The 56,595-nt window shown below is 64.4% G+C and carries 57 protein-coding genes (2 of these 57 running past the window's edge); 13 read left to right on the forward strand and 44 right to left on the reverse strand.

Translation table 11 applies throughout. The annotated features are described in order from the left end of the window. Positions 1-849 carry the 5' portion of a helix-turn-helix domain-containing protein gene (locus JN302_RS14375; protein WP_202333335.1) on the reverse strand. Its footprint begins 84 nt before the window's first position, so the window shows 849 of its 933 coding nt (coding positions 1-849); the start codon lies at positions 847-849; its stop codon lies off the left edge, out of view. A 230-nt stretch (positions 850-1,079) separates the two neighbouring features. Between JN302_RS14375 and JN302_RS14380 the strand changes: the two genes are divergently transcribed. After that, on the forward strand, positions 1,080-3,182 hold the full coding sequence (locus JN302_RS14380; RefSeq protein WP_202333336.1) for a PQQ-dependent dehydrogenase, methanol/ethanol family: 2,103 nt from the start codon (positions 1,080-1,082) through the stop codon (positions 3,180-3,182). Between the two features lie 505 nt (positions 3,183-3,687). Here JN302_RS14380 and JN302_RS14385 read toward each other — a convergent pair. The 22 genes from JN302_RS14385 to JN302_RS14490 form a co-directional block, all read right to left on the reverse strand. Then, positions 3,688-4,074 carry a type II toxin-antitoxin system VapC family toxin gene (locus JN302_RS14385; RefSeq protein ID WP_202313019.1) on the reverse strand — a complete coding sequence of 129 codons (387 nt, stop codon included), beginning with the start codon at positions 4,072-4,074 and terminating at the stop codon, positions 3,688-3,690. Next, a complete protein-coding gene (locus JN302_RS14390) occupies positions 4,074-4,328 on the reverse strand; it encodes a type II toxin-antitoxin system VapB family antitoxin (RefSeq protein WP_202313020.1) in 255 nt (84 codons plus the stop codon). The genes JN302_RS14385 and JN302_RS14390 overlap by 1 nt, the downstream gene beginning before the upstream one ends. A 333-nt stretch (positions 4,329-4,661) precedes the next feature. Then, positions 4,662-6,224, reverse strand: coding sequence for a sulfatase family protein (locus tag JN302_RS14395; protein WP_202313021.1), 1,563 nt, complete (start codon positions 6,222-6,224; stop codon positions 4,662-4,664). A gap of 59 nt (positions 6,225-6,283) precedes the next feature. After that, positions 6,284-7,270, reverse strand: a complete 987-nt coding sequence (locus JN302_RS14400) for an aliphatic sulfonate ABC transporter substrate-binding protein (RefSeq protein ID WP_202333337.1) — start codon at positions 7,268-7,270, stop codon at positions 6,284-6,286. A 19-nt stretch (positions 7,271-7,289) separates the two neighbouring features. After that, positions 7,290-8,072, reverse strand: a complete 783-nt coding sequence (locus JN302_RS14405) for an ABC transporter ATP-binding protein (protein WP_202314764.1) — start codon at positions 8,070-8,072, stop codon at positions 7,290-7,292. 17 nt (positions 8,073-8,089) lie between these two features. Then, positions 8,090-8,842, reverse strand: a complete 753-nt coding sequence (locus JN302_RS14410; RefSeq protein ID WP_202314765.1) for an ABC transporter permease — start codon at positions 8,840-8,842, stop codon at positions 8,090-8,092. 50 nt (positions 8,843-8,892) lie between these two features. Beyond that, on the reverse strand, positions 8,893-10,017 hold the full coding sequence (locus JN302_RS14415) for an ROK family transcriptional regulator (RefSeq protein WP_202313023.1): 1,125 nt from the start codon (positions 10,015-10,017) through the stop codon (positions 8,893-8,895). 405 nt (positions 10,018-10,422) lie between these two features. Further along, on the reverse strand, positions 10,423-10,689 hold the full coding sequence (gene fliQ / locus JN302_RS14420; RefSeq protein ID WP_202313025.1) for a flagellar biosynthesis protein FliQ: 267 nt from the start codon (positions 10,687-10,689) through the stop codon (positions 10,423-10,425). Positions 10,690-10,738: 49 nt separating this feature from the next. Then, entirely contained in the window at positions 10,739-11,149 is a 411-nt protein-coding gene (gene flgD, locus JN302_RS14425) for a flagellar hook assembly protein FlgD (protein WP_202313027.1), read from the reverse strand. 3 nt (positions 11,150-11,152) lie between these two features. Further along, entirely contained in the window at positions 11,153-11,614 is a 462-nt protein-coding gene (flbT, locus tag JN302_RS14430; RefSeq protein ID WP_202313029.1) for a flagellar biosynthesis repressor FlbT, read from the reverse strand. Then, on the reverse strand, positions 11,611-11,958 hold the full coding sequence (gene flaF, locus JN302_RS14435; RefSeq protein WP_202313031.1) for a flagellar biosynthesis regulator FlaF: 348 nt from the start codon (positions 11,956-11,958) through the stop codon (positions 11,611-11,613). Before flaF ends, flbT begins: the two co-directional genes overlap by 4 nt. 22 nt (positions 11,959-11,980) lie before the next feature. After that, positions 11,981-13,024, reverse strand: coding sequence for a flagellar hook-associated family protein (locus tag JN302_RS14440; RefSeq protein ID WP_202333338.1), 1,044 nt, complete (start codon positions 13,022-13,024; stop codon positions 11,981-11,983). Positions 13,025-13,026: 2 nt separating this feature from the next. After that, positions 13,027-14,493, reverse strand: coding sequence for a flagellar hook-associated protein FlgK (gene flgK / locus JN302_RS14445; RefSeq protein ID WP_202333339.1), 1,467 nt, complete (start codon positions 14,491-14,493; stop codon positions 13,027-13,029). Positions 14,494-14,524: 31 nt separating this feature from the next. Then, complete coding sequence (locus JN302_RS14450) at positions 14,525-15,793, reverse strand: flagellar hook protein FlgE (RefSeq protein WP_202313036.1); 1,269 nt, start codon at positions 15,791-15,793, stop codon at positions 14,525-14,527. A 145-nt stretch (positions 15,794-15,938) separates the two neighbouring features. Beyond that, entirely contained in the window at positions 15,939-16,607 is a 669-nt protein-coding gene (locus tag JN302_RS14455; protein ID WP_202313037.1) for a response regulator transcription factor, read from the reverse strand. Between the two features lie 281 nt (positions 16,608-16,888). Further along, the gene (locus tag JN302_RS14460) at positions 16,889-17,485 is read right to left on the reverse strand and encodes a transglycosylase SLT domain-containing protein (protein ID WP_202333340.1); all 597 of its coding nucleotides are present in this window, start codon (positions 17,483-17,485) and stop codon (positions 16,889-16,891) included. After that, positions 17,409-18,767, reverse strand: a complete 1,359-nt coding sequence (locus tag JN302_RS14465) for a flagellar hook-length control protein FliK (RefSeq protein ID WP_202333341.1) — start codon at positions 18,765-18,767, stop codon at positions 17,409-17,411. Before JN302_RS14465 ends, JN302_RS14460 begins: the two co-directional genes overlap by 77 nt. After that, entirely contained in the window at positions 18,764-20,254 is a 1,491-nt protein-coding gene (locus tag JN302_RS14470) for a chemotaxis protein MotC (RefSeq protein ID WP_202333342.1), read from the reverse strand. Before JN302_RS14470 ends, JN302_RS14465 begins: the two co-directional genes overlap by 4 nt. Then, entirely contained in the window at positions 20,251-21,531 is a 1,281-nt protein-coding gene (locus JN302_RS14475; protein ID WP_202333343.1) for a MotB family protein, read from the reverse strand. Before JN302_RS14475 ends, JN302_RS14470 begins: the two co-directional genes overlap by 4 nt. Continuing rightward, positions 21,528-22,187, reverse strand: coding sequence for a hypothetical protein (locus JN302_RS14480; RefSeq protein ID WP_202333344.1), 660 nt, complete (start codon positions 22,185-22,187; stop codon positions 21,528-21,530). The genes JN302_RS14475 and JN302_RS14480 overlap by 4 nt, the downstream gene beginning before the upstream one ends. Beyond that, complete coding sequence (gene fliF, locus JN302_RS14485) at positions 22,184-23,827, reverse strand: flagellar basal-body MS-ring/collar protein FliF (RefSeq protein ID WP_202333345.1); 1,644 nt, start codon at positions 23,825-23,827, stop codon at positions 22,184-22,186. The genes JN302_RS14480 and fliF overlap by 4 nt, the downstream gene beginning before the upstream one ends. 138 nt (positions 23,828-23,965) lie before the next feature. Next, complete coding sequence (locus tag JN302_RS14490) at positions 23,966-24,874, reverse strand: flagellin N-terminal helical domain-containing protein (protein ID WP_202313046.1); 909 nt, start codon at positions 24,872-24,874, stop codon at positions 23,966-23,968. A gap of 360 nt (positions 24,875-25,234) precedes the next feature. Between JN302_RS14490 and JN302_RS14495 the strand changes: the two genes are divergently transcribed. Beyond that, entirely contained in the window at positions 25,235-26,443 is a 1,209-nt protein-coding gene (locus JN302_RS14495) for an ISAzo13 family transposase (protein ID WP_202329080.1), read from the forward strand. 230 nt (positions 26,444-26,673) lie between these two features. Here JN302_RS14495 and fliP read toward each other — a convergent pair whose 3' ends face one another. The 14 genes from fliP to JN302_RS14565 all read right to left on the reverse strand — a co-directional run bounded on the left by fliP (position 26,674) and on the right by JN302_RS14565 (position 36,874). Further along, positions 26,674-27,411 carry a flagellar type III secretion system pore protein FliP gene (gene fliP / locus JN302_RS14500; protein ID WP_202333346.1) on the reverse strand — a complete coding sequence of 246 codons (738 nt, stop codon included), beginning with the start codon at positions 27,409-27,411 and terminating at the stop codon, positions 26,674-26,676. Beyond that, entirely contained in the window at positions 27,408-27,890 is a 483-nt protein-coding gene (locus JN302_RS14505; protein ID WP_202333347.1) for a flagellar basal body-associated FliL family protein, read from the reverse strand. The genes fliP and JN302_RS14505 overlap by 4 nt, the downstream gene beginning before the upstream one ends. 13 nt (positions 27,891-27,903) lie before the next feature. Continuing rightward, on the reverse strand, positions 27,904-28,608 hold the full coding sequence (gene flgH, locus JN302_RS14510) for a flagellar basal body L-ring protein FlgH (RefSeq protein WP_202333348.1): 705 nt from the start codon (positions 28,606-28,608) through the stop codon (positions 27,904-27,906). Continuing rightward, positions 28,605-29,117 carry a MotE family protein gene (locus tag JN302_RS14515; RefSeq protein ID WP_202333349.1) on the reverse strand — a complete coding sequence of 171 codons (513 nt, stop codon included), beginning with the start codon at positions 29,115-29,117 and terminating at the stop codon, positions 28,605-28,607. The genes flgH and JN302_RS14515 overlap by 4 nt, the downstream gene beginning before the upstream one ends. An 8-nt stretch (positions 29,118-29,125) precedes the next feature. Beyond that, the gene (locus JN302_RS14520) at positions 29,126-30,358 is read right to left on the reverse strand and encodes a flagellar basal body P-ring protein FlgI (protein ID WP_202333350.1); all 1,233 of its coding nucleotides are present in this window, start codon (positions 30,356-30,358) and stop codon (positions 29,126-29,128) included. Next, a complete protein-coding gene (flgA, locus tag JN302_RS14525; protein ID WP_244846328.1) occupies positions 30,355-30,828 on the reverse strand; it encodes a flagellar basal body P-ring formation chaperone FlgA in 474 nt (157 codons plus the stop codon). The genes JN302_RS14520 and flgA overlap by 4 nt, the downstream gene beginning before the upstream one ends. Before the next feature lie 7 nt (positions 30,829-30,835). Next, positions 30,836-31,624 (reverse strand): flagellar basal-body rod protein FlgG, encoded by a 789-nt coding sequence (gene flgG, locus JN302_RS14530; protein WP_202333351.1) that lies wholly within the window; start codon positions 31,622-31,624, stop codon positions 30,836-30,838. An 11-nt stretch (positions 31,625-31,635) separates the two neighbouring features. Continuing rightward, on the reverse strand, positions 31,636-31,959 hold the full coding sequence (locus JN302_RS14535; RefSeq protein ID WP_202333352.1) for a flagellar hook-basal body complex protein FliE: 324 nt from the start codon (positions 31,957-31,959) through the stop codon (positions 31,636-31,638). After that, positions 31,959-32,378, reverse strand: coding sequence for a flagellar basal body rod protein FlgC (gene flgC / locus JN302_RS14540; RefSeq protein ID WP_202333353.1), 420 nt, complete (start codon positions 32,376-32,378; stop codon positions 31,959-31,961). Before flgC ends, JN302_RS14535 begins: the two co-directional genes overlap by 1 nt. A 1-nt stretch (position 32,379) precedes the next feature. Further along, the gene (flgB, locus tag JN302_RS14545) at positions 32,380-32,760 is read right to left on the reverse strand and encodes a flagellar basal body rod protein FlgB (protein ID WP_202333354.1); all 381 of its coding nucleotides are present in this window, start codon (positions 32,758-32,760) and stop codon (positions 32,380-32,382) included. Between the two features lie 275 nt (positions 32,761-33,035). Continuing rightward, positions 33,036-33,605: a hypothetical protein gene (locus JN302_RS14550; protein WP_202333355.1), complete on the reverse strand. Its 570-nt coding sequence runs from the start codon at positions 33,603-33,605 to the stop codon at positions 33,036-33,038. Next, positions 33,586-35,013 carry a flagellar protein export ATPase FliI gene (gene fliI / locus JN302_RS14555; RefSeq protein ID WP_244743320.1) on the reverse strand — a complete coding sequence of 476 codons (1,428 nt, stop codon included), beginning with the start codon at positions 35,011-35,013 and terminating at the stop codon, positions 33,586-33,588. The genes JN302_RS14550 and fliI overlap by 20 nt, the downstream gene beginning before the upstream one ends. Before the next feature lie 6 nt (positions 35,014-35,019). Then, entirely contained in the window at positions 35,020-35,742 is a 723-nt protein-coding gene (flgF, locus tag JN302_RS14560; protein WP_202313061.1) for a flagellar basal-body rod protein FlgF, read from the reverse strand. Between the two features lies 1 nt (position 35,743). Beyond that, positions 35,744-36,874, reverse strand: coding sequence for a DUF1217 domain-containing protein (locus JN302_RS14565; protein ID WP_202333356.1), 1,131 nt, complete (start codon positions 36,872-36,874; stop codon positions 35,744-35,746). A gap of 181 nt (positions 36,875-37,055) precedes the next feature. On the opposite strand from JN302_RS14565, the gene motA reads away from it, so the two are divergent. Genes motA through JN302_RS14595 form a run of 6 tightly spaced genes read left to right on the forward strand, consistent with a single transcriptional unit; the run spans position 37,056 to position 41,959 of the window. Then, a complete protein-coding gene (gene motA / locus JN302_RS14570) occupies positions 37,056-37,931 on the forward strand; it encodes a flagellar motor stator protein MotA (RefSeq protein WP_202313063.1) in 876 nt (291 codons plus the stop codon). Positions 37,932-37,934: 3 nt separating this feature from the next. Continuing rightward, positions 37,935-38,864, forward strand: coding sequence for a FliM/FliN family flagellar motor switch protein (locus JN302_RS14575; RefSeq protein WP_202333357.1), 930 nt, complete (start codon positions 37,935-37,937; stop codon positions 38,862-38,864). Positions 38,865-38,903: 39 nt separating this feature from the next. Then, complete coding sequence (gene fliN / locus JN302_RS14580; protein WP_202313065.1) at positions 38,904-39,311, forward strand: flagellar motor switch protein FliN; 408 nt, start codon at positions 38,904-38,906, stop codon at positions 39,309-39,311. Further along, complete coding sequence (locus JN302_RS14585; protein ID WP_342215958.1) at positions 39,308-40,369, forward strand: flagellar motor switch protein FliG; 1,062 nt, start codon at positions 39,308-39,310, stop codon at positions 40,367-40,369. Before fliN ends, JN302_RS14585 begins: the two co-directional genes overlap by 4 nt. A gap of 43 nt (positions 40,370-40,412) precedes the next feature. Next, positions 40,413-41,504 carry a flagellar biosynthesis protein FlhB gene (gene flhB / locus JN302_RS14590; protein WP_202333358.1) on the forward strand — a complete coding sequence of 364 codons (1,092 nt, stop codon included), beginning with the start codon at positions 40,413-40,415 and terminating at the stop codon, positions 41,502-41,504. Continuing rightward, positions 41,501-41,959: a hypothetical protein gene (locus tag JN302_RS14595; RefSeq protein ID WP_202313067.1), complete on the forward strand. Its 459-nt coding sequence runs from the start codon at positions 41,501-41,503 to the stop codon at positions 41,957-41,959. The genes flhB and JN302_RS14595 overlap by 4 nt, the downstream gene beginning before the upstream one ends. Before the next feature lie 35 nt (positions 41,960-41,994). On the opposite strand, the gene JN302_RS14600 is transcribed toward JN302_RS14595, so the two are convergent. Further along, entirely contained in the window at positions 41,995-42,714 is a 720-nt protein-coding gene (locus tag JN302_RS14600; RefSeq protein WP_202313068.1) for a helix-turn-helix transcriptional regulator, read from the reverse strand. Between the two features lie 2 nt (positions 42,715-42,716). Beyond that, positions 42,717-43,427, reverse strand: coding sequence for a helix-turn-helix transcriptional regulator (locus tag JN302_RS14605; RefSeq protein WP_202313069.1), 711 nt, complete (start codon positions 43,425-43,427; stop codon positions 42,717-42,719). A 212-nt stretch (positions 43,428-43,639) separates the two neighbouring features. Here JN302_RS14605 and JN302_RS14610 point away from each other — a divergent pair, with 212 nt between their 5' ends. Then, positions 43,640-45,115, forward strand: a complete 1,476-nt coding sequence (locus JN302_RS14610; protein ID WP_202333359.1) for a methyl-accepting chemotaxis protein — start codon at positions 43,640-43,642, stop codon at positions 45,113-45,115. 70 nt (positions 45,116-45,185) lie between these two features. Here JN302_RS14610 and JN302_RS14615 read toward each other — a convergent pair whose 3' ends face one another. Then, positions 45,186-45,521 carry a GIY-YIG nuclease family protein gene (locus tag JN302_RS14615; protein WP_202333360.1) on the reverse strand — a complete coding sequence of 112 codons (336 nt, stop codon included), beginning with the start codon at positions 45,519-45,521 and terminating at the stop codon, positions 45,186-45,188. 99 nt (positions 45,522-45,620) lie between these two features. On the opposite strand from JN302_RS14615, the gene JN302_RS14620 reads away from it, so the two are divergent. Further along, entirely contained in the window at positions 45,621-46,235 is a 615-nt protein-coding gene (locus JN302_RS14620; protein WP_202313074.1) for a DUF2239 family protein, read from the forward strand. Between the two features lie 38 nt (positions 46,236-46,273). On the opposite strand, the gene JN302_RS14625 is transcribed toward JN302_RS14620, so the two are convergent. The 4 genes from JN302_RS14625 to JN302_RS14640 all read right to left on the reverse strand — a co-directional run bounded on the left by JN302_RS14625 (position 46,274) and on the right by JN302_RS14640 (position 52,895). Further along, positions 46,274-48,811, reverse strand: coding sequence for a DNA translocase FtsK (locus JN302_RS14625; RefSeq protein WP_202333361.1), 2,538 nt, complete (start codon positions 48,809-48,811; stop codon positions 46,274-46,276). Positions 48,812-49,049: 238 nt separating this feature from the next. Then, positions 49,050-50,363 (reverse strand): HlyD family type I secretion periplasmic adaptor subunit, encoded by a 1,314-nt coding sequence (locus JN302_RS14630; protein WP_202313076.1) that lies wholly within the window; start codon positions 50,361-50,363, stop codon positions 49,050-49,052. A 5-nt stretch (positions 50,364-50,368) separates the two neighbouring features. Next, positions 50,369-52,120 (reverse strand): ATP-binding cassette domain-containing protein, encoded by a 1,752-nt coding sequence (locus JN302_RS14635; protein WP_202313077.1) that lies wholly within the window; start codon positions 52,118-52,120, stop codon positions 50,369-50,371. A gap of 124 nt (positions 52,121-52,244) precedes the next feature. After that, complete coding sequence (locus tag JN302_RS14640; protein ID WP_202313078.1) at positions 52,245-52,895, reverse strand: TIGR02466 family protein; 651 nt, start codon at positions 52,893-52,895, stop codon at positions 52,245-52,247. Positions 52,896-53,180: 285 nt separating this feature from the next. Between JN302_RS14640 and JN302_RS14645 the strand changes: the two genes are divergently transcribed. The 3 genes from JN302_RS14645 to JN302_RS14655 form a co-directional block, all read left to right on the forward strand. Next, a complete protein-coding gene (locus JN302_RS14645) occupies positions 53,181-54,023 on the forward strand; it encodes a hypothetical protein (protein WP_202333362.1) in 843 nt (280 codons plus the stop codon). An 87-nt stretch (positions 54,024-54,110) separates the two neighbouring features. Then, the gene (locus JN302_RS14650; RefSeq protein ID WP_202333363.1) at positions 54,111-54,809 is read left to right on the forward strand and encodes a hypothetical protein; all 699 of its coding nucleotides are present in this window, start codon (positions 54,111-54,113) and stop codon (positions 54,807-54,809) included. Positions 54,810-55,260: 451 nt separating this feature from the next. Beyond that, a protein-coding gene (locus JN302_RS14655) for a hypothetical protein (RefSeq protein WP_202333364.1) crosses the window boundary here: on the forward strand, positions 55,261-56,595 show its 5' portion. The gene runs 72 nt beyond the window's last position; only the first 1,335 of its 1,407 coding nucleotides appear in the window; its start codon is at positions 55,261-55,263; its stop codon lies off the right edge, out of view.

Genomic DNA, 56,595 nt, shown 5'->3' on the forward strand with positions numbered 1-56,595 from the left:
GCGAAAGGCGCGGTTGAAGTTGGAAAGATCCCTGAACCCGGCCGCCAGTGCAACCTCCGTTATGTACAGGGCCCGTCCCGCGCGGAAGGCGACGTCGATGATCTCAGCCGCAAGTCTCAACCGCCGATCGCGCAGAAGCCTTACGAAACTTGAGCCACGGGCAAGAAAATCGCGCTGAAGCTGGCGTTCGGAGATGCCGACGCGCCGTGCCAGCCACGCCAGGGAAAGCTCGGGCCGGGTGAGACTGGATTCCATTTCCCGCACCGCCAGTTCGAACCGGCTCTTGCTTGAACTCGCCATGCCGGCGTCGCAGCTTCCCGGATCTGTCGAAAAGGCAAGACGGGCAAGATCGAAGAGAAACTCGGGATCCGTGTCGGGGCGCGAGTGCCTCTCGCGAAAACACCGATGAAGCCGTCTTGCCGCCGCCGTCTTGGCGTCGAGTGCCTCGCCGATGCGGAGCCGGCCCTCCGATTCGAGCAGGATCGAGGCGCGCGGCAGGTGCAAGGACAGGATGTGGGCCGGAGTGCATTCGTAGCGCAAGGTGGCGGTTCGAGTTGAGTCCAGCAGGTAGAAGTCTCCCTGCGCGAGCGTCGCTTGTCGACCGTGCTGTTCGATGCTCGTACTGCCGGACAACTGGAGCAACAGGAACAGGTATTCCGTTTCGTCGCGGCGGATGCCGTCGTGTGTGCGGTCGATCCGGTCGATGTCGCAGGCGAGATTGGCAACGTCCAGGCCGCACATCGTAAACGCCGTGAAGTGGCCGTTTACGGTTCGCCGGCCTGGCCCGGGCACACTGTCATAGTGGCCGCAAGTCGATTTTAGATTGGCGTCCCACTCTTCGAACTGCACCTCGTCCTCCTCCCGACGTGCTGCCGTTTTCGCATATCCCCTTGCGAACACGGCATGCCGGCAGCTTACATGCCCGGCACTGCCTGAAAAGATGGACTTTCGATCATTTGGTGGCGGCCTTGGCGGAAAAATCCAAGCCAGCCGGGCCGGCTGCGCCTAGCATCCCATCCAGTGCGGTCGCAGGGAGGAACACAAGGCCGTACCCCAGCCGGTTTGCCAGGGAGGAACCCATGAGAAGACACGTCGGAGCCATGGCTGCGAGCATCGCGGCATTGTTGTCGGGATATGCGGCAGCCCAGGATCTCACAGCCGAGCAGATCAAGGCCGCGACTGCGCAGGTGAACTCGCAGACGATCATCGCCAACCGCGCAGAGACGAAGAACTGGCCGAGCTACGGCCTGGACTACCAGGAAACCCGCTACAGCAAGCTCTCGGCGATCAACGCGGACAATGTGGGGCAGCTCGGCCTCGCCTGGTCCACCAGCCTGCAATCCCGACGCGGTGTCGAAGCGACTCCGCTGGTCGTCAACGGCGTGATGTATGTTTCTTCGTCCTGGAGCGTCGTGCATGCGCTCGAGGCCCGCACGGGAAAGGAACTTTGGCGCTACGATCCCGAGGTGCCGAAGGACTATGCCTACAAAGGATGCTGCGACGTGGTCAATCGTGGGGTCGCGGTGCACGAAGGCAAGGTGTTCGTCGGCGCCTTCGACGGGTATCTGCACGCCATCGACGCAGCGACAGGACAGCGGCTGTGGAAGATCGACACGATCGAGAACCGGCAGATGTCCTACACCATCACCGGTGCGCCGCGCATCATCAAGGACATGGTGCTGATCGGCAATGCCGGCGCGGAATATGGCGTGCGCGGCTATGTCAGCGCCTTCGATGTTGCGACCGGAGAGCTGAAGTGGCGCTGGCACACGGTGCCCGGCGACCCGGCCAAGGGCTTCGAGAACGAAGCCATGGAAAAAGCGGCCAAGACCTGGGACCCCGCGGTGAAATGGTGGGAGGCCGGCGGGGGCGGCACGGTCTGGGACTCAATGGCCTACGACCCGGAACTCGACCGCCTCTACATCGGCACGGGTAACGGAAGTCCGTGGAGCCGGCTGAAGCGCAGTCCGGCCGGCGGCGACAATCTCTATCTCGCTTCGGTCGTGGCGCTGGATCCCAACAATGGCGAGTATGCCTGCCACTATCAGGAGACGCCCGGCGACAGCTGGGACTACACCTCGACCCAGCACATCATACTGGCCGACCTGACGATCGGCGGACGGGAGCGGAAGGTGTGGCTGCACGCGCCGAAAAACGGTTTCTTCTACGTGGTCGACCGCACCAATTGCGATTTCATTTCGGCCGAGAAATTCGTCGAGGTGACCTGGGCAGAGGACTATGGCGCCGACGGCCGCCCGATCGAGGCCGAGGGCGCACGCTCGCCCGACAAGCCCTGGGAGACGATCCCCAGCCCCTATGGCGCCCACAATTGGCACCCCATGTCGTTCAATCCCCAGACCGGCTTGGTCTACATCCCTGCCCAGGGCGTGCCGTTGGTGGTGCAGCCGAATCCGGACTGGAAGCTGAACACGCATGTGCCTGGCGAGGCCATGTCCAACCTCGGCTGGAACCTCGGCTACCTGTTCAACACGGCGGCGCCGAAGATGACGCCCTACGGCCACCTGCTGGCGTGGGACCCTGTCGCACAGAAGGAGGTTTGGCGAGTTCCCTACGTTTCCCCCTGGAACGGCGGCACGCTGACGACGGCGGGCAATCTCGTGTTCCAAGGCACGGCAGACGGCCGCTTCGTCGCCTACAACGCGAAGACGGGCGATATGCTGTGGCAGACGCCTGTGGGCACCGGCGTCGTTGCCGCGCCCAGCACGTGGGAATTCGACGGCGAGCAGTATGTATCGGTCGCCGTCGGCTGGGGCGGCGTCTATGGCCAGATGCAGCGCGCGACCGAGACCGCGGGCCCAGGGCGTGTCTATACATTCAAGATCGGAGGGAAAACCGAAATGCCCCCGCTCGTACAGCGCGAGCCGGCTCAACTGGTCTCCGGCGTATCCTACCATGCGGACGATGTCGGGCCCGGCGCGGCGCTCTACGTTTCGAGCTGCCTGTTCTGTCACGGTGTTCCCGGGGTCAACAACGGCGGCAACATCCCGAACCTTGGCTTCTCCTCGAAGGAAACGCTCGAGAATGCCCCCGAGATCCTGCTCTCCGGCCCGCTGGTCGAAGGTGGCATGCCGTCCTTCAAGGGCAAGTTGACCGAAGAGGAGGTCAAGAAGATCGTCGCTTTCATCCAGGGCACGGCCGACGCAGTGCGCCCGAAGCAATGATGCCAGCGGCACCAGGGTAAGCATGCATCTCCGCTTCCCAGGAGAAGCGCGGCTTGGAGGCCTCCCTCTCCGCCCTAAAGGACGGGGAGAGGCAGCGGCACTTCTTGCTGCGCCGGCGCCGCTTCTCGTCCGCCGTGTCCAGCCGATAGATGGTGACAAATTGAACCGGATAGATGGGTTACAGTTCTCCCCCGGTTGTCGTGTCCGCCGAATAACCGACTGTTCAGGGTTGCACGGCGCTTCGGCGGACCAACGTGGCGGCGCGCCCAAGCGCAAAATGCTTCCAGTCGGCCTCGTCTTGGCGGAACTCGCCGCCTCGGCATAGCTGCGAGCGCGGTTGGCGAGCTTGGGTCTATGGGCACGCAGCGGCTGGCAGGGGAGGACGGTTCTGTCGGAAGGCTACCGTTGGCGCGCCCCATAAACGATAACAATGTCGAGACATCGGGCAGGTCGGCGTCGGCTGACCGCGATACGGAACCGGAAGGCGGCGGCGTGATCCTGTGCCTCACGCCGCTTGGATATCGGTCTGCGAAAAGTCGTTGCCCTTGTAGAGTAGGGGCTCGCCGGTCAGGGCGGCCAGTGCATAGGAGAAGCAGTCGCCGTAGTTCAGCCCGGCTGGGTGGCGGCCCTTGCCGTAGCGCCTCCAGGCGCGGCGGGCCTGGTCGGCATGCTCGGCTTTGACCGCGACGATCTCGACATCGGCCTTGTGCAGCCACAGGTCGAACTCGCCGCCGCCAGGGTCGCCGAAGCGGGCCTCGATCACCATGGCCGCTTCCAGCACGGTTGCGGCAGAGATGAGGCGCACCGGGTCGTCGGCAATGCGCTGCTCGAAGGAAGGTGCTTCCGGCTCATTGAGCGCTATGGCGACGATGGCCGAGGTATCGATGACCATCAGCTCGGCAGCCCATTCTCGTCGTAGCCGACGATTTCATCGGCGCTGCGATTGTCGAGGACGGGCAGGGAACTCCAGCGCCGGCGGCTGGCGGCAAGATCCTCCAGAAGTGCGGTCTTGCGGGCGTCGGAGCTGACGCGGCGCAGCCGCTCCTCCAGCGCCCGCCGTGTGGCAATGGTGATGCTCTCGCCGGTTTTCGTGGCGAGCTTGCGGGCGAGCCGCTCGGTTTCCGGATCTTTGATGCTCAGCGCCATGGCGGGTTCCTTGGTTCCTGTTGGTCAATATTCTACCTCGAATCGAGGTCGGCGCCTAGCGTAGCGGCGGTGCATGACACGTTTTGCGGGCTTCCGATCGGCGACAGCGGCCGTCGGTCTCGTTTCCTCGTTTCATCGACGGACGGCAACTCACTGATCTGGCGCGAAACATCGCCGGAGTTCATGGGCCGGAGTTCATGGGTGGAATCTGGCAACGGCACTGGATGCCATCGCATCCAGGCGGCCGCGATGGCCGCACGGCCCATCCGGGCCGCTTGGCGTCGCGCCAGGGCATGGGCCGCGCGGTCACGCGCTCGGTCTCTTCGATGGGTGTCAGGCGACGCCGGCGAGTGGCCTCAGGCCGGCTAGGACGGCCACGCTGTCATGCTCGGGAAGGTCGCCGATCTCGGCCATCTTGCGGTCGAGCTTGCCCAGCATGTCGGCGAAGATATCCGCATAGGCCGGGTCGTCCGCGCGGTTGTGCAACTCGAACGGATCCTCCGCGCAGTCGAACAGTTCCCATTCCGGCGGTTCGCCGCCGCCATGTGCCCCTGGCTGTCCCAGCGGCTCGTTGTACCAGTAGATCAGCTTGTAACGGGCGTCGCGCACGCCGTAATGGGCAAAGGCATTGTGAAATTCGTCCTTGTGCATCCAGTAGCGGTGATAAGCGACATCCTGCCAGTCGCCGCCGGCTTGCCGCTCGAGCAGCGGGCGCATGCTGGCACCCTGCATGTAGCTCGGGATCGGCACGCCGGCATAGTCCAGGAAGGTGGGGGCGAAGTCGACATTGGTGGCGATCTTCGAGGATATGGTGCCCGCCGGAACCGCCGGGGGATAGCGGATGAGGAACGGCATCTGCAGCGATTCCTCATACATGAAGCGCTTGTCGAACCAGCCGTGCTCGCCAAGGAAAAAACCCTGGTCCGAGGTATAGATCACGATCGTGTTCTCGGTCAGCCCGGCCGCGTCCAGATAGTCCAGCAGGCGCCCGACATTCTCGTCGACCGACGCGATCGTCTGCAGGTAGCGCATCATGTAGCGCTGGTATTTGAACAGAGCGAGCTCGGCCGGGTCGGTGAAGACATGGTGCTCGCCGGTCAGGGCGTCGATGAGCCGCAGTTCCTCACCCGGGTTCACGTCAGGCACCTTGCGGTCCTTCCAGCCGGGAACCAGAAGGTCGCCGACCTCCGCCCCGCCTTCGGGTTGCACGAGACCGAGGTCCTTGTAGGTCATATCAGCACGGATGCGCATCCTGGCCGCGGCCGCCGCGGCGCCGCGATTGCTGTAGTCGTCATCGAAGGTCTCTGGCACCGGCAGCTTGCCGTCGGCGTAAAGATGCCTGTGCCTGGGATGCGGTTCGAAGCTGCGATGCGGCGCCTTGTGGTGGCACATCAGGAAGAAGGGCTTCCCGGTGTCCCGGCAAGACAGGAAGTCGAGGCATTTGTCGGTGATGATGTCGGTGGCGTAGCCCGGCTCGATCGTCTCGCCGTCGCGGTCGATCATCACCGGGTCGAAATAGTCTCCCTGGCCGGGCACGACCGCCCATTCGTCGAAACCGGTCGGCTCATGCGCCCTGCCTTCGCCGAGATGCCATTTTCCGAAGATCGCGGTCTGATAGCCGGCGGCACGCAGATGCTTGGCGACGTTGGGCAGCCTGTTGTCGATATGGGTGTCGAGTGTCGTCACCTGGTTCACATGATTGTAGGTGCCGGTCAGGATCGCCGCCCGGCTCGGTGTGCAGATCGAGTTGGTGACGTAGCAATTGTCCAGCCGCATGCCCTCATTCGCGATGCGATCGAGGTTCGGGGTGCTGTTGAGGCCGGAACCGTAGCAGGAGATCGCGCGCGCGGCGTGATCGTCCGACATTATGTACAGGATGTTGGGTCGTTTCGTCATGCGTGTCTCGGGTGCAATCAGGCGCGGCGCATGACGCCGCGCCAGGGGAGATGACGGGCTCAGCCGCCGGAATAGAGGTCGCCGAGGTAGTAGTCCTTCGGATCCAGCGGATTCTGCAGCTTGCCGAAGGAGACGAACTGATCGTTGAGGCCCTTCAGCCAGCTTGCGACCGAGCCGTCCCTGGTGGCGGCGACGAATTCGGCGCTGGTCAGGAACTTGCCGTTCTGGCTTTCCGTGATCAGCGGGTCGGCGGGCACGCCGAGGAACTTCGCAGTGATCTCGACCGACCGCGGTACGTCGGCGGCGCGGTAGTCGTTGGCTTCCTTCAGGACGGCGACATACTTCATGACCGTCTCGCGATCCTGCTCGGCAACCTCGTTGCGGGCCACAAAGGCCGACGGGAACGAGTTCGCCGGATAGAAATCGGCGCTCTTGGCCACCTCGACGAGGTCGGGCACGGTCTTCTTGATGACGCCGACCAGCGGGTACCAGATGCCCGCGCCGTCCACCTGCCTGGAGGCAAAGGCCGAGACCACGGTCGACGGGTCCATCTTGACCACTTCGACGTCGGAGAGCTGCATGCCGGCCTTCGCAAGCGCGAGCCGCAACAGCATGTCGCCCGACGTTCCTTCCGGGACGCCGATCTTCTTGCCCTTGAGATCGGCCATGGTGGCGATGCCGGCCTGCGCGATCACCCGGTCGGAGAGGCCGAGCGCGTTCATGGCGACGATCTTGGCCTTGCCGCTTGCCGGCAGCCACAACGCACCGGGACCGACATAGCCGAAGTCGAGGCTGCCGGCGCCGAGCGCCTGGACCTGGATCGGTCCGTTGGTGAACACCTTCAGCTCCGGCTCGAGCCCGTGCTTGGCCCACAGCCCCTGGTCATCAGCGATTGCCGTCAGGCTGGTGCCGAAATAGTCGGCGATATAGCCGACGCGGATGGGCTTGGACTGTGCGAGCGCGCGGCCGGATACGCTCAGCAACGCCGGCGCTGCGACGGTGCCGGCCGCCGACAACGCCAGAAAACCTCTTCTGGTGACGTTCATTTCTGCAATTCCTCCCTGTTCATTGCCTTGCATCGATCTGCGGTTTCTGATGGTAGACGGCGTGCCACACCCGATTGCGGATCTCCGCGAATTCGCGCGACAACCGCATCTCCTCGGTACGCGGGTATGGCAGTTCGACCGGGATGATCTCGTGCAGCCGGCCTGGCCGGGCAGCCATGACGATCACCCGGTTGGCGAGGTAGACCGCCTCGTCGACGTCATGCGTGATGAAGATGACCGTCCGGCGCTCGCGGCTCCACGTGTCCAGCAACTGGTCCTGCATGTGGACCCGCGTCAGCGCGTCGAGCGCGCCGAACGGCTCGTCCATCAAGAGCATGGTCGGATTGACGGCGTAGGCGCGGGCGATGGCGCAGCGCTGCTTCATGCCGCCCGACAGCGTCTTCGGCAGCGCATCGGCGAAGTCCCTCAGCCCCACGAGGTTGATGAAATGGTCGGAGATCCTGCTCCGTTCACCCGCCGTCATGCCCTTGATGCGCAGGCCGAATTCGACGTTCTGCCGGACGGTCAGCCAGGGGAACAGGGCATATTGCTGGAAGATCACGCCGCGTTCCGGCCCGGGGCCATGAACCGCTTCGCCGTCGACCAGGACCCGCCCTTGCGACACTTCGGTCAGTCCGGCGGCGATGTTCATCGCGGTCGACTTGCCGCAACCGGAGGGTCCGACCACCGTGACGAACTCGCCGTCGGCGATGTCGAGGGAAAGCCGGTCGAGGGCCAGGAAGGTTTTTTCGCCTTCACCGAAGATTCGCGTCACGTCCTGGAACGAGATCTTGGGCTGCATGGTGTCCGCCTCGGCGTTCATTGCGCGCGCTCCTGCCACCGGGTGAGGCGGCGTTCCGTCGCCTGCAGCAGGCGGTCCATGACGAGGCCGAGAATGCCGATGGTGACGAGGCTGACGAAGATCGTCGGCAGATCGTAGTAGAGCTGCGCCTGCTGCATGCGGAAGCCGAGGCCGGATTGAGCGGCGATCAACTCCGCTGCCACGACGGTTGCCCAGGCGGAGCCCAGCCCGATGCGCACGCCCACCAGAATGAAGGGAATGGAGGCCGGGATGATGACGCGCAGGAAGATCACCGCATCGCCGGCGCCGAGCACCCGCGCGGCGTTGATCAGGGTGCGGTCGACGCTAATCACGCCCTGATAGGTCGCCACCACGCAGGACAGGAACGAAGCCAGGAAGATGACGAAGATCTTCGGCGCTTCGTCGATGCCCATGGTGACGATGGCCAGCGGTATCACGGCCAGTGGCGGGATCATCCGGAAGAACTGGATGTAGGGTTCGATCAGCGCACGCGCGGTCTGGTACCAGCCCATCAGGAAGCCGACGGGTATCGCCAGCGCAACGCCGAGGAGGAACCCGAACAGCACGCGCCTGAGGCTCGACACGATATCGAGCGGCAACTGGCCGCTCCGGGTCAGCTCGACGGCACGTTGCGCCACTTCCTGCGGCCCTGGCAGCACCACCAGCTTGGCGGCGGTGATGGCCCACCAGACGGCGATGCCGATCGCGAAGGCGATGAGACTGAGAAGGAATGGCGGCAGTTGGGCAATCGACTGCCCCTGCCTTTTTCCTTCGGCGATTGCCGTGGTCGCCGCGCCGTTCAATGGAGTGCTCCCGAATAGAAGAAATGGTCGAGCGCCACCGCGGCCCCACCGATCGCGCCGGCCAGCGGGCCGAAGTCGGAGCGCTGTATCTCCAGTATGTCCCGCATATGCGGCATGACGCGTGGCGGCAGGTCGATCCGCAATCGCTCGAACAGGCTTTCCGGCGCCTCGCCGAGGTGACCGCCGAAGACGATGAGATCGGGCGTCAGAAGATTGACGGCGCTCGCAAGCGCCGTGGTGAGGTGCCGCACGACCACGTCCCAGGCCGCCGCATTCTTCTCGACATGCGCCAGCAGGTGCGCGGGGGCCGGCCCCGTCAGCCCCGCCGCCTGCATCAGGGCGTCCTCACGCAGAAACGTCTCCAGACAGCCCGTATTGCCGCAGGCGCAGACAGCGCCATTCTGCGAGATCTGGATATGGCCGAGTTCGACCGCGCCGTGGCCACCGGGGCGGAACGACAGTCCGTCGACGACGAGGCCGGCGCCGAGGCCCGTGCGGAGATAGACGTAAAGCAGCGCCGACACGTCCCTGCCGATGCCGTAGCGGCTTTCCGCCAAGGCCATTGCGGTCACATTGTGCTCGACGATGGCGGGCATGCTCAGCGACTGTTCCATCAACTCGGCGAAGGGGACGTCCCTCCAGCCGACATTGATCGAGAAGAGCGACTTGCGTCGCGCCATATCGACCGGGCCCGGCACACTGATGCCGACGCCGAGCAGCCTTCTCGTCTCGATCTGCGCTTCCTGCGCGAGTTCGGTCACCGCAGCCGAGGCGCGCTTCACGATGATTGCCGGGTCCGCTCCGCGCACGTCGAAGTCGAAGAACCTTGTGCCCTTGGACGACGCCTTGAGATCGGTGACCGTGACTTGCACCGCACCTGCGCCGATGTGCACGCCGGCGATTGCATGGGCATCCGGCACGAGACGAATGGCCTGAGCCGGGCGGCCCACCGAGCCGAGCCCGCCGGTTTCCGACTCCATGACGGAACCGTCCTTGAGGAGATGCGCGGTGACATGAGTCAAGGTCGTCGCAGACAGCTTGCTTCTACGGGCAAGCTCGGCCCGCGACTGCGGGCCTTCGTCGCGCAGGATACGCAATACGTGGCCGTGATGGATGCCCATCCGAGCCGTCCTCCCAATTAATTTCTAAACTTTAGAAAATAATTATGCCAAGGTCAAGCAGCTTGTCGTTGCGGGGCGCGATGACTGGAGCGTTATCGCGAGGCTCGCTTCGGCGAAGCAGGCACCGGGCGGATCGCCGGCACGCCGCGCGCTGACGGGTCGTTCGGCTTCTGGATCGAGCGCCAGGTTTGGTCGGGAGAGAAGTCGATGCCGGCTATCGGCGTTGGCAGGCGGTGTCGACCGGCTCGGCCGTGCCGCGCCTCTTGCCTGCCTCGCGCAGCGCGATGTGACGGAACTCGGCCAGAAGAGCGTCGGACCCGAACTGGGTACCGGCGTCGGGATGAATCCGATGCGACGACAAGCAGACAGAGCGGCAGCGCCGACCCCATCGATACATCCGCCGTTCTAGAACCCGTCCTGGATGCGCTGGAAGATGACCGTGGTGAAGGTCGATATCTGCGCGCCGATAAAAGGCGCCGACAACGCCACGACGAGCAGGATGGCGACGATCTTCGGCACGAAGGTGAGGGTGATTTCCTGGATCTGCGTCAGCGCCTGCAGGAAGGCGATGGCGATGCCGACCACCATCGCCACGATCACGGCCGGCGCCGAGGCCGTCAGCACGGTCCAGATCGCATACTGGACGATTTCGAGCGCATCGGCTTCGTTCATCGGTGTGCTCCTCCGAACGCCGGTCCTCTGTGCGAGGCCCGGATCGGGGTCACGCGGCGTCCTTGACCTTGACGCCTGGCTGGACCAGCACTTCCTTGCCGGTGTCGAGCACCGCGATGATGCCGTCGCTGTAGAGCCTGACTTCAGCGACGACGCCCTTCACCGCCCCGTCCGCCGACGTCAGGTGCTTGCCGATGACCGAACTTGCCTGCGAAAGCTGAGAAGTCGCCAGGATGTTCTCGAGCTTCGAGTTGATCTGGACGGACTGCTCGACCTGCGAGAAGGAGGCGAGTTGCGAGACATATTGCGTCGCATCCATCGGGTTGGTCGGATCCTGATGCTTCATCTCGGCGACGAGCAGCTTCAGGAAGGACTGGTAGTCGACATTCGCCTTCGCGACGTTATCGGTATTGCCGGTATTGCTGGTGTTCGAGACACCGCTCAGTCCGGGGATGGCCATCTTTTATTCTCCAGCTGCTAGCGCCAGGTCGGACGCGGAAGCCACCGCTGCCGGCATGCCGCTGTTTTCTTCGTCCGTGCCCATGATCTTCGCTTCCAGCGGGTAGAGGCCGCGAATGACCTTGAGCGCCTCGTAGACGTGGCCTTCGCTCACCAACTGGTCGACATATTTCAGGGAGGTTTTGATCTGCTCGTCGCTGTAGCTTGTCAGCAGGAGCGGCAGCGACTTGCGGAACATCGCGCGGGCTTCGCCGGCGCCGTCCGGATTCATAAGCATGACCTGGGTCATGAAATAGAGCTGGCGCAGGGGCGTGGACGCATTCTGCGGCTGCATGACGTGGCTCTCAAGCAGGAACTGCACGTCGTTGAGCAACTCGATCGAGACCTTCCGGTCGGGCCGGATCACCGCGCCGTTCAGATAGATCTTCTCTTTCGCGCGGAGCGAGATCTTGAGCGTGTTCTTCATCTGATTCCGTCGCGGATTATCTGTGAGATATCGATCAAGCCGGCGAAATTGTCGGATTCTCCGCGCCGCACCGCGTCGGCTTCGCGCAGCAGCCAGAGGCCGATCGAGATCAGATTGGCGCGCAGCTCCCGCGGGAGCTCGTTGTCGGGCCGGCCCAGATCCTCGATGAAGGCCGTCCATATCCGTGTGAGATAGTGGATCGCCTCCACAGTCTGCATGGAGCCGACGCCTTTCTCGCGTGCGGTGATCAGCAGGTCGATCGAGCGGTCGAGCAGTTGCCGCTCGCGCTCCTTGGCATCGGCGATCGAGTCGGTCTGTATCTCGGCGTAGGAGAATTGGTACATTGATCAGTTCTGATGCCGCTGATTAGAGATAGTTGAGCAGGCTGAGCTTCTGGATGCGAGCGGTCAGCGCGTATGACGTCTCGATCTGGGCAAGCAGCGTGTTGACGCGTGTCGAGGCCTCGTAGGGATCGACCCCCTGCAGGTCGTTCAGATTGATCTTGAAGATGTCGATCTGCATTTTCATGCGCTCGCTGGCGCTGTCGACACGGTTCTGGATCAGGCCGAGCTGCGCCTGCGCGTTGTTGATGTCGGATATGGCCTCGCCGACCCAGGTTCGTGCCTGGCCGACCAGCGCCTCGCGTGCATTCTCGTTGAGCGGTCCCTGGAACAGATCGGCGACGAGCGAGGAAGCCATTGCGAGCTTGCGTGCGCCGGCCGTGTTGGCGCTGACCGACGTCTGCGCCGTCTCGTTGAGCGCGATGCGGCTGGTGATCGCGTCGTCGGTCGCGTTCGACCAGTTGCTCGACCAATCCGGCCCGAAGAACATCGGCTCCACGACGTTGGTGAGGAAATCCGTCATCTGGGCGGCGGTGATGGTTTCGGCGCTCGGATTGGTCTGGTCGAAACCGAAAGTATCGAAGAATGCCTGGTCGAAGGCCGCCTTGTTTGCCGAGCCCGCCTTGTAGTCCTTGATCGGCTGGATGTCGGTATTGACGCCCGCGAATATATATTCGCCGTTCTGGCTGGTGTTCAGAACCGATGTCAGCGTTTCCAGCATGTTCTGGGCGGTCACCTGAAGCACCTGCTGCTCGGTGTCGCCGCTGCCGCCGACGGTGAGCGCCGACAGGAACGTTTCGGCTTCGCTGGTGAGGCGCGTCAGGGCCTCCTCGGTGGCGTCGAGCCGCGCCGAGACGAGCGCGTTTGAATCGACCAGCCCCTTCAGGCGGTCGGCGTCGCGGCTGAGCGCGACGGCCTGGCCGGTGCGCGCTCCGAGCGCCAGCCCGACATCGGCGTATTTGCCGGTCGAGACCTCCTGTTGCGCCTTCACCAGATCGGTCTGGAGCCGGGCCAGCTGGTAACTGAGCGCCTTGGATACGGCCTGGGTGGAGACGAACGAGATTTTCATGACTACCTGACCGCTTCGAGGAGTGTGGAGAGCATTTCGTCGACGGCCTGGATCAGCCGGGCGGATGCCTGGTAGGCGTGCTCGAGCTCCAGCAGGCGCGCCATCTCCTCGTCCATGTTGACGCCCGTTTCGTTCGACAGGGCCTGGCTGGTGCGCACCAGCAGCGAACTCTTGGACTCGGCGGCTTCGGAGGCCTGCTGGCGGGCGAGCTCCAGCCAACTGATCGAGCTTCCGGCGTAGTCGGTCACGCTCGCCTCGGTGCCGATGCCGGCGGCCGCGTCGAAGGTCATCGGCGCGTCGAGCGCTTCGCTGTATGTGTAGATCAGGTCGGCGAATGACGCGCCGCCGCTCGTGTTGTAGACATAGCCGCTGCCGTTCATGCCGCCGTCGCGCAACAGCCTGACGTCGCCTCCGGCGGTCGAATCGATCAGCGGATTTACCTGGATCGCGCCGGCGAGGCCGGGGCTGACGGTACCGTCTGCGGGCAAGGCCGGGCCGCCGGGCCAGGTGAAGAGGCCGGTCAGCGGCGGCACCGAGCCGGCGCCCGTCGGGTCGGTTTCGGCGAAGGAGGAGATCAGCCCGCGCGCGATCTCGTCGAGCTGCGCCTGCATGGAGGGCGCTACGCGGTCGCGCATCTGCAACATGGCCGCCAGGCTGCCGGCGGCATCGGTGTTCGCGCCCGAACCGGCGACCAGCGGCACTCCGTCCACATAGATCGCATTTCCCGATGTCGTGGCCGAGTAGGACGGGATCGGTTCGAAGGTCACCTTGCGAGGCACCGCCTCGAACAGGGTCACGCCGCTGGCGGTGGTCACGACCATGTCGTTGTTGCCGCGGGTGATCGTCGAGATCGGCACGATCTCCGAGATCTGCTTGAGCAGCGCGTCGCGCTGGTCGAGGGCATCCGAAGCGTCGTTGCCGGCCTGGGTGGCATGCATGACCGCCTTGTTCGCCTGCTCGAACTGCCCGAGCAGGTCGTTGAGCGAGGCAACCGACGTCTTGATGTCCTTGTCGAGCTGGGCGCGCGTCTGCTGGATCGCGGCACTGCCCTCGTTCAGCGCCTTGGCGAGCTGGCGCGCCTGTTCGACGACGTTCTCGCCGAGATTCTCGTTGGAGGGCGTCGTCCCGAAGGACTGCAGCGCTTGCTGGAGCTTGCCGATCAGGGTCGAGGCGGAGCGGCCGTTCTCGACCCCGTTGACGTGGAGCGTCAGGTTCTCGATGCCCGAGAGCAATGTCGACTGGCCGGCATGCGAGGAGAGCGCCGCGAGGTTGTTCTTGAACAGTGCGACATTGGTGGCGCGCTGTATCTCGACCGTGCGGGCGCCCGGTGCGGTGCTGACCAGAACCGCCGACCGCCTCGAATAGTCGGGGTTCTGGACATTGCTGATGTTCTGGGAAACGACGCTTGTCTGCCGCGACGTGCTCAGAATCGATCTTTGCGCAATGCCCAGGGCGGTCGTCAGCGACATTGTAGTTCCTTCAAATGCTGTGACGCACCCGTCACCGTTTCAGGTTGACGAGGACGTCGAGGAGTTCGGAGCCGGTCTGGAAGACCTTCGAGTTGGCGGTGTAGTTGCGCTGGGACTCGATCATGTCGGTCAGCTCCTGCGCGATGTCGACATTGGAGCTCTCGACCGCCTGCGAGACCATCTTGCCGAGACCGCCTTCATTCGAGAAGCCGATGCGTACGTCGCCGGAATCGTTGCTCTGCGAATAGACGTTGCCCGAAAGCACGTTCAGCCGATCCGGGCTCGCCACGGTGGCGAGCGGGATGCGATAGAGCTGCCGCACCGAACCGTTCTCGTAGATCGCCGAGAGCACGCCGTCCGTGCTGATCTCGATCCGATCGATGGCGCTCGGGCCGTTGCCGTCCACGATGGCTTCATCGACGGCATATTTCGACGAGAGCTGGGTCATGCCACCGAGGTCGAGTTCCAGCGTCGCGCCGTTCGGGATGCTCATGCTGAGCGTGCCGCCCGCGGTGAGCTTGCCGGTGGTCGGATCGAAGTCGAGCGTTCCGGTGGTCAGGGCGCCGGGCGGGTTGGCATAGGGGAAGGAGGTCGTCCCGCCGGAGGCGGCGTCGGCCTTGTTGAAGACGGTGACTTCCCATGTGTTGTCGGCCGTCTTGGTGAAATAGACGTCGAGCATCACTTCAGAGCCGAGATTGTCGTAGGCCACCAGCGACGACTTCGCGGTGTATTTCGATGTCGCGACATTGTCCGACGGCAGTTCGCCTGCGGCGACATCCTCGGCTGTGGAGGGGAGGTTGGCCGAGAATTCGCCCCGGGTGGAAGGGGTTGCGGTCATGCCGCCTTCACCGCCGATCTGGACCACTTCGAGGCCGCCGAAGCCGTTGGCGGTGGCACTGGGCGTGCCGTTGGCGAAGCTGTAGCCGGTGAGATAGAAGCCGGCGGCGTTGACGAGACGGCCCTCGCCGTCGGGCACGAAGGAACCGGACCTGGTCAGATAGTTCGTGCCGCTGCCGTTCTGGACGATGAAGAAGCCGTCGCCGTCGACGGCGAGGTCGGTCACCGAGGTGGTGTAGTTGAGAACGCCCTGGGTGGATATCTGATAGCGGATGTCGGTGGTGACGCCGCCGGAATTGTAGCTGCCGCCGCCATTGGGCACGACCAGCGTCGAGAACTCGGTCTTGGCGCGCTTGTAGCCGGCCGTGTTCGAATTGGCGATGTTGTCGGCGACCGTCGACAGGCGGTTGGACTGTCCGTTCATGCCGGACACGCCGGTCCGCATCATCCCGTAAAGGCTCATCGAGCATACCCCTCAGATCGGTGGTTTCCGGGGGCCAGGTTAGTCGCCGTGACTTGCGTGAGGCTGTCTGATGTCTGCATTCCGGTCTGTCCCGCTTGCCCGGGCGGCAAAAGGCCGCCAGGGCGGAGAGCGTCGGCTCCCGTCGTCAGACGTTCAGCCGGTAGCCGAGGAAGCGCTTGGAATCGATCGGGTCGAAGCCGAGCTTCTCACGCAGCTTCTTGCGCAGCTTGCTGATGTGGCTCTCGACGACGTTCTCCTCGACCTCTTCGTCGAAGATGCCGTAGATCGCATTGAAGACCTGCGATTTGGTCACCCTGCGGCCGTAATTCGCCGCGAGGAATTCGAGGATGCGCCGCTCGCGCCGCGGCAGGGGCAGCGGCTGGCCGTCGATTTCGGGATCGCGGCCGTCGTCGAAGATGCGCATCGGTCCGATCTGCGTGAAGCTCGGATCCTGCTGCTGGCGGCGACGGATGGCGGAGATGCGCGCCAGGATCTCCCGGATATGGACCGGCTTGCGCACGACATCGTCCACGCCGAGTTCGAAGAGGCGCAGCGTGTTCTCGAGCGAATGCTGTTCGCTGAGCGCGATCACCGGCGCGCCGGTGCGTTCGCGGATCATCCGCGGCGAGAACTGGCTGCTGTCGCATTCGCCGATAAGGAAGGCGCCGACGGCCTTGATGTCGGACTCGGCAGCGGTCGAAACCCACTCGCCGAACTCGCTGGCGCCGAAACCGGTGCTCGGCACGCCCTCGCGCCCGAAGAGCGAGGAATAACCTTCCTTCACCCGCTCGCGCTCGTCCACGATAACGATCATCGGCCCGCCTCCGAATCAGTTTCAATACCCCATGTGTCAACGGGTAGCCGCTGGCGGGATTTGTTAACAACCGTCAATTTTTGTGAGTCAGTTCTAGGGAGTCGCCGGAAGGTCCTGCGGCGTGGCAAAATACCCTATTGGGAACAATGGGTTGAATATAGTTAACAGGTGGTAAATTTGCGGCTTTTGTGTGGAGAAAACGAGGTCGGAAGCGGGCGGCGCGAGAGCGGATCCGTTATCACGCGTGAGGCGATCCGGACCGAGCGCTTTGCCCGGCCGGATCAGGGCCGGCAGAAGTCGCGGGCGTTTTGCGTCCATTTGCCGAAGCCGGTCGCCACCATGTTTGCGATGACCCGGCAGACATAGCGCTTCTGCGCAGGGTCGTTGTCGGGCCCCGCATGATAACGGGCGACCGCCATCGACCAGGAGGTGTGGCGCGCCTTCAGCCTGAGCAGGAAGCGGGCCGCATAGTCGACATTCCTGCGCGGATCGAACATCTCGTCCAGGCCCGAGAAATGTTCCGAATGATAATGATGGTTGATCTGCATGCAGCCGACGTCGATCAGCTTCGCGCCCCGAAGACGTGCCTCCCGGAACGCCGTGATCGCTTCGCGCCGGGATGACTTGAACACCGCCTTGCCCTCGACATTCAGCGCGTAAGGCTGGAGGCTCCCCTTGCGGCCGGTCTCGGTGAGACCCACGGAGTAGAGAATGCCGACCGGCACGCCGTAGCGTTCCGAGGCACGCAGGATCTCGGTCTCGCAGGCATTGGCTGCGGCCGCGACGGCCGGCGCCGGCACGCTAGATGTAAACGCCGTGAGCAGGGCCGCCGTCACCACGCGACTGAGTGGGCGAAAGCCTGTCGGCGTCGTGACCATTGTCGTATCCGGAGTTTCTGTGCCCGCTGCCGTTCGATTGCCCGAAGTCGCTGCCGCCCGAGAGATCGTGTTCGGCCCCCTGGGACGAGGTGTCCGCGAAGCTGGTGCTGTCGCGCGCCGAAGAATTGCCGTGCGCCGGCGGCGCCTGGATGACCACCTGGTCGACGCTGATACCGTGCGAGCGGAGCGCCCGGGCGATCGCTTCGTTCGCGCCGGAGAGCCTGTTATAGGCTTCCGACGTCTCGACCTCGACCTCGACCGAAAGCTGTCCATCCGATATGCGCAGCCGCGCCGTGACCATGCCGAGCTCCGCCGGATGCAGTTGGATCTTCAACGATTGCAAGGCGCCGGTCGAGGCAGGCTGCGTCGGCAAATGCGCGGCCCCGGCCGCGGCATGCGACGGCGGGTTGGCGGCGAGCGCCTCGACGATCGGCGCGCCGGCCGACACGGCCGTCGGCTGGAGGACGGGTGCTGCCGGTTTCGGATCGGCAATCGCAGTCTTTGCCTCGGCGCGCTTGTCGCCGGCCTCGCGCGGCTGCGAGGCTCGTGCCACGGCTTCGGACAGCACGGTGCCGCGCTGCCGGTTCTCGCTCCGTTCGGATACGGAGGGCTGGACATCGGATATGGCCGGTTCGCCGGTCCGCGGCACCGGGACGTCCTGGGCCGGCAGGGGGCGATCGTGGGGCTGGGTGGCCAGGGCGCCAAGATTGGCGGCGAGGGTCTTGCCGAAAGGCGCCTGAGCGGGCCGGCTGGCGGCTCCGTCGGCATTCGCCGGCTCCAGCACCGTCACGGTCCGCTCCTGCCGGCCTTCGACAGGCCTCTCGACTTCAGGCACGGACGCGCGCGACTGCGTCGCCGGTCTCTTGCCGAAGGCGTCTTGCAAGGGCTCGGCATTGCGGACCGGCGCGACATTCGCCGGCCGCTGCTCGACCATCGTCAGCAGCGGCAGCAGTCCCTCGGCATCTTCGACCGTGTCGGCGTCTGGCGCGTCGCCCGGCGGTTCGGATTCCGCGGCCTCGTCCGTTCGCGGCTGGACCAGCATTTCACCGTCGGGAGGAGGCACATCGGTCAGGGCTTCGTCGGGCGCAACCCTCAGCTTCATGGCGCTCGGGGCGCGGACGGTCTCGGAACGGTCCGCCGAGAGACCACGCCCACCCTGTCCGCCGCCCATCGATTTCAGCAGCTTGCCGAAGCCTCGCTCGCCGTTCGATACGGTTCCCCGGTCATTCCTGGCGGTGGCCTTCGGCGCGTGCTGCTCGATTGCCGGCGACGAGACGTTCATTTCCGTGTTCCTTCCAGCAGCTTGTCGATCTCCTGCAATTTCTTGCGGGCCGCCCCGACATATTCGGCTTCCGGCAAGGCGACGTCGACCGGCTCCTCGCCGGAAGCCGGTCCGGCTGTCGGCGCCGCGGCGCCCGGATCGGGCAGTTCCTCGCCCGAGGCGGCAGCACCTTGCGTGTCGTCGGCGCTGGCTGCCCGTGCGCCGGCCGCTGCCGTTTCCGGAGCAGGATCAACCTGTATCGCCGCCGCCTCCATGATCCCGTCCTGTTCCGGCGCATCGGCTGGCGTCGCCACGGGTTCATCGATCGGCAACGGCGCATTCTGAATGTCGGCCGGCTTTATCGGCGGCGAGAGCACGCCGCTCACAACCTCGGTCGCGGCGTCGAGCAGGCGTATGTCGCGCGCCGACAGCGCACTCCTGTCGATTTCGGCGAGACGCCTGGCGACGTCGTCAATGGAGGCCGAGGCGACGGAGCCGAGCGCATCATAGAGCTCGGCGCGCGGATCGGGCTTCGCCGCCGGTCCCTCGGTTCCGGCGTTGCCCGCCTTCTCGGCGGCGAAGGCGGCGAGCTGGCCGTGGCCCAGGATCGCGCTTTTCCGGGCGATCCGCAGATAGATGGCTGTCCGCTGTTCGGCGTTCATGGCCGCGATGATCGTTTCGACCGCGGCCATGTCGAGCTTGTCCTGCATCTCGACGACGCCATTGATAAAACCGTCGGCGAAATGGCTGGCATAGGGCGAGCGCAGGAAGCGCCTGATATATTGCTCGGACGCCCTGATGAAGCGGGCGGGATCGCCGGTCGCGGCGGCGAGCGCGATCGAGCGGCGCAGCGCCGCTTCCTCGACGAGGCTGCCCGGCGCGAGCAGCCGCGCCTGGTCCAGAAGCGCCAGCCCTTGCTGCGGATCGTCGACCGCCTGGATGTTGCCCTTGACCAGCGCCAGGAAGGCGCCGAGCTCGGGTCCCTCGGCCATGGGGTCGAGCGGGGCGAGGATCATCGCGGCCTTGCCGGTTTCGCTGCGGTAATATGCGATCAGACCCTCGGCGAGCACCTTGTCGCGCCCGGCGAGCTCCAGCCTGGTCGCCACGGTCTCGAGCGTGCGCGGGCTGCCGCCGCTCATGCCGTAGATCATCAACGCATCGACATTGCGGCGGTCGGCGAACTCCGCGGCCACGGCGGCGCCCAGCCTGCGGTCGATCAGCTCGATCATCTTCTTCTGCATCGGCAGGGCGGCATGGTCGCCGTCGGCAATCCGCTCCTGCAGCACCTGCAGCGAGCGCACCATCTGGTAGGGAGCCAGCACCGGCACCGCTTCGCCCGAGGCGGCAGCCCAGGTCGCGGGCAGGCACAGCGCCGCCGCGACCAGAGAGGTCTCGGAAAGGTGTCCCAGGATTTTCCGACAGAAACCCTCGGCAAGAGAAGGGCCTGGCCAGGTGAAGCGTGGGCGATGCCGCGCAAACCTGTCCAGGCGGGGGAGGTCGATCCTCAATTCCCTGTCTCCAGCAGGATTTCTATGCGGCGGTTCGCTTCCGCATTCGGATCGTCCTTCACCTTGAGCTTGCGGTCGGCATAGCCGGCGACCTCGACGATGCGGCGCTCGTCCAGCCCGGCGCGGGCCAGCATGTAGTAGGCGGAGTGAGCGCGCGCCGTCGAAAGCCGCCAGTTGTCGTAGGTCTTGCTGGCGAAGGGCCGGCTGTCGGTGTGGCCGTTGATGACGATGTTGCCCTTCTCCGCCATCAGCGCCTTGGAGATCTTCTCCATGGCCAGCACCAGTTCGCGGCGCGGAACCGCCGAGCCGATCTCGAACATCCCGACATTGAGCTGGTCGGTCACCGAGATCATGACGCCCTTGTCGGTCGGTACGACGGTAATGCCGCCATACATCTTGTCGCCGTCCTTGAAGGCTTCGTGAAGTTCCTGGCCGATGCGGGCCGCGGTCTGCTCGACGGCAGCGTCAGGGCTATCCTCGTCAGGTGACGCCTTGTCTGCCTGCCCTGCCTGATCAACCGGCTCTTCAATCTGCGCCGCTACTTCTTCGGGCTCCTCCTCCGGCGCGGTTGGGAAGGCCTGCTGCAGTTCGCTCATGCCGGTCTCGGCCGGGGTCGCCGCCGGCTGCTGTCCGGTGGAGGCCTCCGCGAGTTCGGTACTGTCGGCCTTGGTCATGGCCGTCTCGGCGGGAGGAGGCGCGGCCATTTCCTGCGACCAGAAGTCGGGCGCGAAGGGATCGCGATAGGCATCGCCGCCCGAGGCGCCAGTGGCCGGGCCAGAGTCGGCGGCTCCCCCGTCACCCCTGGCGCTGATGTTCTGCTGCGCGCCGGTATCGCTGGCGATCTCGGCGAGCACCGCATAGGGGTCGCGGAACAGGTTCTCGTCCGAGAAATTCTTGTCGTCTGCCGACAGCGCCGAATTGTCCTCCGGCGACGGACCGGCCTTTGCGGCGCCTTCCGCCGAATCCTGCTTGGCGTCGGCCTCGGCGGGCTTGCTCTTGTTCTCGCTGGCGGGCTGATCGTCGCTCAGATTGTCTAGGCCACGCGGGGAACTGCTGCGGTCCACAAGCTTGATCGGGTTGAAGTAGCTGGCGACCGCCAGCTTGGTTTCCTCGTTGGCGGCATTGATCAGCCACATGACGAGGAAGAAGCACATCATGGCGGTCATGAAGTCGGCGAAGGCGATCTTCCAGACGCCGCCATGATGGCCCTCATCGGCATCGTCGCTGCTGCGGCGAACGATGATGATCTCGCGCCGATCGTCTCCAACAGCACTCATGTGAGCGACTCTTCCATGGCTGCCGACCATTCCGACAGGCGGGTCTCGAACACCCTCTCATCGATGCGGACCGTAAGGTCCGCGGCCGGGCTTTCACTGAAATCGAAAAAATGCGCGATGTCGTCGCCGACCGCCGCGCGCAACCCTTCATAGAGGGCGGGTGAGCCGGAGACCTTCACGCGGATGCTCTCGTCGTCCTCTAGGGCAGCGCGCACCGTGGCGGCGAGCGTGTCGACCGCGCGCCGCTGCAGGTCGGCTGTCAGCACGGGGCCGAGAATGCGCGCGGTGACCGCCGTGACGAGCGCCGTCAAGGTTTCCCGCATCCTTGTCATCTCGTCGGCGACGGCCGCGCCCATCGCTTCGCCGAACTGGCGCTCGAGCGCCTCGGTCTCGGCCGCGTGGCGTTCGCGTTCGGCGGCGAGCGTCGCCTCATATTCGGCCCTCAGGCGTTCGGTGAGCTCACGCTCCACCCTTTCGGCCTCGATCCGCATCAACTCGTCGATGTCGGGTTCGCTGGCGGCCGGTTCATCAGCGATGAAGGGAGCACCTGGCAGGAGGGAAGTGTCGGCGAAGGCGAACGGAACGACATCCGGCGCCACGGGGCGCCGGTAGCCGAAATCCTCCAGAACGTCGGCGAGGGCGGGCGCCCGCATCATGCAGCCTCCGGGTTGGCCCATTTGCGCAGGATCATCGCGGTACGTTCCTCATTGAGGTCGACCATCTGGGCGAGGCGTTCCTGCGGTCCTCTGCGCATCTTCTGGCGCAGTTCCGCGATGCTGTCCTCGTCCTCCGACTGGTTGAACGCGCCGATCGTGGGCAGCGTCGGGAACTGGAAGTTCTCCGAGAAGTTCGGCAGCGCGTTCGGCGCGGGGAAGGGCAGGGCGGCTTCCTGCTCGGACGCGTCCGACTTGCCGAGGGCGGCCGTGAGCGGCCGCAGGCCGAACCAAGCGACCAGGAAGGCGACGAGGATGAAGGCGGCGGCGTTGATCACGGTGCCGGCCTGGCTGGCGATCGCGTCGAGGAAGCCCGGCTCGTGGACCGCCTCGCCGTTCAGCCCTTCCATGAATTCGACCGACGTGACGGTGATGTTGTCGCCGCGCGCCTCGCTGTAGCCGGCCGCCGTGGCCGCGACCTTCTGGATCTCGGCGACGCGCTCGGCGATTTGCTCCGGCGTCGCATCGGCGCCGAGGATGGCGAGCAGGCGCTCCTGGTTGACGACGACGGCGATGGAGAGTTTCGAAACCGTGTAACCGTTGCTGACCGTGGCGATCCGCTTGGTGTTCATTTCGTAATTGGTGGTCTCTTCCTTGCGCTCGCTCTGCTCGGAAGATTGCGGGCCGTCGGGTGTCGGCGTGTCGGCGTTGGGAAGATCCTGCTGCACGGTCGCCGGCGTGTTCTGGCTGCTGCGGTTCGCCGAATCATTGGCACGCACGACCTGCACCGAGCGCTCGACGCGGGATTCCGGATCGAAGATGGTCTCCTCGATCTGACGGCTGTCGGTGTTGACGTCGGCGCGCACCGAAGTGCGCAGGTTCTCGCTGCCGAGATAGGGCGCCAGCGCCCGGTGGATATTGTCCTCGATCTGGCTCTCGATGGTCCGTTCGACGCCGATGGTGCGGGTCAGCGTGCTGTTGGCGGGGTCGTCGCCCGCGGCCAGCAGCGAGCCGTTGGAATCGAGCACCGTCACCTTGTCGGCGGCCAGCCCGGGTACCGCGGCGGCGACCAGATGGCGGATCGACATGGCGGTCTTGGTGGCGTCGATGCCGCTGTAGCGGATCACCACCGAGGCGGAGGGCTCCTGCTCATCGCGACGGAAGTTGGCGCGCTCGGAAACCACGATATGGACGCGCGCGGCCTTGATGCCGGCGATCGACTGGATGGTGCGTGCGATTTCGCCTTCGAGAGCCCGAACCCGGGTGACCTCCTGCATGAAGGAGGTGAGGCCGAGCGACCCGACATTGTCGAACAGTTCGTAGCCGGCATTGGTGCTCGAGGGCAGGCCCTTCTCCGCCAGCAGCATGCGGGCCTGGGCGGTCATGCCGGTCGGTACCAGCACCGACGTGCCGTCCGAGCCGACGTCGAAGGAGACGCCGGACTCGCCGAGAACCATGCCGATCTGGTTCACGTCGGAGCGTTCGAGCCCGACATAGAGCGTCTCGTAGGCCGGGCGGTTGAGGTAGAAGGAACCGATGCCGAGCACGACCAGCACCAGCGCCACGACCAATCCGGCGATCGCCAGGCGCTTGGGCCCGAGTTCGCGGAGGTTAGCTACGATTTGCTTTAATTGCTCTGGCAACGGTACCGGCTCCCGGAATCTGCGGTGCCGGGAGACTAGGTGCCGAAGCTTGTGCGAAAATGAAATCGGGCCGCGGTGGAGGTCAACCGCGGCCCGATTCCGGTCAGTGTCGCCGGCCCGCCAGGGCCCGCGTCTGGCTTAGCGGAACAGCGACAGGATCTGCTGCGAGTTGCCGTTGGCGATCGACAGCGCCTGGATGCCGAGCTGCTGCTGGACCTGCAGAGCCTGGAGACGGGTCGATTCCTCGTTCATGTCGGCGTCGACGAGCGTGCCCACGCCGCGATCGATCGCGTCCATCAGGTTCGACACGAAGTCCTTCTGCAGGTCGATGCGGGTCTTGGCAGCGCCAAGATCCGAAGCCGAGGTGGTCATGGACTGCAGTGCGGCGTCGACCCCGCTGATCAGCGCGTCGAGCGTCGCGACGTCCGCAGCCGAGTCGGTGAGCGCCGAGATGTTAAGCGTCGAGACCGAGACACCCGTGGCGCCGATGACCGTGTCGAGGATGCCGTCGTCGGCTACCGTGTCAAAGAGCTTGGCGCCTGCAATGTCGATGGTCAGCGTGCCCGTGCTGACGGTGCCGGTCGAAGAGCGCGTGAAGGACGCGACGATCTGCTTCGAGGTTCCGACGGTGGCCTCATCGAACGACAGCCAGTTCTCGCCCGAGAAGGAGGCCGAGGTAGCGATGCTGTTCAGCTGCTGCTGGAGCTGCGTGATCTCCGACTGGACCTTGGACTTGTCGACGCCGGGCTCACGGGCGGCAACCAGCTTGGCCTTGATCTCGTCGACGACCTTGATGGCGGCGTTGGTCGCCGTATAGGCCGTGTCGAGCTTGGCGGCGCCGAAGCCGAGCGCGTCCTGGACGGTCGACAGCGCCTTGTTGTCGGACCGCATGGTGGTCGCGATCGACCAGTAGGCGGCGTTGTCGGAGGCCTCGGCGACGCGATAGCCGGTCGAGATGCGCGACTGGGTGGTTTCCAGGGATTTGTTGGTCTGCTGCAGGCTCTTCAGCGCCGTCATTGCAGACACGTTCGTCATGATACTGGACATGGACTCTGCCCCTACACTTACTCAACACACAAGGGACATACCGGACTCAACCGGTAGGGCGGCGCGGCATCATGCCTGTCGAACGCGTACTGCTGATCAACCCCGTCCTGCTGTGATGCCTTTATCGCGGACAAATGCTACCAAATCGATAAAGCACGGAATTTTCTCGATCGGCCGTGCCGAGGCTGTGGAAGGTTCCGCCGGGGAGGAAGCTAAGCAGACATTCCTTGGCAAGCCAACGAATGGTCTGCTTAGGACAGCTGCAACGATAATTGAATCGGTCGGTTGTCTCGACCTGCGGCGGTGTGACTCACCCGGCAGGGATTCCCTGCCGGAGCGAGGCGCGCTAGCGGTAGCGACATGATCGACCGGCGCGGGATCCAGCAGCGGTGGGAGGCGGACGGCTCGAAGCGCGACGAGCGCGGCCGGCGCGTGTTCGCCGCCAGCGAGGCGCGCGCTGCGGGCCGGGGTGGGCTGGCGGCGGTCTCGGAGATCACAGGGCTGGCCCGCTCGACGATCGGGCGCGGGCTGAAAGACCTCGACGCGGCGCCGCCGCGCGGTCGGGTGCGCCGGGAAGGCGGCGGCCCGCGGCCGTTGACGGCGCGCGATCCGACGCTGCTTGCCGACCTTGAGCGCCTCGTTGAGCCGGCGACCTTGGGTGATCCGGAGCGGCCTCTGTTGTGGGTGTCGAAGAGCCTGGACAAGCTGGCGCGCGCGCTTGGCGACATGGGCCATGCGATCAGCCCCAACAGCGTGCGCAAGCTGCTTGTCAAGCTCGGCTTCTCGCGCCAGCTTAACCGCAAGACGGATGAAGGCGCGCACCATCCCGACCGCGATGCCCAGTTCGCGCACATCAACGCCAAGGTGGTCGCCGCGCAGGCGGCCGGTGAGCCCGTCATCTCCGTCGATACAAAGAAGAAAGAGCTCGTCGGCGCCTTCAAGAATGGCGGCAGCGACTATCGCCCGAAGGGCGACCCGCAGCGCGTCAAGGTGCACGACTTCGTCGACAAGACGCTTGGCAAGGTCGTCCCCTACGGCGTCTACGACGTGGCCGCCAACGAGGGCTGGGTCAGCGTCGGCATCACCGCCGACACCGCCGAGTTCGCGGTCCACTCGATCCGCACGTGGCTCGAGCGCATGGGCCGCCAGCGCTATCCCTCGGCCGGCGCGCTGACGATCACCGCCGACTGCGGCGGCTCCAACGGGGCGCGCGTGCGGCTGTGGAAGGTGGAACTGCAGAAGCTCGCCGACGAGACCGGGCTTGTCGTCCACGTCCATCACTATCCGCCGGGCACGTCGAAGTGGAACAAGATCGAGCACCGACTGTTCTGCCACATCACGCAGAATTGGCGCGGCCGTCCGTTGACGGATCGCCTCGCCGTGGTCGAGTTGATCGGCGCGACCACGACCAAGACCGGGCTCAAGGTCGAGTGCGCGCTCGACGCCACCACCTATGAGAAGGGCGTGAAGGTCTCGGCTGCCGAGATGGCGACCCTCGATATCACCGGCGACCAGTTCCATCCAGAATGGAATTACACAATCAAACCGCGGCGGTCGGCCATAGCGTAGCGGTTATCGTTGCAGCTGTCCTTAGGCCTTTGTTCTGTCGCAGATTCTTGTCGGAAAACCGTGAGACACTTTTCCGGAATCTGCTTAGAAGCCCCGGCAGGCTTCGGGAAGGTGTCTCCAAGGCCTTCCGGCATGTTGCGTGAAAAAGGGGGTCACGCAACATTCTGCAGGATCTTGATTTTGCGCATGTCGTTATCCCGGTTCCGGGCTCCACTTGGGGGCGACATGCTCTAGCCGAAGGAGCGCACCAGGCTGCCCACCAGGAGGTTCCAGCCGTCGATCAGCACGAAGAACAGGATCTTGAAGGGGAGCGACACCACCGTCGGCGGCAGCATCATCATGCCCATCGACATGGTGATCGTCGCCACGACGAGGTCGATGACCAGAAACGGCAGCACGATCAGGAAGCCGATCTCGAAACCGCGCCGGATCTCGGAAATCATGAAGGCGGGGATCAGCACGCGAAGGTCGACCGTTTCGCCGGTGGTCACCGTCTGGCCGCGCTCGCGCGCGAGATCGGCGAAGAGGCTGAAGTCCTTCTCGCGCACATTTTGCAGCATGAAGGCGCGGAACGGCTCGGCGATGCGCTGCACCGCCTGCTCCTCGCTGATCCGATTGTCCATCAGCGGCCGCACGCCGTTGCTCCATGCCTGATCGAAGGCCGGCGCCATGACGTAGAAAGTCATGAACAAGGCGAGACTGATCATGATGAAGTTCGCCGGCGTCGTCTGCAGGCCGATGCCGGTGCGCAGGATCGAGAAGGCGATCGTGAAGCGGGTGAAGCTCGTCACCATGATCAACAGGCCCGGTGCGAGCGAGAGCACGGTGAGCAGGCCGAAGAGCTGGATGATGTAGCCGACGGTCGCGCCGTCGGCCTGGCCGGCCAGCGCGCCGAGGTCTATCTGCTGGGCGCTTGCGGGCTCCAGCGAGATCGCGAAAAGGAGAGCGACGGCGAAAAGGCGCTTCATTCGAACAGCATCGTCCGGATCAGGACGTCCTTGACCATGCCTTTGCTGCGGATGCCGGCGCGCTCGACGAGATCGGATTTGAGATGCTGGTAGCCGCTGGCGCCCTGCACCTGCATCAGCTTCACGGTGCGGATATAGGCCAGTATGTCCTGCTGTATGGCATCCGCCAGCATCGGGTCCTGAGGCGGCTGATCGAAGACCAGCGACAGTTCCAGCCTGATCCACACCGTCTCCGGAACCGAGAGATTGGTCGTGATCGGTGCGAGATCGACGATGTTGGCAGGAGCGATCGTCGCCGCTTCGTGTTCCGCGCCGGCATCGGCGGCGGGCGGCGGGGCCGCCGTCCTGGCCTCGCCGTTGAGGAAGCCGCCGGACAGCCAGCCGATGCCGGCCGCCATCACGGTCAGCGCCAGGAGCACGGCGATCTGGACCACCGTCGAGGGGCCGCGCTTCACTTCTGCTTCGGGAACGATCGACACGCCGCTTCAGACCTCAGATCGGGGAAATCGCGTCGACGAGCTGCTTGCCCCAGGTCGGCTGCTGGACTTCGGTGATGCGGCCTCGGCCGCCATAGGAAATCCGGGCCTCCGCGATGCGCTCATAGGGGATGGTGTTCGCACCGTCGATGTCGGCCGGGCGGACGATGCCGGCGATGGTAAGCACCCGCATCTCGAAATTGACGCGCACCTCCTGCGTGCCGCGTATGATGAGATTGCCGTTGGGCAGGACGTCGGTGACGACGGCCGCGACCGAGAGCCGGACCTTCTCGGACCGGACCGTTGCGCCGTCGCCTTCATAGGTCGAGGAGGACGACAGGTCCATATCGGCCGTCACGTCGCTGCCGTTGCCGCCGGCCTTCGCCTCGGCCTCGAAGCCGATCTTGCGGCCCTGTTTGCGCCGGCGGTCGGACTGATTGTTGAACTGCGCCTTTTCGTCGAACAGCACGAACACGGTGAGGATGTCGCCGACGTTCAAGGCACGCGCGTCGGTGAAGAAATGCGCCTGGCGGTCGTCCCACAGCGAGTAGCGCTTGACCGGTTGTACCGGCGCCGACGGATAGGCACTGGTGGCGTCGAGCGTCGTCTGCAAGCCGCTGCCGACCGCCGACATCTTGGGCTCCGTGCCGATTTCGCTCAGCGACTGGCTGCAGCCGCTCAGGCCCGCGACGGCCACGATCAGCAAGGCGGCATGTCTCATGTCGGATCCTGGGGTCGGGAGGCGGCGGCCATGATGCCGGTCAGTTCGGCTGCGGCCTTGCGGTTCATTTCGTTGAGGATGAAGCCCGCCTGGCGGGTGTTCAGCTTCATCAATATGGCCGCGGCCAGCATGGGCTCGACGTCGGAAAGCCTTTCGGCGGCCGCGTCCGGCTTCATCTTGGAGTAGATATCGACCACGCCGCGCTCGGCACTGGCCATGAACTCCTCGCGCCGCTTCAGCCACGTCTCATATTCCGCGCGCTTGGCCTCGAGCTGCGCGACGCGCATGTCGATGTCCTTTTTCAGGGTCTCGAGTTCCTGGACCTGCAGTGCGTATCGCCGGTCCTTGGCGGCATCGGCGATGTTGGAACAGAACTCGCGGATCTCGTCGGTCACCTGGCCGCCCACGGCGACGGCCTGGGAGAGGGCCGAGCCGCCGTTGAACGACGCGCCGGCGAGCAGCAGTGCCGCCGAGAAGAGAACCTTTTGCAGCCGGGACGAACGGGTCATCGCTTCACCTATTGCACGACCAGGTCGGCCTGCAGCGCGCCGGCCGTCTTTATGCCCTGGAGGATGGCGATGATGCCGTCGGGCTTCACCCCGATCCTGTTCAGCGCGTTGACAAGGGTTTCAAGGTCGGGGCCGTCGACCACCGCGACATTGGTGCCCTGCTGATTGGCCTCGATCACCGTATAGGGTTCCTCCGCCGTGACGCCGTTGGAGAAGGGAAGCGGCTGCGAGACTTTCGGCATCTCGGTGATTCGCACGGTCAGCTTTCCGTGGCTCACCGCAACCTTGGAGATCTTGACCTGCTGGCCGATGACGATCGTTCCCGAACGCTCGTCGACGACGACGCGCGCCGGCATGTCGGTGCCTACGGGCAGGTTCTCGAGTTCGGCGATGAAGCGCGCGGCCGAGATGTTGGCGGGCTTCTTGATCAACACCGTGCGCGAATCCTGCTCGGACGCGACGCCCCTGCCGAAGCGCTGGAAGGCGAAGGCGTTGATCGCGTCGGCGATCCGCACGGCGGTCGAAAAATCAGGGTTGAAGAGCTGCAGCGTCATCAGGTTGATGTCGCCCAGCCGGGCAGGCGGGGCGCGCTCGACGATGGCGCCGTTTGGCACGCGTCCTGATGTCGGCACGCCCTGGGTGAGGGTTTCGGCCTCGCCCTGTGCGGAGAAGCCGGCGACGAACATCGAGCCCTGCGCGACCGCGTAGATCTCGCCGTTGGCCGCCCTGAGCGGGGTCATCACGAGCGTGCCGCCCAGCAGGGAGGTTGCGTCGCCCAGCGACGAGACGCCGACGTCGATGCGCGCGCCCGACTGCACATAGGCCGGCAGGTTGGCGGTGACGATAACCGCAGCGACGTTCTTGGCCCGCGCGCGCCCGTCCTCGGTGGCGACGCCGAGATTCTGCAGCATCGCCTTGATGGACTGGTCGGTGAAGGGCGAGTTGCGCAGGCTGTCGCCGGTTCCCTGCAGGCCGATGACGAGGCCGTAGCCGACAAGCTGGTTGTCGCGCGAGGCCTGCAGCGACGCGATGTCCTTGATGCGCGAGATCGTCTGTCCGCGCGGCAGGTCGCTCGGCGTGGACGACACCTGGAACATGCGCGCGATCGCGTCGGGATCGTGCGATGCGTCCGGTCCGTTCCTCTTGTTGTACTCCTGCACGGCCTTTTCGCTGAGCCCATCGGCAATGGCCGGCTGCAGGCCGGTGAGGACCGCGAGCATGATAACGGCGGTACGCTTCATGATGCTCCGACCCGTACCGTGCCGTCGGTCATGACCACGCCGGAGAACACGCGTCCGCTGTCGATGTTGCGCAGCTTCACGACGTCGCCGGCCGCGCCGGCCTCCAGGGGCATGGCCGTGACCGTGATCACCAGGTTCTTGTCGACGAGCGTCACCTCGACGGGAGCACCGGCCTGGACGAGGAAGGCATCGCGCACCGAACTCGGCGGGATCAGCCGGCCGGGCAGGATGGTGCGCCGGGCCACCTTGCCGTGCAGCTGGCCCGCCTGCTGGAAGATCGGGCCGAGCTTGCGGTTGCCCCGCACCAGCGGCACTTCCTCCAGCATGGCGGCCGCTATGGTCTCGCCGGGATAGACGACGCGGTTGGTGACGACCGCCAGCTCGCCGGCCCGCAGCGGCGCGACGCCGGCAAGGAGCGCGAGCGCCATGCCGATAAAACGCGTCCTGGAACCGGGGCGGCGAAGCTTCATCGTCCTGTCACCTCAGGTTCTTGGAGATGACCGCGGCCATCTCGTCGGCGGCCTGGATCACCTTGGAATTCATCTCATAGGCGCGCTGCGCGGAGATCATCTCGGTGATCTCCTTGACCGGATCGACATTGGAGTTCTCGAGGTAGAACTGCTCGATCGTGCCGAAGCCCGGATCGCCCGGCACGCCCACCACGGCGGCGCCGGAAGCGGCCGTCTCCTCGAACAGATTGTCGCCGAGCGGCTTCAGGCCGGCCTCGTTCGCGAAGGTGGCGAGCGAGAGCTGGCCGATATCCTGCAGGTCGGCCTGGCCGTCGATCCTGGCGAAGACCTGGCCGGACTTGTTGACGATCAGCTCGACCATGTCCTGCGGCACCGTGATGGCCGGCGAGACGGTGAAGCCGTCGACGGTGACGATCTGGCCATCGGCATTCGTGTTGAAGGCGCCGGCACGGCTGTAGCGGATCTGTCCGTCGGCGCCTTCGATCTGGAACCAGCCGTTGCCGGAGATGGCCATGTCGTATTTGTTGCCGGTGTTGGTCATCGTGCCTTGGAGGTGGACGTTGCGGACCGCGGACGTCTTGACGCCGAGGCCGATATGGGCGCCTTCCGGAATGATGTTCTGATTGGCCCGGTTCGGCACGCCTTCTAGCCGCTCGGTCTGATAGAGCAGGTCGCTGAATTCGGCCTTGGCCCGCTTGAAGCCGGTCGTATTGATGTTGGCGATGTTGTTGGCGATGACCTCGAGATTGGTCTGCTGGGCGTTCATGCCCGTGGCGGCAATGGCGAGCGCTTTCATCTAGGCACTCCTCAGATCGCCATGCGGCTGACTTCGAGATAGGCGCTCACGATCTTGTCGCGGATCGCGATCGCCGCCTGCAGCGACTGCTCGGCGCTCATCACGGCGTCGACGACATCGCGCGTCTGGACCTCGCCGCCCTTCAGGGCTTCGAAGGACACGGTCTCGGATTTCTCCAGCGTTCCGACCACGTTGCGGGCGGCATTACCAAGCGCTTCCAGGAAGGCGGCGCCGCCGGGGGGCACGGCTGCCGAGGCGAGGCCCGACATGGCGTCGACCGCGCCGGACAAGGGGCTGTTCTGGGTAATGGCGCCGATCGCGCTTAGCGGGTTCATCAGCTCTGGCTCCTCATCAGGTCGATCGTCATCGAGATCAGGTCCCGCGCCTGCTTGATCACCTGCAGGTTCGCCTGGTAGGCGCGGTTGGCCTGGCTCATGTCGGCCATCTCGATGAGTGTGTTCACATTGGGCAGCTTGACATAGCCGTTGGCGTCGGCGGCCTCGTGACCGGGGTCGAAGTGAACCGGAAACTCGCTGTCGTCGCGCGAGATCTCGGAGATGCGCACGAAGTCGCCGCCGGTCTGCCGATCCATCACGGCCTGGAATGCGATGGTCTTGCGTTGATAAGGGTCCGACCCAGGCGTGTTGCCGGTCGATTGCGCGTTGGCCAGGTTCTCCGAGACGATGCGCAGCCGCTTCGACTGCGCTTGCAGGCCGGAGCTCGCCACCTTCAATGCGGTTGCGATCGGATCCACGTCAGCTCCTCGTCGTCATCATGATCATGCGGTGGAAAGCCTTCACGATCGCCGTGTTCAGCTCGAAGGCGCGCCGTACTTCGCCGGCCTTCATCAATTCTTCCTCGAGCACCACTGCGTTGCCGGACGGGCGAACCGGCACGTCCGTTTCGAATTCCTTCCGGCCGATCGCCGAGCCGAAGGCGCCGCTGCCGACGTGGTTGGTATTGGTGGCGACCAGGGTCGGCGTCGTCTTGGCAAGCACCTTGTCGAAGGGCTCGACATCGGTCGGCTTGAAGTCGGGCGTCGAGGCATTGGCGATGTTGCCGGCAACCGCATTCTGGCGCACGGAGAGCCAGCGCGCCTGCGCCGCCGCTAGATCGAAGAGTTGGACAGGTTTCATGAAACTTTCCCAAGCGCTGACGCCGACACTATGGGGTCAGTCTTGCGCGGGCCTTGCGAAAGCCGGGCTCATATCCAACAGCCGATGGGATCGACGGTTGGAGCGCGCGACCGCATGGCCCACGCCCGTCAGAGCGTTGCCCGGACGCGCAAAGGCCGCTCTGCCATCATCAAGTGTCGCTTCGTGCTTTCCGAAAATCGAGTACGATTTTCGGGCCGATCCGGTAGCGCGGAAGCCAAGCGGCCCGGGGAGGCCGCGCCGGCGACCGGGGCCAACTAATGGCTGATACCGACGACCTGGTTGGTGCTCGTCACGAGAACCCAGCTGCCCTGCCGTTCCTCGATCGAAGCCACGCGGCTCATGTCGGGCAGCACGGAACCGCGTTGCACGACCCATATGCCGGTGTCGTCCTGGATCATTGCGCGGCCGTTGGCGACGTAGACGAGCTGGAATGGCACGTGTTGCGGAGGGAAGGGCAGTTCCAGCAGCTTCGCCGTCTCGTCCCCGGCCTCCTCGTCCGGCGGCGTGGTTCCCGTGGCCAGTTGATCGAGCTCGGGTTCTTCCTTGACTTCGGGAAAATCCGGTATGCGCGCGAGCTGCGGCGTGGCCACGACACCGCCGCCTCCGCCCTTGTCCCCGCCGCCCTCGAACTGTACGGCGCGAACGCCGAATTTCTCCTGATTGAAGAACACGTACCAGGGAAAGAGGGCGCAGCCGAGGCCGAGGGCCACGCCGAACAGGCCGAGCAGCAGGTCCTCGCGCAGGCGGCCCTTCTTGGATGCGCGGCGTGCCGCCCCGACATCGGCCGGCCCCGTCGCCGCCGCCTTAGCCCGCCTTGGCCACATGCGATCGTTCCTGTTTCTTCAGATGCCGCGCGAGGTCGCTGAACGGGTCGGGCGAGGGCCCGTCCTTCGGCGACTGCGTCAATGCTTCATAGATGACGGGCACCTGCTGCACCGCCATGTCGAGATCCGGGTCGAGGCCGCTTTGGTAGGCGCCGATCAGGCGGATGTCGCGCGTGTCCTCGAAGCGCGAGATCATCGCGCGCAGCCGCGAGACCACCGCCCGCTGGTCGTCCCGCCAGGCCTTGGTCGCCAGGCGCGAGATGGAGGAGAGCGGGTTCACCGGCGGATAGCGTCCCTGTTCGGCGATGGCGCGGTCGAGCACGATGTGCCCATCGAGGATGCCGCGCACGGAATCGGCGACCGGATCGTTGTGATCGTCGCCGTCTACCAGAACGGAGAGGATCGCGGTGATCGAGCCCGCGCCGGCGCCGCCGGGACCGGCACGCTCCAGGAGCTTGGGCATGTCGGTGAAGACCGATGCCGGATAGCCGCGCGCCACCGGCGGCTCGCCGGTGCCGATCGCAACCTCGCGCAGCGCATGGGCGAAGCGGGTGATGGAATCGAGCAGCAGCAGCACACGGTCGCCGCGGTCGCGAAAATACTCGGCCACCCGCATGGCCGTGCCGGGTGCGCGCCGCCGCATCATGGCGCTTTCGTCGCTGGTGGCGACCACCGCGACGGTCTTGGCCATGCTCTCGTCGCCGATCGTATCCTCCAGGAACTCGCGCACCTCGCGGCCGCGCTCGCCGACCAGCGCGACGACGACGGTGTCGAAGGCGGAGGCCGCCGCGAGCATGGCGAGCAGCGTCGACTTGCCGACGCCCGAACCGGCGAAGATGCCGAGGCGCTGGCCGAAGCAGAGCGGGGTGAAGATGTCGATGACGCGCACGCCCGTCAGGAACGGGGTCTCGACACGCTGGCGCTCCAGGGCGCCGGGCACGCCCTCGAAGCCGGCTTCGGCACCCGGTATCAGGGCCGGGCCGCCATCGATCGGACGGCCGAGGGCATCGATGACGCGGCCCCGCCAGGACGCGCCCGGCGCCAGCGAGAAGCCGCCCTTGCAAAAGACATGGTCGCCGACGCTGATCTCGCTCGACGGGCCGAAGGGCGCGACGACGACTTCGTCGAGGGTGATCTGCACCACTTCGCCGGAGCCGTCCGCCTTGCGCCCGCCGCGTTCGACGATGTCGCCCAGCCGGACCTCTCCCGACAGGCCACGCACGCGGTAGTGGGTCGGCGACACCTCGCAGATCCTTCCGCCGCGCTTGAGCAATCCGCGCTCGCCGGCAAAGCGGCCATAGGCGCGCTCGAGCGCCAGCAAGGGATCGTTCTCCGCCAGGGAGGGGAGGTCGGGCGCTGCCTGCACCACGCCCGCGAGGTCCGTCGACGTCTCGGCCTGGTCCATCATCCGACGCTATTTGGAGCCGAGCGTCTTGACCGCTTCGGTGAAGGTCGACTCGCTTTCGCGGATCAGGGCCGCGGCGTTCTCGAAGGCGCGCTGCACCATGATGAGGCGCGTCATCTCCTTGACCGGATTGACGTTCGACTCCTCGACGAAACCCTGGACGATGCCGACGTCCGAACGGTCGACCACCGGCTGCGGCGGCGTGTCGGGCACCACGCCTGAATTGCCGTAGCGCGTGAAGTTCGGCCCCGGGTCGAACTGGAAAAGGCCGACGGCGCCGACGGGGGCGCCGTCCTGCAGCAATGTGCCATCGGCGCCGGCGGTCGGTGGTCCACCGCGCGGATCGAGCAGGATGGCGGCGCCGCCCGCATCGAGCACGGGATGTCCTTCGAGCGTCACCAGAGCGCCGGTGTCGAGCATGGTGAAACGGCCGTCGCGGGTCATGACGGTGCCTGCCGGCGTCTGGATGCCGAACCAGGCCTCGCCCTGTACGGCGAAGTCGAAGGGGTTGCCGGTCTCGCGCATCGGGCCGGATTCCTGCGACAGATAGGTCTCGCCCGGCGTGACGAAATCGATGCCCTTGTCGCCCGAACCGTAGACGAGATCCTCGAATTTCACATTCGTGGCGCGAAAGCCGACCGTGTTGGCGTTGGCGACGTTGTCGGCCAGCGTGTCGAGGCGCTTTTCGAGCGCGATCTGCGAGGACAGCGCGACGTAGAGACCGTTCTGCATCTCACGAACCTCCCAGCTTCAGGCCCTGCAGCGTCAGCATCACGCTGGGCGAGATGCCGTATTCGATCGGCTGGCTGAACAGGACGGAGAGATTGGATTGCGTCGTGGTCGACTGATTGGCGACTTCCCACATGGCGGTGAAGCGCGTCATGAACTTGGCGAGCGCCTCGGGATCCTGGAAATCGGCGAAATCGATCCGGTCCGAGATCAACTTGGCCTGGCGGTCGATGTCGGCGGTTGCCAGGGAATCGGGGAGGCCGAGGGCGGTGCGCACCACCTTGGCGAGCGCGGTGTCGGCGAGCACCGAATAGGCGTCCTTGATCTTGGGCGCGTTGCGCTCGAAATAGAGCGCCAGCCTTACGCCTTCGTTCTGGGCGCCGGCATCCTCCTCCAGGGTCTGGCGCATGAACTTGTCGACGGCCGGCTGCTGGGCGGGATTGGTCGTGGTCGTCGCTTCGCCGTAACGAACGAAATTGAAGGCAGCGACGAACTGCGCGAAGCGCTCGTCGACGCTCTTGTTGGCCGGACTGTCCGGATCGTCGATGCCCCCTTCCAGCATCTCGATTATCAGGTCCTTGTCGCCGAGCATGTCGGTGAGCCCGTGGGCCTTCATCGCATAGGTGAACAGCGTTTCGTTGGCGACGAACTCCTCGATGGACTTCATCTTCCCGATGTTGGCGGCGTAAAACTCGTTGTGCTCCTTGAGCACGGGATTGTTCGGATCGACGCCGGCCTGCACGGCTGCCAGCGTGTATTTGGCGACAGTCCCCTGCAGGGCGGCATTGTAGACGGTGGCCTCCTGCCCGAGCGCGGCGAAATTGTAGCTCCGGACGAATTCGGCGTAGCGTTTGTCGGTGAGCTTGTTGGCGAAGCTGTTCTGGTCGGAGACGCCGCCCTCCAGCGCCTTCACCATGAAGGCCTTGGCATAGGCCATGTCCTCCAGCCCGTGCGCCTTCATCGCATAGCGGAACAGCCTGTCGTCGGCGACGAACTCCTCGATCGACTTCACCTTGCCGATGTTGGCGAGATAATATTCGGTCTCCCGCTGCACCATGGGCTGCGCCTCGACGCGGTCCAGCGACTTCGCCAGGTCGCGGGTGATAAGCTGGTAGCTCATATAGGTATTGATCACGCGGCCGCTCCGCTTCTGCAGGGTCCGCAACGGGGATAACCGGCCGTGCTTGCGCGAGGCTGTCGGCTGCCGAAGCGAGCCAGGCGGCGGCGCCCGCTTCAAGCCTCACACAAGGCACGATTGTTACCCCCTTTGCGATCCCCCGGCGAAATGCGGCCCGGCGAAATAGGGAAGGTGGCACTTGGGAATTCTGATCGGTCTCGTCATCACACTGGGCTGCGTGCTCGGTGGATTCATGGCCATGGGCGGCCATGTCGACGTCCTCATCCAGCCATGGGAAGCAGTGATCATCTGCGGCGCGGCGCTCGGGACATTCGTCGTCGCCAATCCGATGAAGACGGTGAAGGACACCGGCAAGGCGATAATGGAGGCGTTCAGGTATTCCGTGCCCAAGGAGCAGGAATATCTCGAGACGCTCGGGGTGCTGCATTCGATCATGCGCGAGCTGCGCACCAAGTCGCGCAACGAGGTCGAGGCGCATATCGACAATCCCGAGGAATCGCCGGTCTTCCAGGCGTTCCCGACGGTGCTGCGCAACCACGATCTCACGCATTTCATCTGCGACTATTGCCGCATCATCATCATCGGCAATGCGCGGCCGCATGAGATCGAGGCGCTGATGGACGAGGAGATCCAGACGATCCGAGCCGACAAGCTCAAGCCCTATCATGCGTTGACGGCGATGGGTGACGGCCTGCCGGCGCTCGGCATCGTCGCGGCCGTGCTTGGCGTGGTCAAGGCCATGGGCGCGCTCGACCAGTCGCCGGAGATCCTCGGCGGCCTGATCGGCGCAGCCCTGGTCGGCACCTTTCTCGGCATCTTTCTTTCCTATGCTGTGGTCGGGCCGATCGCCACCCAGATCAAGACCGTGCGCGAGAAGCGCAACCGGCTCTATGTCATCGTGAAGCAGACCCTGCTCGCCTACATGAACGGCTCGCTGCCGCAGGTGGCGCTGGAGTTCGGGCGCAAGACGATCTCTTCGCACGACCGTCCGTCCATCGACGCGGTGGAGCAGAGCACGCTGAACATGGGCCACGCCGAAAGCAAGGCGGCCTGATCCATGGCAAGTCCGGCGGAGGCGCGCTCCTTTATCCTTGAAAGGCTGGTCGGCGACACCGCCGAGCCGGACAGGATCACAGGTGCCGCCCACAAATTCGCGCAGCGCGCGCTCGCCACGATCGTGCAGAACATCAACCGGCATCTCTCGTCGCCGCTCGGCATGGAACTGGAGGGAATCGAGCTCGGGCGCTACGGAAACGCTCTCTCGGGTTCGGGCGAAACCAATGCGGTGGCGATCATCCAGTCGGTCATCTCCCCGGATGCGCTGCTGCTCGACCTGGAGCCGGCGACCGTGTCGCTGCTGGTGTCCGCCTTCCTGGGCGGCGATCCCGAACTGGCGCCGGCGCGTATCGATCGTCCGCTCTCGCAGATCGAACTGGAGATCGCGACCACCGCCTTGCAGGAGGTCGCCGAAGCCTTCAACGGGTCCGGCCCCCGTTCGCTCAAGCTGCGCCTGCCCGTGCCGACCGCCTTTTCCGGGCAGGAGATCCGCAAGCAGGTGCTGCGCGACGGCCCCTCGGTGCGCATCGTTTTCCGCCTGACGTCGCCCAGGTCGACGGGACGCCTGTCGGTCACCATGCCGCAGCGTGTGCTTCTTACCCCGCGTGACGAGACGGAGGAACCCGAGGTCGAGGCGCTGGTCGACCAGAGCGCTTGGTCGGAGCGTCTCGGGGAAGAGGTCCGCAAATCGTCGGTGACGCTCGATGCCGTGGTGCCGCTGTCGCAGATGTCGCTGGGGGCGCTCGCCGCGCTGCAGGTCGGCCAGATCCTCGAAATACCGGCAGCAGCCCAGTCGACAACCCGGCTGTCAGCGCGCAACAAGACCCTGTTCGTCTGCGAATTCGGCAAGCTCGGGCAGAACTATTCGGTCCGCATCAAACATCCCTTCGATGAAAGCCAGGACTTCGTCGATCGCCTTTTGTCGCAATAGTCAGGCCCCGGCCGATGACGCCGGGCGTGGAGCCAGAACATGACACCCCCACTCCCCAATCCGCTTCTCGACGAGCACGAGGACGAACTGGACAAGGCGATCGACGAACTGCGCGGGGCCTTGCACGACGCGCCGCCGCAGCAGCCGGCGCCGGCCGAGCCGACCTTCACGACGGCGCTGGCCGACGCCATGCCCAACGCCGGCGTCGTCATGAACATACTGGTCGACGTCCAGATCGTGCTGGGCAGCACGGAGATTCCGGTGTCGGATCTGCTGACGCTGCAGAAGGGCGCCACGATCGCGCTCAATCGACGGATCGGCGAGCCGGTCGACATGGTCGTGAACGGGCGCAAGATCGCCAGGGGCGAGATCACCGTGATGGAAAGCGATCCCTCCCGCTTCGGGATACGGGTGACTGAAATCGTCAACGCGAAGCCGTCCAAATGATGTCCGCCGCAAGCTTCGCATCCGACCTGGACCTGGGGGAGACGGCCGGGGCGACCGGCATGATGGACCTGACCCGGCCGCAGAAGGCGGCCGCCATCCTGGTCGCGGTCGGCAAGCCCGCCGCCGGGCGCCTGCTCAAATTCTTCAAGCAGGAAGAACTGAAGGCGCTGATCGAGGGTGCGCGCAAGCTGAAGACGATCCCGCAGAGCGAGCTCGAGCGCATCGTGGCGGAATTCGAGGACGAGTTCGCCGAGGGCGCGGGACTGCTGGATTCGGCCGACGCCATGGACACGATCCTGACCGAGACCCTCTCGCAGGACGAGATGAACGCCATTCTCGGTCGCGAGACGGGTCTTGCGACGTTCGAGGAGACCCCGCCCTGGGCCGGTATCGAGGCGCTCGAGCCCGAACTGATCGCCGGCTTCCTGGCCAACGAACATCCGCAGACCGTCGCCTATGTCCTGTCCAACATGGCCTCGCATGCGGCGGCCAGGATCGTCCTCCTGCTCGGCAGGGACATTCGCGGCGAAGTGGTCAAGCGCATGCTGTCGCTCGGCTCGGTCACCGACACCGCCAGGCGGCTGGTCGAACGGCGGATGCGCGCAGAGTTCCTGGAATCGACATCGGGCAAGCTGTCCCGGGAAGGCCAGGCCAAGGTGGTCGGCGTGCTCAACGAACTCGACAAGTCGGATCTCGACGAAGTCATGGGAGAGCTGGAGGCCGCCGGCGCGGAGGATCTCGGCGCGCTGCGGGCGCAGCTTTTCTCCTTCGAGGACGTCATCAATCTCACGGCCAAGGCTCGTGTCGCGCTGTTCGACGGCTTCGAGATCGACATGCTCACCACGGCATTGCGCGACGCCAACCCCGTCATCGTCGAGGCCGTGCTGTCCTCGATCGGCGCGCGCACGCGCCGCATGATCGAATCCGAGCTGGCGCAACCTTCCGACATCCTCAACCCGGTCGACATCAACAGGTCGCGCCGCGCCATCGTGTCGAAGGCGATAGCCATGGCCAGTGACGGCATCATTCAGCTTCCCTCGGTCGAGGAAGCGGCGTGACGGAACGATCCAAGACGTTCTTCCATTGACCTTGGCCTGATCGATGGCTGACGCGCCCGACAAGGACAGCAAAACAGAAGAAGCCACGGAGAAGAAGATCCGTGACACCGTCGAGAAGGGACAGCTTCCCGTCTCGAAGGAGGCGCCGCTCTTTGCGTCCTTCCTGGCTTTCCTCGTCTTCACGCTGTTCTTCGCCTACGACCAGATCGTCGGCTTCGGCGCGTTCCTGTCGATCTTCCTGGAGAAGCCGGAGGAATGGTCGCTCAATTCGGACCTCGACGCCTCGGCCCTCTACGAGACGGTGTTCATGGAGATCGGCAAGCTGCTTGTCGTCTTCATCGCTTTGATGGTGACGGCCGGCATCGCCGCGTCGGCGCTGCAGAACAGCCCCCGCATGGTACTGGACCGGGTGCAGCCAAAGCTCTCGCGCATCTCGCCGGCCCAGGGCTGGTCGCGCATCTTCGGTGCGCAGGGCATTGCCGAGTTCCTGAAGTCCGTCGGCAAGCTGCTTCTCACGGTGACCTTCCTCGCCCTGACCTTGCGCGGCGTACACTCGACCATTCTTGGAGGCATGTTCACCGAGCCCGGCAGCTTCGGCCTCACGATCCGGGGACTGCTCATCCAGATCCTGGTGACCATCACCCTGGTTATGGCGATCATCGCCGGCGTCGACCTGATCTGGCAACGGATCCACTGGCGCCGGGACCTGCGGATGACGCGCCAGGAGGTGAAGGACGAGCTCAAGCAGTCCGACGGCGATCCGCTGGTCAAGGCGAGGATTCGCTCGGTGGCGCGTGATCGCGCGCGCCAGCGCATGATCCTGGCGGTGCCGAAGGCGACGCTGGTGATCGCCAACCCGACCCACTTTTCGATCGCGCTGCGCTATGTGCGCGACCAGGATGCGGCCCCGGTCGTCGTGGCAAAGGGGCAGGATCTGGTGGCGCTGAAGATCCGCGAGATCGCCCAGGAGAACAACATTCCCGTTTTCGAGAATGTCGAACTCGCGCGCTCCATGTACAAACAAGTTTCGGTGGATAGTATGATTCCACCTCAATTCTACCAAGCGGTCGCCGAATTGATCAAAGTGGTCTATGCGAAGCCGGCGAAAGCGCAGCGTAACAGAGATTTGTCATGATCCGTCAACCGCATACCGCCGCCCGCGAAGTCATCGTCGCGAAGGCGATCGAGGAAGTGGCGAGCGAGCTTCGCCTGGTCGAAGTGGTCGACTATGTCGCCTATGTCAGGCTCGAGCATTTCTCGACCATCGCCGATATCGTCGAATCTGCCGCGGAACTCTATTTCCTCCCCGGCACGCTGAGCTTCGGCCATGGCGGCGAGGTGCGCCTGGGCTGGTCGGGAGAGCCGGAGATCCTGCTCGACATGCAGCTTCGGCCGGAGGGCGCGACCGTCTATTTCACGCTCAAGCTGACCGATCGCCAAGCGGCGGTGGTGGTGAACTACGTTTCCTTCGACCAGTCCTGCGACGACCCGGCGGAGAATACGCGTCTGCTGGAGGCGGCACTCGACGCTGCCAGGCTGCGCAAGGCGTCCCCTTCCGGTGCGGCGCAGGACACGCTCTCCGCGGGCTGACCGCGCACCCCGTCCCGGGCGCCGCCCTTGCCGGTTCAGCTTATCAGGCCCAGCCGGAGCGCCTTCGACACCGCATGCGCGCGGTTGACGGCATTGAGTTTCTGGGCGGCGGCCGTGAGATATTGGTTCGCCGTATGCGCCGAGAGGTTCAGGAGCTCGGCGATCTCCTCGCTTGTCTTGCCGTCGGCCGTCAGACGCAGACAGTCGAGCTCCCGGTTCGACATTGCGGGCATCTTATTCGGCAGGACCGCCGTCGCCTGCAGCAAGGTGGAGAAGAGGCCGATGGCGCGGAGATGGAAATCGAGAAGCATCGCGTCTCCCAGGCCGGGGGTCTCGCCGATGAACACCGCCAGTCCGTTGCGGCCGGACGCGGCGTGAAGCGGCAGGGCGAAGCCGGATCTCTCGAGCCCGATCGGGTCGACGATGTCGACGAGATGCAGGTCGGGCGCCGGGGTGCGTCGGTCGCGCCGCCAGCGGAACGGCAATGTCGAACTGCGCAACCTGACGCCCAGGCTCGCCGTAGCCTTGGCGGCGAGCTTCCTGCTCGTGCGCGACACTTTCGGAAATTCCGAATCGATCGCCGGGGTCAGCCTGCCCTGGCTGAGGCTTGGGCCTGCCGTGAAGACGCAGAACTCCTCTGCGCCGACCTCTGCCGCCAGGTCGGCGAAGGCGGAGGCCAGCTCCTCGAAGGCCTCGAGGCTGCGCGTCTGCGCTTTCGGTCCGTTCCTGCCCTTGGTGATGTTGCGGACCGACATCGTCAGATGATGCCGTTGCGGATGGCGAGCGCGATCGCCATGCTGCGGTTGGCGGCGGACAGTTTCTGCGTGGCGTGCAGGATGTAGCGGTTCACCGTGTTGGCCGAGACGTCGAGGATGACCGCGACCTCTTCCGTCGTCTTGCCTTCGGAGACCCAGCTCAGGCACTCTCGTTCACGCTCGGACAGCGGATCCTCGAACTGGGCCGAAGCGGCTCCCCGGCTCAGCTTGGACCACACATGGCAGCACAGGAGCTGGATCCGGGGCAGTTGATCGAGCCCGATCCTGTCCTCGGCCGGGCTGGAGAAGACAAGGAGGCCGCGGCCGAGACCGGCATGAATGCGCGCCGCGACCAGCTCGCGATGGCCGAACTCGTCGAGCAGTCGAGCCCGCTCGGGCCCGAACAGGACGCGCTGGGAGGCGCCCGCGAGCCGCACGAACTGCGATGAGGTTGCGCCGAGCTGAGCGGCGCCCGTCGCTCCGGCAAGCCTCGCGACCGTTTCCAGGCCGATGATCTCGACCGTGTCGTGTGGCCAGTTGGAGGCGATCACCCGCATATGCTCAGGCGCATGGGTCGGCGGGATGTCGAGCAGCAGATAGTGTTCGGCGCCGACGAGGGCCGTCATGCTGCGCATCACTCGCGCCGCATCCCCCGGCGATACAATCGCGGAGATCGCCGCGAACAGGTCGCGGATCGCCTCGGTCGTCTTCACGGAACCCCAACCGCATGCATCAAGAATCGTTTCGGCGCAGTTTAGCGTCGGATACCGGCGATGAAACCCGCGACGGTCGTCCCGTGCACAGTTTGGTGCAAGACTGAAGCAAGCTACGTCTCCTAGACTCCTCTGTCGGGGACAGTCAGCCGCGAGCGCGATCGCACCCTGAGCGACACGAGGTTCGCTGATCGCGCAATCGGGGATCCGGTATGAGTGCGCACCAGCCGGCAGGTTTTCTCGGGCGATGGTCGATCGCGACGAAGCTGGCCTTCGCCGTAGCGCTGGTTCAAGTCTGCGGCCTGGCGGCGGGATGGCTCGTCGCGGGCAGCGTGTTTGGCTCCACCATCGCGTTGCTCGTGCAAGCCGTCGCGGCGTTCATCTCGGTGCTGGTCGTGCCGATCGTCACTTTGGCGGCAGTCGGGCGGCCGCTGGCTTCTCTCGACGAACGGATCGCCGGGCTGGGCCGTGGGGACCTCGACGCGGCTGTGCCGGGTCTGAGGCGTGGTGGCGAGGCCGGGTCGCTTGCCCGATCGCTCGACGGCCTTCGCCTGGCATTGCTGGAGAAACGCGGCGCGGAGGAGGCCGCGGCAGCGGAGCGCGAGGCCCTGGAGGTGCGGCGCCGGGACAGCGACGGCGCTCGTGTGGCGGCCGTCAAGCTGCAGGCTGCGGTGGTCCGGCTGATCAGCGCCGCACTGGCCAGGGTCGCCGAGGGCGATCTGACGGCGCGGCTGAAGGTGGATGTGCCGCGCGACTGCGGCAACCTCAAGAACGATTTCAACCAGGCAATGGACAGGCTCCAGGAGACGATGGACGCCGTCGTCGCCACCGGCCGGCAGATTCGTGCCGAGGCCGCCGACGTCTTCCATGCCGCGGGCGAACTGGCTGAGCGCGCCGGGCGGCAGGCGGCGGAAGTCGAGCAGGTGGCGGCGGCGACACGGGAGGTGACGCGCTCGCTGTCGGACACGGCGAGCGGCGTGGGGCATGCGCGTTCGGCGGTCGAGGCCGCGACCGAGGATGCCGATCGCGGCAGGGCGGTCGTCGGCAGGACGGTGACCGTCATGAGCGGCATCGAAAGATCGTCCGAGCAGATCGGCAGGATCGTGGGCGTCATCGACGAAATCGCGTTTCAGACCAATCTCCTGGCGCTCAACGCAGCCGTCGAGGCGGCGCGGGCGGGCGAGGCGGGGCGCGGCTTCACCGTGGTCGCCCAGGAGGTGCGTGCGCTGGCGCTGCGCTGCGCCGAAGCAGCGAGGGAAATCAAGCTGCTGGTCTCGTCCTCGTCGGGCGAGGTCAGGAGCGGCGTGCAACTTGTCGCCGAGACCGGTACCGCCATCGAGCGCCTCGCCGCCAGGGTCGGCGATGTGGGCTCCATGGTGACGACGGTGGCGCGCGGCGCCTCCGACCAGGCGACCAGCCTTCGGGGCGTCGACACGGCGCTGAACGCATTGGCAGCCGCGAATCAGGAGAACGCTGCCGCAGCCGACCAGTTCACGGCCGCGGGCCGCAGCCTCGCGCGGCAGGCGCGGATGCTCGCCGTGCTTGCCGGCCATCTGCGCGAGGAAGCCGCCGCTCCGCTCCAGGACAATCTCCGGCCGCGTGGCGCCATGCCGGGGAGGACAGGGGCTGCGGCGCTGGCGTTCGAGGAGGCGCCGCGGCGCGCGCGGGACGGATGGCAGGCCTTCTGAGGAAGAACCGGCAGCGCTCAGCGCCGCCGCCGGATCGTCCGGCTCCCGGGAGGGTCGGAACCGCTTGTCGTCAGATCGGTTCCGCTTTCAGTTCGCCCACCCAATGCGCTAGGCGTTCCTTGAGCATCCCGTCGCGCAGATAGGCGATGTCCTCGTTGTCTATCTGCTCCACAATCTCGAAAGTGAACGCGTCGGGGCCAAGCGTACCCCAAGCGGCCTGCAGCGATCGATGCGGGCTGCTTCCCTGGCGTAGCGTGAACCAGAGACGGTTCTGGATAGTCGAAATGTCGGGCGCCCGACCAACCCAGCATTCGCCCGAGGGCCCGCAGCGTACCGCATAGATTCCCGCCGCGACCTTGCGTTCCTTGTAGGCGTCCACGGCCGCCTTTCGATCGTTGCCCTTCATCTGGTTTTCCCGCGATATCGTACGTGACCCGGTCTAGCTCTATGCCCGGCGTCGTGCAATATTGCCCGGGTAATAATATGTGAACCAAAATCGAAAACCATGACGGATTTTCTGTCGAAGCCCTGCACGGCTTTCTGCGGTGTGAGGCAGATCGCGCGCGGCGCGCTCGCCGAGGTAGCGCTTGCGGTCAAGGCGCATGAGGCCGGCGCTGGCGGTTCCTTGGTTACATTCGACGACGCGACCGGTGCCGTTATCGATCTCGATCTGCGCGGCAGCACCACCGACGTGGTGGCGCGTCTGGCTGAGCGCGGAAGGCAAGGAGGCGGGCCGGAGCCGCACGCGGAGGCCCGAGGCACCGCGGGCCGCGGGCGAGGGCGGCCGAAACTCGGCGTGGTGGCGCGAGAGGTGACGCTGCTGCCGCGTCATTGGGAGTGGCTTGCCGCACAGCCGGGTGGCGCGTCCCAGGCCTTGCGGCGGTTGGTCGACCTGGCGCGCCATGCCGATGGCGGCCGGACCGGCGCCAGAATGGAGCGCGAGCGGGCCTATCGCTTCATGGCCGCGCTCGCGGGTGATCTGCCGGGTTTCGAGGAGGCCGTCCGCGCCCTGTTCGCAGGCGACGAAGCGGCTTTTGCAGCGCGGATCGCCATGTGGCCCGGGGACGTGAAGGCCTATGCGTCGAGATTGGCAAAGGGTGCCTTCGCGGAGAAGCAGTGAAGACGGTCGCGGGAAGGCCGTCTTCGCCGGATGCTTCGTCAATCCGCGTCGTGGCGGCCCGCAATGATCTCGCGCTTGCCGACATGGTTGGGAGCGCCGACCAACCCTTCCTTCTCCATGCGCTCGACTAGGGAGGCGGCGCGGTTGTAGCCGATGCCGAGCCGCCGCTGGATGTAGGAGGTCGAGCACTTCTTGTCGCGCAGCACGACCTTGACCGCCTGGTCGTAGATCGCATCGCCGTCCTCGGCCGCCACGGCTCCCTTGTCGAAGACGGGCGTCTGGTCTGCTGCCTCTTCTTCCTCCTCGTCGTCGGCGGTCACGGTTTCGAGATATTCCGGGCGGCCCTGCGCCTTGAGGTGAGCGACCACCTTCTCGACTTCCTCATCCGAAACGAAGGGGCCGTGCACGCGCACGATGCGCCCGCCGCCGGCCATATGCAGCATGTCGCCCTGGCCGAGCAGTTGCTCCGCCCCCTGCTCGCCGAGGATGGTGCGGCTGTCGATCTTGGACGTCACCTGGAAGGAGATGCGGGTCGGGAAGTTGGCCTTGATCGTGCCGGTGATGACGTCGACCGAAGGGCGCTGCGTGGCCATGATGAGATGGATGCCGGCGGCGCGCGCCATCTGCGCCAGGCGCTGGATGGTGCCCTCGATCTCCTTGCCGGCGACCATCATCAGGTCGGCCATCTCGTCGACGATGACGACGATGTAAGGCATCGGCGCGAGGTCGATCTCCTGCTGCTCGAAGAGCGGCTCGCCGGTGCCCTGCTCGAAGCCGGTCTGCACCGTCATCACGACGACTTCGCCCTTGTCGCGGGCCGCGGCCGCGCGCTGGTTGTAGCCGTCGATGTTGCGCACGCCGAGCCGCGCCATCTTGCGGTAGCGGTCCTCCATCTCCCGCACGGCCCATTTCAGTGCCGTCACCGCCTTCTTGGGGTCGGTGACGACGGGGGTCAGCAGATGCGGAATGCCGTCATAGGCGGAAAGCTCCAGCATCTTCGGGTCGACCATGATCAGCCGGCATTCCTCCGGCTTCAGCCGGTAGAGCAGCGACAGGATCATGGTGTTGATGGCGACCGACTTGCCCGAGCCCGTGGTGCCGGCGACGAGCAGATGAGGCATCTTGGCGAGTTCGGCGATGACGGGCTCGCCTCCGATCGTCTTGCCGAGGCCGAGCGCCAGCTTGCAGCCGGTCTTGCGGAAGCCGTCGGACCCGATCAATTCGCGGAAATAGACAGTCTCGCGGGTTTCGTTCGGCAACTCGATGCCGATGACGTTGCGGCCGGGAACCACGGCGACGCGCGCCGAAATCGCGGACATCGAACGGGCGATGTCGTCGGCCAGGCCGATGACGCGCGAGGATTTGACGCCGGGCGCCGGCTCGAATTCATAGAGCGTGACGACGGGACCCGGACGGACATGGATGATCTCGCCGCGCACGCCGAAATCCTCCAGAACGCTCTCCAGGAGGTCGGCATTCTGCTCCAGCCGTTCCTGGGACATGTAGAAGCCCTGGCCTTCCGGCGCCTCCTGGAGAAGCTCCTCGGAGGGGAGTTCATAGCCGTCGCCGCCGCGCGGCTGCGTCGTGCCGCCCACGGGCGGCAGGGTAGCCGGGATGCGCGGGGCAGGGACCGCGGGGACCGTTTCGTTGGTCGCCTCCGGTTCACGGACCGGCCCTTCCCCGGCCTCGGCTGCCGGTCCGACGAGGGCAGGAGCCGCCGCTTCCTCTTCCGGGTCAAAGGCGGTCGCCGGGAACTCGGTCTCGGCGATCGCGACATCCGGTACGACGGGCGCAACGGCCTCCATTGGCACCGCCGGCACCCCATGAACGGGCAGGCACTCGATGACGCGGAACAACGCCGTGATTTCGGCCGCTGCCGCCGGCAGTTCCGCCGGCGCCGTGGTGGCCGGCGCACTGACGACCGGCGGCTCCGCTCCGGCGACCGGGCCGCGAACGGCCGGAGCGGCTGTGTCGGGTTCGGCGAGTTCGAAGAAGGCGTGGTCCGAGAGGTAGGACCAGCGACTGTCTTCCACGCGGATCGGCTCGACCGGGCCGGGCTGGGCGACGGCGGGCGTCTCGGCCGGCAAAGCCGTCGCCTTCGCCGCCGCGGGCAGGCCCGGCTTCGGTGCCGTGTGTACGACGACAGGCGCGGGACGTTCTTCGGCCGAAGGCCTGCTTGCAGGCGGCGACATGGGTGCCGTCTTCGCGGATGTGGCCACGGACTGGGGCCGCGATGCGGGCGCGCCGGCGGCAGGCCGCTCGTTCTCCCGCGGCAAACGAGGGTTCTCGGCCTCGTAGTCGGGCGTGCGGGTGAACCGGACATTGGGCGCCAGGAAGAAATGTTCCTGCAGCGTGGAGCGATTCGGTTCGCTCGGGCCGGGCCGTGCGCTGGCGTCCCTGGCCGGTTGCCCGCCCCGCCCACGCTGACGGTCGTTGGCGTAGAGACACACGACCCGGGAACTCCCGTCGTCGGGTCCTCCCGCCCTCGGCGCCCTTTGGGACCCATCTTCGAAATGGCCTTCAGGGCCGTCGCCGTCAGAACCTTGGCCGGAAAAATTGGATCGGGGAAAACGCATGGACCCTACTCGAGACTCGCCGGTGAGACACCCCTTGAGCAATAGGAACCGGTGGTTAACAGTTCCTTCCAACTCCATAGTCGGACACGAGGCGTCGGCATCGTGAGTGACGCGAAAGCGTCAGGAGGCGGCCCCGGTCGTCGGCAAGGCCATTGCTGAGCGCGACGACGTAATCCATTGGCGCGAACGGCGGACCGCCTGACGGGTTGCGCCATGGTCCGCCGCATCGCGGCCCCGACTATGTGTCTCTGAGCGCCCGGTTGAAATAGTCCGTGATGGGCTTTGTGATATAGCTCACAGGGGAGCGACTCCTTGTCGTGAAAAATGCCTCGACTGGCATTCCCGATATCAAGGTGACCTCACCCAGTCTTTCGACCTCCGGCTCTATCAGCGAAACTTCGACGAAGTAGTAGAGCTTCTGTGTGCGTTCGTCCAGGAAAGCATCGGCGGAGATGTTCGTTACTTGTCCTTCGATTACAGGCGTCGAGCGTTGGTTGAATGCGATGAACCGGAGCGAGGCGGCCTGTCCCGGATAGACCTGATCAACGTCCGCCGCGTCGACCCGAACCGAGACGGATACGGGCTCGTTGTCGGGGACGACGTACATGATCGGTTTCGCCGCTTCTACCACGGATTGCAGCCCCAGCACCTTCGAGTCATGTATTATTCCGCTGACAGGTGTTCTTATTTCGAGCTTCGAAAGCTTGTATAAAAGTCCTCTCCTGCTCTCGAGCAGCTTCTTTTTCATTTGTCCAATCAGATTCAGGCTGTCCGACGATTTTTCTTTTATCTCGTACGGTATCAAGTGGATTTTTAGTTTCTGCTCGGATATCTTTGCCTTCATCTCTGCGATCTTCGCTATCAAACGCCCGATTTCGCCGTTCGTCGCGATGACGTCCCTTTGCAACGTCGTCACAACCGTCTTCGTGATGATCCCCTTCTCCAGGCTTTGAAGTGATTTCTCCAGTTCGTCCTGCGCCAGCGCCAGATGCTCGCGTTTGGAGTCGAGTACGGCCTGCTCCCCGACGGTCTGGTCGTGGACCTGCCTGATCTGCTCTTCGAGAAGGCGAACCTGCGTATCCAGGGAGGTGTAGTGTGCATCCAGCTGTCGTTGCTGGCGCTCGAGCAATGCGGTCAGCTCGGGATTTTCCGTTGTCGCTTCCCGCAGGATGCGGTGCGGTGAAAGCTTCTTCTGGTCGCTAAGCTCGGCCATCAGCCGTGCTTCATTTGCCAGGATCTCGAACAACTCGCCTTCGACTGCAGCCAGTTCGGTGCGAAGCTGGGTTTCGTCGAGCTTCAAGACGATGTCGCCGCTTTGCACCTTGTCTCCGTTGCGCGCCAGGACCTCGGCGACGACGCCGCCGACCGGATGCTGAACCACGGTTCGAACGGAAGACACCTGAACCTGGCCCTTGGCGATCACTGCGCCGGATATCTTCAGCGTCGTGCCCCACACGAAAAGGAGCCCGAATAGTGCGGCTGCCGCGACGAAACCGATACTGAGCGGCTTCCAGATCGACCACGAACGTCGTGTTTGTCCAGCTTGGACCATATCGTTCAGCCCTCGTCCCGTGCCTTGCTTATCTTGATGCCGTCGATCGCTTTCTTCTCATTGAGCTTCACCACGTTGCCCATCGTCCTGGCCATATCGTTTCCCGCGGGTTTGACCTCACTCAGTCGACCGTCGTCCAAACGGAAACGCCGGGTGGGCTGGAACTTCTTCAAGGCAGCGCGGGTCAGGAGGATTATGACGCCTCCGCGTCCGAGAAGGCTTTCGACGGTGCCCCTCAGCTCGTTCGAGAGACCTTCCCTGAAGGTCTGGTCCGGCTCATCGACAATCAATATCTTGGGGTCCCTGTAGAGCGCACGCGCGAGCGCGATCTGGTGTCGCTCGCTCTTGGAGAAGCTGCTTGCCGCAGCGTCGATGGGAGTGCCGTACCCGTTCGGCAGTGCGCGGATCAACTGGTCGATTTGCGCCAGTCTTGCGACCTCGAACAGCTTCTCTCTGTCCGGTGCATGCTGCAGGCACGTGATGTTCTCCTCGATTGTTCCGTTGACGAACCCGACATGCTGGGGAACATAGGCGAAGACCTCGCTCGCCTGGTCCACGGAAAGGCGCTCGATGCGCGCGTCGCCGACCCGGACTTCGCCGCCGGCCCGCGGCATTCGTCCGAGCAAGGTTTCGGCCAGCACGGTCTTTCCGGACCCGCTGTTGCCGACGATTTCAATAAACGACCCGGGTTCGGCTTTCAGGTCGACGGATCTGAGGATCTTCTGCCTGGTAAGCGGCGACCGCACCGAAACGCCAGACAGCGAAAGAGATGATGCGTCGCCGACCTCGGGATGATGGACGCCTGTCGATTTGGCGGCCTTGAGTGTTTTGTCGAGCTTTCTCCAATCGGAGATCGCCTCGCCAATCCTCGGCAATTGCTTCACGAACCGTTCCACGGGGTAGAAGACGCGCATCGACAGGAACATGCACGCGACCATGGCGCCCATTGTGAGTTGTTCATCGAGGATCAGATAGGCTCCGGCAGCCAGAACCGAATACTGCATGAGCATCGCCGCATGGGTCGAAAGTATCGAAAACCATGCGTTCCAGTCGTTGAGCTCGATCGCGCTGTCGCGCGACTTCCGCCGGGCCCGTATCCAGTTTTCGTTGTAGGCCGGCGTCATCTGCTGGGATTGGATGACGTCGCGCGAGACGAGCAGCATGTCCTTCAGGGCGCCGATCCTGTTCCTCGCTTCGCTGAACCGCTCGTCGCGGTCTTTGGCGAAGGCGGTCCTCACAATCATGATCGCGAGCAACAGCAAGAGACCGCCGACCACGACCCAGCCCAATACCCAGTGAATGAGGAAAATCGTGACCAGAAACATGGGAGACCACAGGAAGTCCAGGATGGCCACCAGGGAACCCGAGTGGAAAAAGCTGCGAAGGTTGTCCGCCTCGTTCAGATCGCTCGTCGGCTTGCTGGCATTACCGACGAGATATGCGTCTCGCGCCGTGGCGCTGAATATATGGTCTTCCAGCCGTTCCTGAAATTGCGCGCCGAACCTGGCCAGGATACGGCGCCTGGAGTAATCGAGCAGCGTCATCACGACCAGGAACGTGACCACGAGCAGGAATAGGGCGACCAGGGTGGCTTCGGACCGCGAGGGGAGAACCCTGTCGTGAACGAGAAGTATGAAGAGTGGCCCTGTGAGCCTCAACAGGTTGTACAGGAAGCTGAAGGCGACCGCGACGTACAGGATATAGCTGACGCTGCGAAACGTGCCCCTGAGAATATTCTGGTTTTGTCTCTCGCCCATGGCAGTCCGCTTCCCCCGAAGGTTGTCTCTTCGTGAAGGCCATTGGGGGATTGCGCAGGTGTTGCCTGTGAATAGAGGCAACAGCGCGCAATCCCGCTCGTGACGGGTCCTGTTGAAGGAACTGTCAGGCTTCCGCTCTTTTGACCTGAGAGATGTTGAAGGACATGATGACCCGATCGGCCTTCTGCCCGCTTTCTTTCGCCATGTTCGGGTCGACGCCGTGATAGAGCCAGCTGGGGAATATGAGCATGCGCCCGGCCATCGGCTTATAGTTCACCTTGGTCCAGCAATCCCGAGGCCTTTTCTTCTTCGCGATGTATTTTGGCTGATTCATGAGCAGAGCCGTGCGCGGATCGACAAACTCTATTTCTCCGGCACCTTCGGGTGCTTGAACATAGTAGACGCCGCTCCAGATGCAGCCGGGATGGATATGCGCACGATTGCCGTTCCCAGGAGGGTTTATGATCGACCACATCGTCGTGACTTTCAGGGTGTAGTCATTCGCGTAGCCGAGTTCCCTCGACATCAGGCTTGTCACGGAATTCACGTGCGTCAGCAGCTCCGCGTATGCCGGCGATTTGTGAAGCCCGGTATGGCTGTGCCAGCTCCCGAGTTGGGGAGTATTCGACTTGTTGACGCCGCTCCTGTCTCGTTCCCGCTCGTTGTATATGGAAGTCAGAAGGGAATTGTTCAGGTCGCCATGGTTCCCGATGTCATGCTGAAAGACCATCGTCGGGAAATAATTGGTGCGAACCAAAGAGACATTTGCATTCATCGTACACTTTCCTCCACCGATAGTGAATCTTAGTTTGTTTCACAATCGCTGCAACACTGCATCCATGATGTAGATTGCAGTCGAAATCTGCTTCGTTCTTGGAAGATAATCTCCAGTCTATCAAAGATACATCTTGCCAAAGAAGGAATGCTACTGTACATATATCATTGCATACCGATCGTGAATTGACCGTGAATTCAACGTCGGGCGACAGAATCCAAATCTATTACTTGTTTGTATTGTTATCGAACGGAACTGTTGAGAGCATCGGATGGAGGACCTGTGATGCGGGCAAATGGCGGCACAAGAGCGAAGACCCTCGTCAATGGCGTGGTCCTATGTGCCCTGGGGGTCTTCGTGATGGAGGCGCCCTTGCGGGCGCGGGCGGCAGGCGCCGAGGAGCAGCCGCCCTATGACAGCACCGTGGATACGGTTTTCGACATAATACATGAGTCCGATCCGACAACCTTCGTCTGCATGGAATATGCCGGTCGTGGTGCGCGCCAGATCTGGGACAAAAGGGTAGACGGCGAACCCGTGGTCGACGCATTCCTCTTCGTCGCGCGATACAATGATGGGACGAGCATCGAGATCGCCATAAACCCCGAATTCGAAACGGAGGAGAATGCCCGGAAAGAGGCGCTCCGCTATGCCGCTCCGCTCGGGCTGCTGCCCACGCTGCTCAGGGAGGGGGTCCAGCGCTTCAGCGTCCACATGGGCGAGAAGGGATTTCACGCGGGCACCGGACAAATCGTCGTCTATTCAGGGACCGCCGACAAGCGTTCAGACCACAGTCATCTCGAAGAGTCGTTGTTTCACGAATCCGTGCATGCCTCGCTCGACGACGAACACAGGCTGTCGGCCGGCTGGCGCGACGCACAGATGCGCGACGGCCGATTTCTTACATCCTATGCGCAAAGGAGCCCCGAGCGGGAGGACCTGGCCGAAACCGCGCTGTTCGCTTACGCGATATCGCATTACCCCGAGCGCTTTCCGCCAGCGGACACCTCGGACACATTGCGCGCCGTGCCCAATCGGATCGACTACATCAAACAGCTTCTTCCTCCGCATCAGGAGATATTTCACAAGGTCCGGGATGCGGAAGCCTGCAGGCAGGATGCGAAATAGGGGTGCCGTGGCACGATGAGCAGTCGGCTTGACAGCAGTACGATGGTCCCTACCGCGGCAAGGCATGATCTTTCGGATTGGCTCGCCTTGCACGATCTCGATCCGTCCCTTTGCGAGCGGCTTCTGGACGCGGCGGCGAGACGGTTCGCTCGTGAACCGACCGATGACGGCGAGTTTGCATCCGAAACATGCGCATTCGACCGGGAGACCGCGTGGCTGCGGGCTGTCGAGGCATTGTGCGCATTCTTCCCGTGGGCAAGCGGCACCATCCGGTTCGCTTTCGAGAATACGTCCAGGATCCTGGTGAAAGAGGCGAGGCATCGCCGGCGTGCGGTTACCTTGAACGACGCAGGAAACGGCTTCCCGCTTATCCTGTACACCTACCGCGGTACCGCCTCCGACTGGATCGTCATCGCGCACGAATTCGGTCATGCCCTCCAAGCGGTCGCAAGCGAGGGGCGGTTCGTGGCACCCGCCATCCGGGAGGTGTGCGCCTTCGTCGGCGAGATAACCTTGATCTCACATATGCGAATACTTGGCGATGACCGGTCGCTTCGACTTCAGCGGGCATGGGCGCGAGACGATCTCAAATACCTCGGGACGGATCGGGAGGAACTGGAATCCGTTCTGAGCCGGCCGGATTCGCCTTATCGCTACAGCTGGAATTATCCCATAGCCAGGTACCTTTCCATCGAGATTTGCCAAAAGATGGCACGCGAGCATGTTTGGGCAGTCTTCGAAGGTAAAGTTCAAATGCAAAAAATTCTTAGTAAAATTACAATTTAGCCAAGCTTGAATACGAGTATTTCTTATATATTATTTATGGCATTCTATGTTCATGCCAGGGGATTGTTATCGAATATAATTGCAACTCACGTTAGATTTTTGACGATATGCTTGACATATTTGAAAGCATGACTGATAGTTGGTTTTCTGATAGGCGCGCGATCTCTACGGCGCTAAGCAGGCGTGGAGAAAAATACTTCATTCGCCTGCACTTCGCGTGCCGATCGAAGCGACGTATCGCAATATCCGACGATGGTCGTACCCCGGTTGGGTCTCTGTCGGCGGAAGCAAATTCGAATACGTCGACAGGCTGGCGGGCCCCGTTCGGGTCAGTCAACCGTAGTAGTCTTTGGCAGGGTCCACAGTAGATCGGCCAACCCTTCAAGCAAGATGAAGACATTCAGTGAGCAGCAAGGAGCTGTTCACGGTGCTAACCTCATGGAGGACGTCGATGTTTATTTGTGAAACCCGCTCCGCAATCTCCGCTGAGACCTCAGCCGGCCTGGGCCGATTCCTCGGGGCGGATCCGTTCGAAGCGGCCCTGAGCTTGTTCGGACCGGAAGATCTCTACTCACCCCTCAGCTTTGCGCAGCCCGCCGACAATGACGGCAACGAAGGCAACGAGGGCGACGAGTTCAACGAAGGCGACGAAGGCAACGAGGGCGACGAATTCAACGAAGGCGACGAGGGCGAAGAGGGCAACGAAGGCAACGAAGGCGACGAATTCAACGAAGGCGACGAAGGCAACGAAGGCAACGAGGGCGACGAATTCGACGAAGGCGACGAAGGCAACGAAGGCAACGAGGGCGACGAGGGCGACGAAGGCGACGAGGACAACGAAGGCAACGAGGGCGACGAAGGCAACGAGAACGACGAAGGCAACGAAGGCAACGGCGACGAGGGCGACGAGGGCAACGAATTCAACGAAGGCGACGAAGGCAACGAAGGCAACGAGGGCGACGAATTCAACGAGGGCGACGAAGGCAACGAAGGCAACGAAGGCACAGCCAACGAAGGCGACGAAGGCGACGAGGACAACGAAGGCAACGAGGGCAACGAAGGCGACGAGGGCGACGAAGACAACGAAGGCAACGAGGGCGACGAAAACAACGAGGGCGACGAAGGCGACGAGGGCAACGGCGACGAAGGCGACGAAGGCAACGAATTCAACGAAGGCAAGGAAACGAAGGCGGACGAAGGCGACGAAGGCAATGAAGGCAACGAAGGCAAGGCAATGGAAGGCGACGAAGGGCAACAACGAAGGGCAACGAAGGGCAACGAAAAACGGACGAGGGCGAAGGAAGGCAACGAAGGCAACGAGGGCGACGAGGGCGACGAAGGCGACGAGGACAACGAAGGCAACGAGGGCGACGAAGGCAACGGCGACGAAGGCGACGAAGGCAACGAATTCAACGAAGGCGACGAAGGCAACGAAGGCAACGAAGGCGACGAATTCGACGAGGGCGACGAAGGCAACGAAGGCAACGAAGGCACAGCCAACGAAGGCGACGAAGGCGACGAGGACAACGAAGGCAACGAAGGCAACGAAGGCGACGAGGGCGACGAAGACAACGAAGGCAACGAGGGCGACGAAAACAACGAAGGCGACGAAGGCGACGAAGGCAACGGCGACGAAGGCGACGAAGGCAACGAATTCAACGAAGGCGACGAAGGCAACGAAGGCGACGAAGGCGACGAGGGCAACGAGGGCGACGAGGACAACGAAGGCAACGAAGGCGACGAGGGTGACGAAGGTGACGAAAACAACGAAAACAATGAAAACGAC

The sequence above is a fragment of the Mesorhizobium sp. L-8-3 genome (genome assembly GCF_016756615.1).
Classification (GTDB): domain Bacteria; phylum Pseudomonadota; class Alphaproteobacteria; order Rhizobiales; family Rhizobiaceae.

Coding starts and splice junctions, on each gene's coding strand:
- flgB (WP_202333354.1), bottom strand. CDS start 32,760: ATGAAACCTGTCCAACTCTTCGATCTAGCGGCGGCGCAGGCGCGCTGG.
- JN302_RS14450 (WP_202313036.1), bottom strand. CDS start 15,793: ATGAGCCTTTACGGGATGATGCGGACCGGCGTGTCCGGCATGAACGGA.
- fliN (WP_202313065.1), top strand. CDS start 38,904: ATGACACCCCCACTCCCCAATCCGCTTCTCGACGAGCACGAGGACGAA.
- JN302_RS14465 (WP_202333341.1), bottom strand. CDS start 18,767: ATGAACGTCTCGTCGCCGGCAATCGAGCAGCACGCGCCGAAGGCCACC.
- flgD (WP_202313027.1), bottom strand. CDS start 11,149: ATGGCCATCCCCGGACTGAGCGGTGTCTCGAACACCAGCAATACCGGC.
- JN302_RS14405 (WP_202314764.1), bottom strand. CDS start 8,072: ATGCAGCCCAAGATCTCGTTCCAGGACGTGACGCGAATCTTCGGTGAA.
- fliI (WP_244743320.1), bottom strand. CDS start 35,013: ATGATGGACCAGGCCGAGACGTCGACGGACCTCGCGGGCGTGGTGCAG.
- JN302_RS14600 (WP_202313068.1), bottom strand. CDS start 42,714: ATGTCGGTCCGCAACATCACCAAGGGCAGGAACGGACCGAAAGCGCAG.
- flgH (WP_202333348.1), bottom strand. CDS start 28,608: ATGAGACATGCCGCCTTGCTGATCGTGGCCGTCGCGGGCCTGAGCGGC.
- flaF (WP_202313031.1), bottom strand. CDS start 11,958: ATGTACCAATTCTCCTACGCCGAGATACAGACCGACTCGATCGCCGAT.
- JN302_RS14645 (WP_202333362.1), top strand. CDS start 53,181: ATGCGGGCAAATGGCGGCACAAGAGCGAAGACCCTCGTCAATGGCGTG.
- JN302_RS14490 (WP_202313046.1), bottom strand. CDS start 24,874: ATGTCCAGTATCATGACGAACGTGTCTGCAATGACGGCGCTGAAGAGC.
- flgK (WP_202333339.1), bottom strand. CDS start 14,493: ATGTCGCTGACGACCGCCCTGGGCATTGCGCAAAGATCGATTCTGAGC.
- JN302_RS14440 (WP_202333338.1), bottom strand. CDS start 13,024: ATGAAAATCTCGTTCGTCTCCACCCAGGCCGTATCCAAGGCGCTCAGT.
- JN302_RS14380 (WP_202333336.1), top strand. CDS start 1,080: ATGAGAAGACACGTCGGAGCCATGGCTGCGAGCATCGCGGCATTGTTG.
- JN302_RS14460 (WP_202333340.1), bottom strand. CDS start 17,485: ATGGTCACGACGCCGACAGGCTTTCGCCCACTCAGTCGCGTGGTGACG.
- JN302_RS14480 (WP_202333344.1), bottom strand. CDS start 22,187: ATGATGCGGGCGCCCGCCCTCGCCGACGTTCTGGAGGATTTCGGCTAC.
- JN302_RS14515 (WP_202333349.1), bottom strand. CDS start 29,117: ATGACCCGTTCGTCCCGGCTGCAAAAGGTTCTCTTCTCGGCGGCACTG.
- fliP (WP_202333346.1), bottom strand. CDS start 27,411: ATGAAGCGCCTTTTCGCCGTCGCTCTCCTTTTCGCGATCTCGCTGGAG.
- JN302_RS14475 (WP_202333343.1), bottom strand. CDS start 21,531: ATGAGTGCTGTTGGAGACGATCGGCGCGAGATCATCATCGTTCGCCGC.
- JN302_RS14550 (WP_202333355.1), bottom strand. CDS start 33,605: ATGTGGCCAAGGCGGGCTAAGGCGGCGGCGACGGGGCCGGCCGATGTC.
- flgF (WP_202313061.1), bottom strand. CDS start 35,742: ATGCAGAACGGTCTCTACGTCGCGCTGTCCTCGCAGATCGCGCTCGAA.
- JN302_RS14520 (WP_202333350.1), bottom strand. CDS start 30,358: ATGAAGCGTACCGCCGTTATCATGCTCGCGGTCCTCACCGGCCTGCAG.
- flbT (WP_202313029.1), bottom strand. CDS start 11,614: ATGAAGAACACGCTCAAGATCTCGCTCCGCGCGAAAGAGAAGATCTAT.
- JN302_RS14395 (WP_202313021.1), bottom strand. CDS start 6,224: ATGACGAAACGACCCAACATCCTGTACATAATGTCGGACGATCACGCC.
- JN302_RS14495 (WP_202329080.1), top strand. CDS start 25,235: ATGATCGACCGGCGCGGGATCCAGCAGCGGTGGGAGGCGGACGGCTCG.
- JN302_RS14385 (WP_202313019.1), bottom strand. CDS start 4,074: ATGGTCATCGATACCTCGGCCATCGTCGCCATAGCGCTCAATGAGCCG.
- flhB (WP_202333358.1), top strand. CDS start 40,413: ATGGCTGACGCGCCCGACAAGGACAGCAAAACAGAAGAAGCCACGGAG.
- fliQ (WP_202313025.1), bottom strand. CDS start 10,689: ATGAACGAAGCCGATGCGCTCGAAATCGTCCAGTATGCGATCTGGACC.
- JN302_RS14625 (WP_202333361.1), bottom strand. CDS start 48,811: ATGCGTTTTCCCCGATCCAATTTTTCCGGCCAAGGTTCTGACGGCGAC.
- JN302_RS14575 (WP_202333357.1), top strand. CDS start 37,935: ATGGCAAGTCCGGCGGAGGCGCGCTCCTTTATCCTTGAAAGGCTGGTC.
- flgG (WP_202333351.1), bottom strand. CDS start 31,624: ATGAAAGCGCTCGCCATTGCCGCCACGGGCATGAACGCCCAGCAGACC.
- JN302_RS14400 (WP_202333337.1), bottom strand. CDS start 7,270: ATGAACGTCACCAGAAGAGGTTTTCTGGCGTTGTCGGCGGCCGGCACC.
- JN302_RS14585 (WP_342215958.1), top strand. CDS start 39,308: ATGATGTCCGCCGCAAGCTTCGCATCCGACCTGGACCTGGGGGAGACG.
- JN302_RS14390 (WP_202313020.1), bottom strand. CDS start 4,328: ATGGCGCTGAGCATCAAAGATCCGGAAACCGAGCGGCTCGCCCGCAAG.
- JN302_RS14610 (WP_202333359.1), top strand. CDS start 43,640: ATGAGTGCGCACCAGCCGGCAGGTTTTCTCGGGCGATGGTCGATCGCG.
- JN302_RS14620 (WP_202313074.1), top strand. CDS start 45,621: ATGACGGATTTTCTGTCGAAGCCCTGCACGGCTTTCTGCGGTGTGAGG.
- JN302_RS14455 (WP_202313037.1), bottom strand. CDS start 16,607: ATGATCGTTATCGTGGACGAGCGCGAGCGGGTGAAGGAAGGTTATTCC.
- flgA (WP_244846328.1), bottom strand. CDS start 30,828: ATGAAGCTTCGCCGCCCCGGTTCCAGGACGCGTTTTATCGGCATGGCG.
- JN302_RS14640 (WP_202313078.1), bottom strand. CDS start 52,895: ATGAATGCAAATGTCTCTTTGGTTCGCACCAATTATTTCCCGACGATG.
- JN302_RS14415 (WP_202313023.1), bottom strand. CDS start 10,017: ATGGGCATCCATCACGGCCACGTATTGCGTATCCTGCGCGACGAAGGC.
- JN302_RS14630 (WP_202313076.1), bottom strand. CDS start 50,363: ATGGTCCAAGCTGGACAAACACGACGTTCGTGGTCGATCTGGAAGCCG.
- JN302_RS14535 (WP_202333352.1), bottom strand. CDS start 31,959: ATGAACCCGCTAAGCGCGATCGGCGCCATTACCCAGAACAGCCCCTTG.
- JN302_RS14595 (WP_202313067.1), top strand. CDS start 41,501: ATGATCCGTCAACCGCATACCGCCGCCCGCGAAGTCATCGTCGCGAAG.
- JN302_RS14635 (WP_202313077.1), bottom strand. CDS start 52,120: ATGGGCGAGAGACAAAACCAGAATATTCTCAGGGGCACGTTTCGCAGC.
- JN302_RS14615 (WP_202333360.1), bottom strand. CDS start 45,521: ATGAAGGGCAACGATCGAAAGGCGGCCGTGGACGCCTACAAGGAACGC.